Annotated in this window: 54 protein-coding genes, 2 tRNA genes and 1 other RNA gene (2 of these 57 cut by a window edge); 41 read left to right on the top strand and 16 right to left on the bottom strand. The window is 52.8% G+C overall.

Going from position 1 to position 56,789, the window contains the following annotated elements:
• Window positions 1–379, top strand: partial view of a DUF2194 domain-containing protein gene (locus NOU37_02240; GenBank protein MCQ4574052.1) — the end only. 530 nt of this gene lie to the left of the window's left edge; 379 of the gene's 909 nt are visible here — the last part of the coding sequence; the start codon falls outside the window, past its left edge; it ends in the stop codon at window positions 377–379.
• Window positions 380–387: 8 nt separating this feature from the next.
• On the opposite strand, the gene NOU37_02235 is transcribed toward NOU37_02240, so the two are convergent.
• Window positions 388–1,392: a tetratricopeptide repeat protein gene (locus tag NOU37_02235; protein MCQ4574051.1), complete on the bottom strand. Its 1,005-nt coding sequence runs from the start codon at window positions 1,390–1,392 to the stop codon at window positions 388–390.
• Window positions 1,393–2,608: 1,216 nt separating this feature from the next.
• Between NOU37_02235 and NOU37_02230 the strand changes: the two genes are divergently transcribed.
• From NOU37_02230 to NOU37_02170, 13 genes are all read left to right on the top strand, one after another.
• The gene (locus NOU37_02230; GenBank protein MCQ4574050.1) at window positions 2,609–2,887 is read left to right on the top strand and encodes a transposase; all 279 of its coding nucleotides are present in this window, start codon (window positions 2,609–2,611) and stop codon (window positions 2,885–2,887) included.
• A gap of 389 nt (window positions 2,888–3,276) precedes the next feature.
• Window positions 3,277–5,217, top strand: a complete 1,941-nt coding sequence (locus NOU37_02225; GenBank protein ID MCQ4574049.1) for an FAD-dependent oxidoreductase — start codon at window positions 3,277–3,279, stop codon at window positions 5,215–5,217.
• A 14-nt stretch (window positions 5,218–5,231) separates the two neighbouring features.
• Complete coding sequence (locus tag NOU37_02220; GenBank protein ID MCQ4574048.1) at window positions 5,232–5,744, top strand: ubiquinol-cytochrome c reductase iron-sulfur subunit; 513 nt, start codon at window positions 5,232–5,234, stop codon at window positions 5,742–5,744.
• A 23-nt stretch (window positions 5,745–5,767) separates the two neighbouring features.
• On the top strand, window positions 5,768–6,502 hold the full coding sequence (locus NOU37_02215; protein MCQ4574047.1) for a cytochrome b N-terminal domain-containing protein: 735 nt from the start codon (window positions 5,768–5,770) through the stop codon (window positions 6,500–6,502).
• 12 nt (window positions 6,503–6,514) lie between these two features.
• Entirely contained in the window at window positions 6,515–7,291 is a 777-nt protein-coding gene (locus tag NOU37_02210) for a hypothetical protein (GenBank protein ID MCQ4574046.1), read from the top strand.
• A gap of 11 nt (window positions 7,292–7,302) precedes the next feature.
• The gene (locus NOU37_02205; GenBank protein ID MCQ4574045.1) at window positions 7,303–8,820 is read left to right on the top strand and encodes a cytochrome c family protein; all 1,518 of its coding nucleotides are present in this window, start codon (window positions 7,303–7,305) and stop codon (window positions 8,818–8,820) included.
• A 107-nt stretch (window positions 8,821–8,927) separates the two neighbouring features.
• Window positions 8,928–10,541 (top strand): hydroxylamine oxidoreductase, encoded by a 1,614-nt coding sequence (locus NOU37_02200; protein ID MCQ4574044.1) that lies wholly within the window; start codon window positions 8,928–8,930, stop codon window positions 10,539–10,541.
• Between the two features lie 307 nt (window positions 10,542–10,848).
• Window positions 10,849–11,220 (top strand): hypothetical protein, encoded by a 372-nt coding sequence (locus tag NOU37_02195; protein ID MCQ4574043.1) that lies wholly within the window; start codon window positions 10,849–10,851, stop codon window positions 11,218–11,220.
• A 232-nt stretch (window positions 11,221–11,452) separates the two neighbouring features.
• Complete coding sequence (locus NOU37_02190; GenBank protein ID MCQ4574042.1) at window positions 11,453–12,127, top strand: DUF3365 domain-containing protein; 675 nt, start codon at window positions 11,453–11,455, stop codon at window positions 12,125–12,127.
• On the top strand, window positions 12,124–12,753 hold the full coding sequence (locus NOU37_02185) for a DUF3365 domain-containing protein (GenBank protein MCQ4574041.1): 630 nt from the start codon (window positions 12,124–12,126) through the stop codon (window positions 12,751–12,753). The genes NOU37_02190 and NOU37_02185 overlap by 4 nt, the downstream gene beginning before the upstream one ends.
• A 249-nt stretch (window positions 12,754–13,002) precedes the next feature.
• Window positions 13,003–14,298, top strand: coding sequence for an NAD(P)/FAD-dependent oxidoreductase (locus tag NOU37_02180; GenBank protein MCQ4574040.1), 1,296 nt, complete (start codon window positions 13,003–13,005; stop codon window positions 14,296–14,298).
• A 152-nt stretch (window positions 14,299–14,450) separates the two neighbouring features.
• Window positions 14,451–14,699 carry a hypothetical protein gene (locus NOU37_02175; protein ID MCQ4574039.1) on the top strand — a complete coding sequence of 83 codons (249 nt, stop codon included), beginning with the start codon at window positions 14,451–14,453 and terminating at the stop codon, window positions 14,697–14,699.
• Between the two features lie 182 nt (window positions 14,700–14,881).
• Complete coding sequence (locus NOU37_02170) at window positions 14,882–15,556, top strand: class I SAM-dependent methyltransferase (protein ID MCQ4574038.1); 675 nt, start codon at window positions 14,882–14,884, stop codon at window positions 15,554–15,556.
• 79 nt (window positions 15,557–15,635) lie between these two features.
• On the opposite strand, the gene NOU37_02165 is transcribed toward NOU37_02170, so the two are convergent.
• Both NOU37_02165 and NOU37_02160 read right to left on the bottom strand, forming a co-directional pair.
• The gene (locus NOU37_02165; GenBank protein ID MCQ4574037.1) at window positions 15,636–15,980 is read right to left on the bottom strand and encodes a glycine zipper domain-containing protein; all 345 of its coding nucleotides are present in this window, start codon (window positions 15,978–15,980) and stop codon (window positions 15,636–15,638) included.
• Window positions 15,981–16,043: 63 nt separating this feature from the next.
• Window positions 16,044–16,130: transfer RNA gene (locus tag NOU37_02160), tRNA-Leu, on the bottom strand.
• Between the two features lie 173 nt (window positions 16,131–16,303).
• Between NOU37_02160 and NOU37_02155 the strand changes: the two genes are divergently transcribed.
• The 8 genes from NOU37_02155 (at window position 16,304) to NOU37_02120 (ending at window position 25,194) form a co-directional block, all read left to right on the top strand.
• A complete protein-coding gene (locus tag NOU37_02155) occupies window positions 16,304–17,293 on the top strand; it encodes a 4Fe-4S dicluster domain-containing protein (GenBank protein ID MCQ4574036.1) in 990 nt (329 codons plus the stop codon).
• Window positions 17,290–20,460: a molybdopterin-dependent oxidoreductase gene (locus tag NOU37_02150; GenBank protein ID MCQ4574035.1), complete on the top strand. Its 3,171-nt coding sequence runs from the start codon at window positions 17,290–17,292 to the stop codon at window positions 20,458–20,460. Before NOU37_02155 ends, NOU37_02150 begins: the two co-directional genes overlap by 4 nt.
• A gap of 100 nt (window positions 20,461–20,560) precedes the next feature.
• Complete coding sequence (smpB, locus tag NOU37_02145; GenBank protein ID MCQ4574034.1) at window positions 20,561–21,004, top strand: SsrA-binding protein SmpB; 444 nt, start codon at window positions 20,561–20,563, stop codon at window positions 21,002–21,004.
• A gap of 92 nt (window positions 21,005–21,096) precedes the next feature.
• Window positions 21,097–21,453: a transfer-messenger RNA gene (ssrA, locus tag NOU37_02140) on the top strand.
• 252 nt (window positions 21,454–21,705) lie between these two features.
• Window positions 21,706–22,278 carry a rubrerythrin family protein gene (locus NOU37_02135; protein MCQ4574033.1) on the top strand — a complete coding sequence of 191 codons (573 nt, stop codon included), beginning with the start codon at window positions 21,706–21,708 and terminating at the stop codon, window positions 22,276–22,278.
• Between the two features lie 233 nt (window positions 22,279–22,511).
• Complete coding sequence (locus NOU37_02130; protein ID MCQ4574032.1) at window positions 22,512–22,994, top strand: response regulator; 483 nt, start codon at window positions 22,512–22,514, stop codon at window positions 22,992–22,994.
• Between the two features lie 66 nt (window positions 22,995–23,060).
• Window positions 23,061–24,563, top strand: a complete 1,503-nt coding sequence (dacB, locus tag NOU37_02125) for a D-alanyl-D-alanine carboxypeptidase/D-alanyl-D-alanine-endopeptidase (protein MCQ4574031.1) — start codon at window positions 23,061–23,063, stop codon at window positions 24,561–24,563.
• A 10-nt stretch (window positions 24,564–24,573) separates the two neighbouring features.
• On the top strand, window positions 24,574–25,194 hold the full coding sequence (locus NOU37_02120) for a class I SAM-dependent methyltransferase (GenBank protein MCQ4574030.1): 621 nt from the start codon (window positions 24,574–24,576) through the stop codon (window positions 25,192–25,194).
• Window positions 25,195–25,402: 208 nt separating this feature from the next.
• Here NOU37_02120 and nth read toward each other — a convergent pair whose 3' ends face one another.
• Window positions 25,403–26,038, bottom strand: a complete 636-nt coding sequence (nth, locus tag NOU37_02115; GenBank protein MCQ4574029.1) for an endonuclease III — start codon at window positions 26,036–26,038, stop codon at window positions 25,403–25,405.
• Between the two features lie 113 nt (window positions 26,039–26,151).
• Here nth and thiL point away from each other — a divergent pair, with 113 nt between their 5' ends.
• The 8 genes from thiL to NOU37_02075 all read left to right on the top strand — a co-directional run bounded on the left by thiL (window position 26,152) and on the right by NOU37_02075 (window position 35,291).
• Window positions 26,152–27,105: a thiamine-phosphate kinase gene (thiL, locus tag NOU37_02110; GenBank protein MCQ4574028.1), complete on the top strand. Its 954-nt coding sequence runs from the start codon at window positions 26,152–26,154 to the stop codon at window positions 27,103–27,105.
• Window positions 27,092–27,592 carry a tRNA (adenosine(37)-N6)-threonylcarbamoyltransferase complex ATPase subunit type 1 TsaE gene (gene tsaE / locus NOU37_02105; protein MCQ4574027.1) on the top strand — a complete coding sequence of 167 codons (501 nt, stop codon included), beginning with the start codon at window positions 27,092–27,094 and terminating at the stop codon, window positions 27,590–27,592. The genes thiL and tsaE overlap by 14 nt, the downstream gene beginning before the upstream one ends.
• Window positions 27,592–29,346, top strand: a complete 1,755-nt coding sequence (gene mutL / locus NOU37_02100; GenBank protein MCQ4574026.1) for a DNA mismatch repair endonuclease MutL — start codon at window positions 27,592–27,594, stop codon at window positions 29,344–29,346. The genes tsaE and mutL overlap by 1 nt, the downstream gene beginning before the upstream one ends.
• A gap of 173 nt (window positions 29,347–29,519) precedes the next feature.
• Window positions 29,520–29,885, top strand: a complete 366-nt coding sequence (queD, locus tag NOU37_02095) for a 6-carboxytetrahydropterin synthase QueD (GenBank protein ID MCQ4574025.1) — start codon at window positions 29,520–29,522, stop codon at window positions 29,883–29,885.
• Window positions 29,886–29,909: 24 nt separating this feature from the next.
• Window positions 29,910–31,199, top strand: a complete 1,290-nt coding sequence (locus NOU37_02090; protein MCQ4574024.1) for an orotidine 5'-phosphate decarboxylase — start codon at window positions 29,910–29,912, stop codon at window positions 31,197–31,199.
• 63 nt (window positions 31,200–31,262) lie between these two features.
• Window positions 31,263–31,769 (top strand): UvrB/UvrC motif-containing protein, encoded by a 507-nt coding sequence (locus NOU37_02085; GenBank protein MCQ4574023.1) that lies wholly within the window; start codon window positions 31,263–31,265, stop codon window positions 31,767–31,769.
• Window positions 31,747–32,802, top strand: a complete 1,056-nt coding sequence (locus NOU37_02080) for a protein arginine kinase (GenBank protein ID MCQ4574022.1) — start codon at window positions 31,747–31,749, stop codon at window positions 32,800–32,802. Before NOU37_02085 ends, NOU37_02080 begins: the two co-directional genes overlap by 23 nt.
• A 14-nt stretch (window positions 32,803–32,816) precedes the next feature.
• Window positions 32,817–35,291: an ATP-dependent Clp protease ATP-binding subunit gene (locus tag NOU37_02075; protein MCQ4574021.1), complete on the top strand. Its 2,475-nt coding sequence runs from the start codon at window positions 32,817–32,819 to the stop codon at window positions 35,289–35,291.
• Between the two features lie 133 nt (window positions 35,292–35,424).
• Here NOU37_02075 and NOU37_02070 read toward each other — a convergent pair whose 3' ends face one another.
• Window positions 35,425–36,393 (bottom strand): DUF1848 domain-containing protein, encoded by a 969-nt coding sequence (locus tag NOU37_02070; protein ID MCQ4574020.1) that lies wholly within the window; start codon window positions 36,391–36,393, stop codon window positions 35,425–35,427.
• Window positions 36,394–36,544: 151 nt separating this feature from the next.
• Here NOU37_02070 and NOU37_02065 point away from each other — a divergent pair, with 151 nt between their 5' ends.
• Window positions 36,545–37,507 (top strand): hypothetical protein, encoded by a 963-nt coding sequence (locus NOU37_02065; protein ID MCQ4574019.1) that lies wholly within the window; start codon window positions 36,545–36,547, stop codon window positions 37,505–37,507.
• 53 nt (window positions 37,508–37,560) lie between these two features.
• On the opposite strand, the gene NOU37_02060 is transcribed toward NOU37_02065, so the two are convergent.
• On the bottom strand, window positions 37,561–37,965 hold the full coding sequence (locus NOU37_02060; protein ID MCQ4574018.1) for a hypothetical protein: 405 nt from the start codon (window positions 37,963–37,965) through the stop codon (window positions 37,561–37,563).
• Window positions 37,966–38,150: 185 nt separating this feature from the next.
• Between NOU37_02060 and NOU37_02055 the strand changes: the two genes are divergently transcribed.
• The 3 genes from NOU37_02055 (at window position 38,151) to NOU37_02045 (ending at window position 40,935) form a co-directional block, all read left to right on the top strand.
• Window positions 38,151–39,305, top strand: coding sequence for a Glu/Leu/Phe/Val dehydrogenase (locus tag NOU37_02055; protein MCQ4574017.1), 1,155 nt, complete (start codon window positions 38,151–38,153; stop codon window positions 39,303–39,305).
• A gap of 3 nt (window positions 39,306–39,308) precedes the next feature.
• Complete coding sequence (locus tag NOU37_02050) at window positions 39,309–39,989, top strand: class I SAM-dependent methyltransferase (protein ID MCQ4574016.1); 681 nt, start codon at window positions 39,309–39,311, stop codon at window positions 39,987–39,989.
• A gap of 142 nt (window positions 39,990–40,131) precedes the next feature.
• Window positions 40,132–40,935, top strand: coding sequence for a tetratricopeptide repeat protein (locus NOU37_02045; GenBank protein MCQ4574015.1), 804 nt, complete (start codon window positions 40,132–40,134; stop codon window positions 40,933–40,935).
• A gap of 2 nt (window positions 40,936–40,937) precedes the next feature.
• On the opposite strand, the gene NOU37_02040 is transcribed toward NOU37_02045, so the two are convergent.
• Genes NOU37_02040 through NOU37_02030 form a run of 3 tightly spaced genes read right to left on the bottom strand, consistent with a single transcriptional unit; the run spans window position 40,938 to window position 44,165 of the window.
• Window positions 40,938–42,176 (bottom strand): ABC transporter permease, encoded by a 1,239-nt coding sequence (locus NOU37_02040; protein ID MCQ4574014.1) that lies wholly within the window; start codon window positions 42,174–42,176, stop codon window positions 40,938–40,940.
• A gap of 1 nt (window position 42,177) precedes the next feature.
• Window positions 42,178–42,918 (bottom strand): ABC transporter ATP-binding protein, encoded by a 741-nt coding sequence (locus NOU37_02035; protein MCQ4574013.1) that lies wholly within the window; start codon window positions 42,916–42,918, stop codon window positions 42,178–42,180.
• Complete coding sequence (locus NOU37_02030) at window positions 42,918–44,165, bottom strand: efflux RND transporter periplasmic adaptor subunit (protein ID MCQ4574012.1); 1,248 nt, start codon at window positions 44,163–44,165, stop codon at window positions 42,918–42,920. Before NOU37_02030 ends, NOU37_02035 begins: the two co-directional genes overlap by 1 nt.
• A 214-nt stretch (window positions 44,166–44,379) precedes the next feature.
• On the opposite strand from NOU37_02030, the gene NOU37_02025 reads away from it, so the two are divergent.
• The gene (locus NOU37_02025) at window positions 44,380–44,661 is read left to right on the top strand and encodes an antibiotic biosynthesis monooxygenase (protein MCQ4574011.1); all 282 of its coding nucleotides are present in this window, start codon (window positions 44,380–44,382) and stop codon (window positions 44,659–44,661) included.
• A 75-nt stretch (window positions 44,662–44,736) separates the two neighbouring features.
• Window positions 44,737–46,731 (top strand): ABC transporter ATP-binding protein/permease, encoded by a 1,995-nt coding sequence (locus NOU37_02020; protein ID MCQ4574010.1) that lies wholly within the window; start codon window positions 44,737–44,739, stop codon window positions 46,729–46,731.
• A 119-nt stretch (window positions 46,732–46,850) separates the two neighbouring features.
• On the opposite strand, the gene hutI is transcribed toward NOU37_02020, so the two are convergent.
• Window positions 46,851–48,104 (bottom strand): imidazolonepropionase, encoded by a 1,254-nt coding sequence (gene hutI, locus NOU37_02015; protein ID MCQ4574009.1) that lies wholly within the window; start codon window positions 48,102–48,104, stop codon window positions 46,851–46,853.
• A gap of 383 nt (window positions 48,105–48,487) precedes the next feature.
• On the opposite strand from hutI, the gene NOU37_02010 reads away from it, so the two are divergent.
• The 4 genes from NOU37_02010 to NOU37_01995 all read left to right on the top strand — a co-directional run bounded on the left by NOU37_02010 (window position 48,488) and on the right by NOU37_01995 (window position 51,245).
• Window positions 48,488–49,147, top strand: a complete 660-nt coding sequence (locus NOU37_02010) for a histidinol phosphate phosphatase domain-containing protein (GenBank protein MCQ4574008.1) — start codon at window positions 48,488–48,490, stop codon at window positions 49,145–49,147.
• The gene (locus tag NOU37_02005) at window positions 49,147–49,809 is read left to right on the top strand and encodes a tetratricopeptide repeat protein (GenBank protein ID MCQ4574007.1); all 663 of its coding nucleotides are present in this window, start codon (window positions 49,147–49,149) and stop codon (window positions 49,807–49,809) included. The genes NOU37_02010 and NOU37_02005 overlap by 1 nt, the downstream gene beginning before the upstream one ends.
• 14 nt (window positions 49,810–49,823) lie before the next feature.
• A complete protein-coding gene (locus tag NOU37_02000; protein MCQ4574006.1) occupies window positions 49,824–50,840 on the top strand; it encodes an RluA family pseudouridine synthase in 1,017 nt (338 codons plus the stop codon).
• Window positions 50,841–51,029: 189 nt separating this feature from the next.
• The gene (locus tag NOU37_01995) at window positions 51,030–51,245 is read left to right on the top strand and encodes a twin-arginine translocase TatA/TatE family subunit (protein ID MCQ4574005.1); all 216 of its coding nucleotides are present in this window, start codon (window positions 51,030–51,032) and stop codon (window positions 51,243–51,245) included.
• 192 nt (window positions 51,246–51,437) lie between these two features.
• On the opposite strand, the gene NOU37_01990 is transcribed toward NOU37_01995, so the two are convergent.
• On the bottom strand, window positions 51,438–52,019 hold the full coding sequence (locus tag NOU37_01990) for a hypothetical protein (GenBank protein MCQ4574004.1): 582 nt from the start codon (window positions 52,017–52,019) through the stop codon (window positions 51,438–51,440).
• 447 nt (window positions 52,020–52,466) lie between these two features.
• Between NOU37_01990 and NOU37_01985 the strand changes: the two genes are divergently transcribed.
• Window positions 52,467–53,453 (top strand): D-glycerate dehydrogenase, encoded by a 987-nt coding sequence (locus NOU37_01985; GenBank protein ID MCQ4574003.1) that lies wholly within the window; start codon window positions 52,467–52,469, stop codon window positions 53,451–53,453.
• 19 nt (window positions 53,454–53,472) lie between these two features.
• Here the strand turns inward: NOU37_01985 and NOU37_01980 are convergent.
• From NOU37_01980 to NOU37_01960, 5 genes are all read right to left on the bottom strand, one after another.
• Window positions 53,473–53,559: transfer RNA gene (locus NOU37_01980), tRNA-Leu, on the bottom strand.
• Window positions 53,560–53,615: 56 nt separating this feature from the next.
• Window positions 53,616–54,086: a hypothetical protein gene (locus NOU37_01975; GenBank protein MCQ4574002.1), complete on the bottom strand. Its 471-nt coding sequence runs from the start codon at window positions 54,084–54,086 to the stop codon at window positions 53,616–53,618.
• Window positions 54,087–54,100: 14 nt separating this feature from the next.
• A complete protein-coding gene (gene floA / locus NOU37_01970; protein MCQ4574001.1) occupies window positions 54,101–55,126 on the bottom strand; it encodes a flotillin-like protein FloA in 1,026 nt (341 codons plus the stop codon).
• Between the two features lie 71 nt (window positions 55,127–55,197).
• Window positions 55,198–55,650: a hypothetical protein gene (locus tag NOU37_01965; protein ID MCQ4574000.1), complete on the bottom strand. Its 453-nt coding sequence runs from the start codon at window positions 55,648–55,650 to the stop codon at window positions 55,198–55,200.
• 670 nt (window positions 55,651–56,320) lie between these two features.
• Window positions 56,321–56,789, bottom strand: partial view of a hypothetical protein gene (locus tag NOU37_01960; protein ID MCQ4573999.1) — the final stretch only. 1,004 nt of this gene lie beyond the right edge of the window; the window shows 469 of its 1,473 coding nt (coding positions 1,005–1,473); the start codon falls outside the window, past its right edge — the gene reads right to left on this strand; it ends in the stop codon at window positions 56,321–56,323.

The raw sequence follows: 56,789 nt of genomic DNA, 5'->3' as shown, positions 1-56,789 counted from the left end.
GATTAATTCGTGGACAAGGGGCGGCCATTACACCGCCAATTTCAGTCCTGATGACGTGGCGGTCCTGCGCGGCCCCTTTGGTGTGGTAGAGATGATATATCTTCATGGTTTTGGGACAATCAGTATAGTGAAATCCCCGGCAAGCCCCGCCGCGAGAGGACATATATGGTTAAAAGGGGCGCGGCAGACGGAACTCAACATAATACTTGCCACCTCCAGGCTGGGCGGGGGCAGGATTGCGGCCCTGTCCGACAGTTCACCGGCTGACGACGGCACCACAAGCACACCGGGGCGCCGCCTTTATGACAATTGGAATAAGGCGAATAACGGCCGTTTGTTGCTTAATGTGACGGAGTTTCTGGCAGGTGGTGAATTCTGATGGATTCTCTATCTCTTCACACCCATGGCGGCCTTTTCTACCTCTATATATCGAGGCAGTTCTGACAGGGGTGCGCCGTTTGTGCTCCACGCAGGGACATGCTTTGGGTCTATCTCTAATGCTTTTTCGTAGCAGGCAAATTCTTTTTCAGGCGGTCTGCCCATCCTGGCCAGGACCCAGCCCTTATTGCTCCACGCGTATGTATTCTTTGGGTCAATCTCCAGTATTTTGTCATAGCATTCAATAGCTTCTTGATACCTGCGCAGGTTACCTAGTGCCACGCCCTTTTTATACCATGCTCCAGCGTCCTTTGGGTTTATCTCCAGTGCCTTGTCGTAGTAGTCAATGGCATCCTGATAACTGCCCTGGCTACCCAGCTCCATGCACTGGCCGTACCATGCCTCGGCGTACCTTGGATCAGTCTTAAGTGCCTTGTTGTCGCCTCCAATGCCTTCTTTATAGCTGCCTAGTTCGACGCCGGCAAAGCCCCTGTTGAGCCATCCCTCGGCAAGCTTTGGGTCCATCTCCAGCGCCTTGTCGCTACATTCAAAGGCCTCCTGATACAAGCGTGCCGCGTACTGGGTTGCGCCGTTCTTGTAGCCCAGCGCGAACAGGGACGCTCCCTTGCTGTACCATGCCTCGGCGTAGCGTGGGTTAATCTTCAATGCCTTATTGTAGCATTTAATGCCCCTCTGATACCTGCCCAAGTTGTCAAAGCCCTTGCCCTTGTTATGCCATGCCTCGGCGTAGCTTAGGTTAATCTTCAGTGCCTTGTCAAAGCATTCAATCGCCTCCCAGTACCTGCCCAATTTGAGAAAGACCGTGCCTTTTTCGTTCCATGCTGTGGCAAACCCTGGTTCAATCTCCAGCGTCTTGTTAAAGTGGATAAGTGCATCCTCATACCTTCGCTGCTTGAGTAGGGCTTTTCCGGTGTTGAAAGACTTCTGTGCATCCTGTGCCTGGGCATCCTGAAGGCAAAACAGGATAATTGCCGTTATTGTGAAAAGGGTCAAATATCTACCAGGCCCTGTCCGGTCCTGCATCGTCGCACCTCACACCTGCCGGTGAGTTAAGAAGCTCAGTGCAGAGAACACAAAAATAAGTGTGCCAAGGATTGGCGGCACACCATCAGGCCTTCCATTGCCCATCTATGCGCCTATCTCTTAAAGGCCATAAGCAAGAGGTTATCAAACTGGTCAGAAGTTTACCACAAAAAAGTGTTTGTCAAAAAAAAGCCGGGTAGGAGAAAAATATAGTAATCTTAGATTCCCGTTTTATTTCAACTACATGTTTTTGTGGCCCCATATTTAATCTCGCAAGCTTTCAATTACATATACAAGATTTGTATGTCCAGCAGAGAGTGTCTGACATGTGGGAATGAACTTATGGATAAAACTGCTGACAGAATTTTGTACGAGCGCAGGTTTGAGGTTTGCCATTGACACGGCTTATATCGGCAAAGCCCGATTAATGGCCAATTCAAAGTCTTAGCAGTGCCTGATTGCCGTACGCATTGGGTTGTTATCCTGCATCGTACTATGTTACTGTTTGATTAGAATAAGTTATTCGAACATAAATTGATAACAAAGAGGGCTACTATTACGATCCTCTTTAAGTTGGTAAGCAAGTTTCCCCTCCCTAAAATTTTCTTAAAAAGTTCTTGCAAACACCTTTTTGTGTGGTATAGTTGCGATAAAATCTCACCGACATATCACATGTTGGTTGTTACGACAAATGGTGTATAACTGCCGCTGATTGTCGTAAAACTAGGCTGTTTTACGGTATATCACGACAAAAACACCTTAAAATGGCAGGAATGATAATGAGGGCTAGTAGGCGAAGCTACCTTCGATGGTCTGGTATTGCCTGTGGTATGGCAGTAACCCGTGGTTTTTCAACGTCTACGCCTACCCCCTCCCACAAAGTAACGTATTCTAACTTTAAACTAACATGTTCTAACCTTCTCAAAGATAGTGAAATGGTAACAGTCTCATTTTCTAACAAGGAAGATATAGACAAAGGGCCTGTGCTAACTCTGTAACACTAATTTCAAGATCATAACAAGAACCTCACCTTAAAATGGCAGGAGTGATAATGAGGGCTAGTAGGCGAAGCTACCTTCAGCAGTTCGGCATTGCCTGCGGTATGGTAGCGATCTGCCTCCTTTAAATCGGTCCAGTTTTAATGTCAGTCTTTGGAGTTAAATTGGATCAGAAGAAGTGGGGAGTTGTGAGTCGCAAGAGATATACAGTAGACCAGATAATCCACAGACTTGAAGAAGCAAAGATGGAGCTATCTCAGGGAAAGACGGTTGGACATATTGCACGCAAGCTCGGAATCGCGGAGCAAACGTATTACCGGTGGCGCAGGGAATACGGTGGCCTGAAGGTAGATCAGGGCAAGCGTCTGAAGGAGCTTGAGTATGAGAACACCCGTCTTAAACGTCTGGTGGCGGACCTGTCTCTGGACAAGGAGATTCTTAAGGACGCCGCTTCTGTAAAGTTCTAGGCCCGTCGAAACGGCGCATAGTAGTAAAGCGTGTACGGTTCGGGTTTAAGGAGTTGAAGCGGTGTGCATGTAAGATACCGGGTCGGTCCATGTCCACCCGGAGGCATAGAGCACATGTAGCCTCTGGGGAGGCGAAGCTGGTGGCACGCACAAATAAGCTTGCCACACAGTATGGCCGGTAAGATTGTAACAAAAACCTCACCTTAAAATAGCAGGAAGGATAATGAGGACTAGTAGGCGAAGCTACCTTCAGCAATCCGGCATTGCCAGCGGTATGGCAGTAGCCGCCGGTCCTTCAACGTCTACCCCATCCTGCAAAGTAGCGTGTCCTGATCTTTCTCTAAAGATGGTGGATGGTAACAGTCTCTTTTTTCTAATAGAGGAAAGATATGAGCGGAGAGTCTGCTAATTCTATAACAATAAGCTTCAAGGAGCGCGACTTCTCAATATCTCTAGATGAGCTCTCCCAGATGAGGGCCAGGCATCTGGAGGCCGCACGGCAATCTGTGCTGACTGACACACCGGTAGCCACTTCTGTGGACAAGGAATGGTTTCGTGAGAATGTGCCCTGTCGCCGCACCTGTCCGTCTGGCACCAATGCAAGGGGCTACGTGATGGCCATTGATGAAGGTAGGTACCAGGAGGCCTATCTGATTGCCAGGAGGAATAATCCCTTTGTTGCCGTCTGCGCTAAGGTCTGTGGTGCGCCCTGTGAGTCGGCCTGCCAGAGGGGCAAGGTGGACGAGGCGGTAAGCATAAGGGGCCTGAAGGATTTTGCCGTAAAAAACAACCACCTGAGTACTGGGGAGGTTTATCGTTGGATAAGGCAGAAGATGGGAAAGGTGAAGCCTGCAGTGGTGAAGAGGGAGTCTCCCAAGCTCGTCCCGGCTCGGATGGCGATAATTGGTGCGGGGCCCGCCGGCCTTTCGGCCGCCCATGACCTGATACTCATGGGTTACGAGGTAACGCTCTATGAGGCCGGCAGTAATCCTGGTGGTATGCCTGCCAATGCGCTACCCTTCTTCAGATTGGATAGAGAGGCAGTGAGGAAGGACGTGGAGTCCATACTCTCTTTGCCCATAAAGCTGAAACTTAATCAGGCCTGCGGAAAGGACTTCAGCCTTGACCAGCTCAAGGAGGAGTTTGGCGCAGTTCTTATCGCGGTGGGTCTCCAGAAGGGGAGGGGTGTACCCGTCCCGGGAGTGGAGACGCCAGGGGTTTTATCAGGGTTGGACTTCCTGATGGACGTAGGGGACATAGCAACTGACCGAAAGTTTACTCTGGGTGAGAAGGTAGTAGTAATAGGAGGGGGATGCGTGGCTACCGATGTAGCCAGGGCGGCAATGAGAATTGACTCCACCAGCGAGGTGCACCTTGTATGCCTGGAGGCCATGAAGGGCTGTAGACCTGATAACCTCAAGGAGGAGATGCCTGCCTGGATAGGCGACGTTGTGGATGCTAGTGAGGAAGGAATCATCATGAACACCTCCTGGGGCCCCAAGAGGGTGGTGGTGGGTCAGGATGGCCGGGTCGCGGGTCTGGAGGTGATAAATGTAATCGATGTTTATGACTCAGAGGGCCGGTTTAACCCAACCTTTGTCCCGGGTACAGAACGCATCATAGAATGCGACAACATCCTCCTGGCTGTGGGTCAGGCCCCTGATATGAGTTTCCTGGACGGCAGTCAGGGTTTTGAGCTAAACCAGAGGAAGATGCTAAAGGTAGACCCCGTTACCCTGGCCACCTCCAAGCCCGGAGTCTATGCCTGCGGCGACATCCTGGGCCCGGGTCTGGTAATAAATGCAGTAGCTTCGGGTCAGCTGGCCGCCCAGTCCATGCATGAATATCTGGGAGGCGTTGGCTCCCTGGGGCTGAGCAAACAGGAGCACATGGAGGCAATACCCATTACCTGGAGATTTGAGAGGTTCTACTACGGACTCTCCCTGACAAAGCAGTATCCTACCCTGCGGCCTCCCGAAGAAAGGCTCAAGGGATGGGAGGCCTCAGAGATACCTTACTCAGAGTACGAGGCCCAGGACCAGGCCGGGCGGTGCTTGAACTGCAATGTCAGCCCGGTAATAGGGCAAAGGCAGGAGATGCAGTGTATCCTCTGCGGAGGTTGTGTGGACGTCTGCCCCACCAGGGCTCTCGCTATGGCCTATCTGGATGGGTCAGTGGTGAAGGAGTTTTCCCTATGGGATGGTGCGGGAGGTGATGGGCCCTGGGTAGGGCTGACACAGGATGAGGAGCTTTGCATCCACTGCGGACTGTGTAGCTATCGCTGTCCCGTTGATGCCATCTCAATGGTGAAATTTGAGGAAATCTTGTAGAGAGGTTGTATGTGATGGTTAAGTCTAAGACAAATGCAGAGGAAGCTATACCCACGGGGGTTAAGAAGCCCGCCAGACGACAGGCTATGTGGACTGCGCTCTGGTGGAGTGGCTGGGGGCTACTTCTTGTCATACTCAGTGTTACAGGGGCAACGCTGGTACGGTTCCTCTACCCCAGGGCCACTTACGAGCCCTCTAAGATTTTTAAGGCCAAGAGGCCTGAGCAGTACGCAAAGGGCTCGGTGAACCTGGTGACCGGCCGAAAGGTCTGGATAATACGGGGAGATAAGGGCTTTTATGCCCTCCTGGCCATATGTACCCATCTAGGTTGCCAGCCGGTATGGTATGAAGGCCAGCAGATCTTCAAATGCCCCTGCCATGGCAGCCGTTTTTACAAGAACGGGGTAAACTTTGCTGGCCCGGCCCCCAAACCCTTGGAGCGCCTGGAGATTACCGTGGCCAAAGATGGACGGTTGGAGGTTGATGAGGGCAAGAAAGTGAATATAGACTACTTCCTGCGTGCCTAGCGATTCTTTTTAAGAGGAGAGAGATGAATATATTCACCCAGATGTGGAGGTCTGTATTCAGGACCGGGACTTCTGATAGTCACCTCCACCGGGTCTTCCGTGTGATATCGAATTTTGTCCTTCATATCCAACCAGCCCGGGTGAGCAAGGACGGCATAAAGTTTACTTACACCTTCTGCCTGGGTGGGTTCGCTCTCTTCTTCTTTATAGTCACGGCCATAACCGGCGCGTTTCTGATGCTTTATTATGTGCCCCATGTGGATAAGGCCTATTCCAGCATGAAGGACATAGACTATATAGTACCCTTCGGCTCCTTTCAGAGGAACCTCCACCGCTGGGCAGCTCACCTGATGGTCCTCATTGTGCCTCTGCACATGCTAAGGGTATTTTTGACCAGCTCTTATAAACCACCTAGAGAGTTTAACTGGGTCATCGGGGTGGGCCTGCTTGTGATAACCTTATTGCTTAGTTTTTCGGGCTATTTACTGCCCTGGGACCAGTTGTCTTTCTGGGCAGTGACAGTAGGAGCTACAATGGGGGAAAACACCCCCGTCTTGGGCGCTAAAGGCCCTTTTAGCATCCTTGGCCCTGAACAGGATATCCATTTTATTATATTGGGCGGCACCGCAATAGATCAGCCCACCCTGATTCGCTTTTACTTTGCCCACTGTGTGGGCCTGCCAGGGGTCGCAGTGGGATTAATGGCCGTTCACTTCTGGAGAATCAGAAAGTCCGGAGGCATTTCCAGGCCTTTATAGTGTATTAGACAAATGGTAGAGAAAACAGAAAACAAAGAAAAGATTAGACTCATCACCGTGGTAAGAGAGGACCTCCTGCTCAGGCAGCGTGATGTCTATCCGAAAGAAGAAAAGGTAGACACCTGGCCCCACCTGGTAAAGAGGGAACTCATAGCCGTGCTGGCGGCCTCCATAGTGGTCGTGGCCTGGAGCCTGCTACAAAATGCCCCTCTGGAGGAGCTGGCCAATCCTAATGAGACCCCCAAGTTGGCCAAGGCACCCTGGTATTTCGTGGGCCTGCAGGAACTGCTGGTGTATTTTGACCCCTGGATGGCAGGAGTGGTACTGCCTACTGTCATCCTTGTTGGCCTGGCTCTCATACCCTACATCGACCCTGACCCCATAAAGGGGGTGGGCCGCTATAACGTGAGGACGAGAAAGTTTGCCTCGGCCTGTTTCATTGGGGGCTTTACTATGTGGTTTGTCTTGGTGATAGTGGGTCAGTATTTCCGGGGCCCATTCTGGAACTTTTATTGGCCGGGGGAAAGCTGGGATGTTATCAAACCCATGGAGCAGGCGCTGGGCAGTTTCCCCCTTCCTGCGGGCATAGCCTTTTTGGTATGTTACGGTGCTCTGATGCTTATACTCCCGGCCATCCTCTTCCCTAAGTTTTTCTTCAAACTGGGTCTTATACGATACTTCATTACAATGAATCTATTTGCCGCCATGCTATTTGTGCCCATAAAGATATTATTGAGGGTCGTCTTTAATGTCAAATACGTACTGGTAACCCCCTGGTTTAACATATGAGGTAGAGTGGAATGTTGTGGAGGATACCTTTTGTTGTCTTATCAGTGGTCTTGCTGGGCCTGCTTGTCCTCTGGGTTGTCAGGGAAGTCTACCCCGAGTGGGTGGGCTATCAGAAGGTCGCTTATGCCGAACAGGTGGACAGGCTAGAGCACGAGCTGGAGAGGTGGTCCGACCCTAAATGGGGGGATCCTGTCATGGCAGAAAAGCTGAAACAGAGGATTGCGGCCCTAAAAAACCCCCCCGTGGGGGTAAAACAGTTACTCCTTAAAGGCAGCGGACGTTGGAAGGATGGGGAAAACGGAGAGAAGGTGGACAGGTGTATGACCTGTCATGTAGATGTGGACAAATTAGAAGAACTGCACCCCAAGACGTTTGATTATTTACCTTACGACATTTACGGCTGTACGGTCTGCCACGGTGGCCAGGGCGAATCCCTCCGACTGGAGGGGGCCCATGAGCACTTATATGCCAGCAGGAAAGAAATGATTGGCAGGATAGACACCGCTGATGCCGTGCTGGAGTTGTGGAAGGGATTGGCCGAACTTTCCCCCAAGGAGGGCCAGGAAGCCTCAGATTACAAGTATTACAGCATAACCGGCGAGAAGGCGGTCTACGTGGGCAGCACTGCCTGCGTCAGGTGTCACAAGGGCCTCACCACCTGGCACATCGACCGCTGGAAGGACAACAAGTTTGTCACCATGGAACGGGTCAAAAAAGCAAAAGACTTTATACAAGGTGATGAGGAGTACAGAAAGAAGTGCTACGAGTGCCATACCACCGGGTACGATGAAGAGACCGGCGAATATGTAGAGGAAGGTGTCACCTGTGAGGCCTGTCACGGGCCCGGACAGCTTTACGTCTATTTTATGAGTCAGGGAAAGGTGGACGAGGCTGGTAGGCTCAGCAAACTAGGTTTTAGCTATGACGTCTGCGGTAAATGCCATATGGCCAGACACCACGAGCTGAGGGCTGAACCCCTCGCCAAGATTCAATCCGAAGGCCCGGTGACACAGGCCTTACCGCAGAAAGAAACCTCTCAGGAAGAGGTAATACCTGTTAGCGTGCAGGTGCCTGTATTTGGGGGGTCTGCCGGGACATCCCCGCTCTCGGAAGATGAGATCATCCGGGAAACTAAATTGGTAATCGTTGAAGGAGAGGCCTTCTCCCCGGTCCAGGAGGCGGTGGGACAGGAGGCCGTGCCCCTGGATGAAAAGTCCCCACAGCAGGAAGGAGAAGCTACTTCTTTCTCGGAAGACGAGATTATCCGGGAAACTAAACTGGTAATCGTTGAAGGAGAGGCCCCACCCCCGGCCCAGGAGGCTGCGGGACAGGAGGCCATGCCCCTGGATGAAAAGTCCCCACAGCAGGAAGGAGAAGCTACTTCTTTCTCGGAAGACGAGATCATCCGGGAAACTAAACTGGTAATCGTTGAAGGAGAGGCCTTCCCCCCAGCCCAGGAGGCTGTGGGGCAGGAGGCCATGCCCCTGGATGAAAAGTCCCCACAGCAGGAAGGAGAAGCTATTCCTTAAAACCCAAGCGAGAGTGTTACAAGAGACTACGAAACCTTCAGGCCAAGACCTCCAGTACCCAGGGAGGTTAAGCAGTAGTAGAAACTTTGTTAAGGAGGGAGGCGTTTATGAGATTACCATTTATCATAGCGTTGGCCACGGCAGTTATTTTACTAGGGCCGGGTCAGGCCCGAGCCGCCGACGAAAAGGCCCCTGAGGAGAAGGTAGCCAAGAAGTCCTGGGCCTATCCCACACCAGAGCTTCAGAAAATGTTCGCAGAGGCAGTGTACCTGGAAAAGGGGGATGGTCCCTTTGCCGATGCCTACAAGCCCATACCTCTCTACATGTATATGAATCCTTTAAGACACTACGTACGGCCAGACATCAAGATGTTTCCAGAGTTGATGAAAAAATTTCAACCCGATCAGTGTGTGGAGTGCCACGCCGATATCACACCTGGGATAGTCAACTCCTGGAAGGCCTCCACCCATGCCCAGCCCAAGAGGAATGAATATTTCGCCGCAAAGACCGCGGAGATAGAAAAACGCCTGGGTCGGGAGATAAAAGAGGTAGACTGTTCTGGTTGCCACGGCAAGAGCCACGATGTGCTGCAGATGCCCACCGTGGATAATGCCTGTGGTGAGTGCCACTTGAAGCAGGCAGAGGAGTATGCCTCTGAGAGAAAGTACGGTCGGCCCAGCCATCTCCAGAGCTGGGAGGCCAACGTGGTGGTGCCCTGGTATATAGAGTCATATCGTCAGGGAGAAGGCGCCTCTCTGATAGGCTGTGACATGTGTCATGAGGAAATGGCCAGGTGTGACACATGCCACACCAGGCACAGCTTCTCAGCCGCTGAGGGCAGGAGACCGGAGGCCTGCATGAGTTGTCACATGGGACCTGACCATCCCGATTGGGAGACCTACAGCCATTCTAAGATGGGCACTATTTATGAGCTGGAGGGTGAACATTGGCCCTGGGACAAGCCCCTGGGGGACATCATCCCTGGAAAGGACTATAAGAGTCCCACCTGTCAGTATTGCCACATGTATATGGGGGGTAATAAATGGACGATTAATCCCATTAGCAAGGGCATCTGGCGCATGGGCACCGTACCCCCGAAGGAGGTAGAGTATAAGTCCAGCCTCAAGGACTACCCCTACGGGATTAATATCCCTCCTTTGGATGCGAAACTGGAGGTATATTCCCCGGAGAATCTCCAGAAGCGGGAGCTGTGGATAGAGATGTGCGGCAGGTGTCACAGCAGCCGCTTTGCGCGACTGTGGCTGGAAAACATGGATCAGTACATGTTCCTGTGTTTCAAGAAGCAGGACGAAGCCCAGCTGATACTTGATCAGGTCGTTGCTGAGGGCCTGCTTAACCCTGCTCCTAAAGACAGGCCTGTCTTCCCTATGGGAGACGTACTGGCCGATGCCCTGGGCCCGGATAAGTTAGGGATGGGTGTCTACAAGGCCTTCAAGGATCTGGAGGGGCGTGTCCCTGTAATAGGCCCCATTCTTGGGGTCTATAGTGTCTTCATCACCAGACCCGGCACTCCCAGTGCCATAGAGAGGGAGTACGCGGAAATGTGGTTCTGGTACAAGCTCAAGGGTTATAAGGGTACAGCCCATGCCCAGCAGGATTATTCCTGGTGGTATGGCTGGTCGCACATGATTGGTTCACTGGCTCGTATCCAGGATGAGGCCAATAGGCTCAGAAGGCTCAAGGCCCTGGAGGAGAAATAGATCACTGACCGACGACTGAAGAGAGAGCCCCCGTTCTCGACGCGGCCTCCCTTATATGGAGAATGTCCCAGATGTATACTCTCCGTATGAGTTGGGCTCTCTCTTTCTTACATAGATGTATTTACCAGTTATCGTATGTGCCGGGTGCTTCAAAGGTATCGTCTGGTTTAAGGCCTGTTTTTATGGGTTTTTGTTTTCTCTGCGGAGGTATAGGCGTGGGAAGTTCAGGTGAGTTGATAGCTTTTGTGTGGGACTTTTGTAAGGGTCCTACTCTAACTGCGTAAGGCAAATTAAAGGAGGTCCGCCAATGCCACTTAGGGGCGAAACTGACGCTACTACTTTATTGGATGTGAAAAGTGCAATAGACATTCAGCCCACGGAGCTAAAGATTAACCCCGGTGGAAAGGTGTCAATCACCCTCCCCGGGATCAAGATAAAACTGCCCGAGGTTAAGATGAAGCTCTGGTTTTTGCCCTTTATTCGTTTGAGTGGCATGGAGATAACTACGGAGCCTGCGAACATCGGGGTAAATTTGTCAGAAACGGTGATGGAGGTCAGGGTGGAGCGTGACACCAGAGTAGAGATCCTTACTAACGGAGAGGTAAAGGCGCATGCCAAGCTGGAGGGTTCGGGTAGTCTCCAAGGTGGACCTATGAGCCTGGAGATTCCTGCAGATTAGTTCTTTCAGAAACGGGAACAGTAGTAGTCTACGGATTTATTTGTGGTCCGTTAGTATTTTATAAGATGCTTTTTGTAGTAAGACCGGGGTGTATCAAGACCCACATTGCAAGAAAGATGCCGGGAGAATCGGGGCTCAAAACAGCATTCACAAGAGGGCATGGAGAAGGCGGCTGGGATGGTCTTGGAAGCCACACAGCAAAATACTCATTAAGGCAGACGGAGGACATGCCATGAAAGATGCAGTGAGGAAAATTAAGTTCGTATTAGCCTTCACGGCACTGAGCCTTTTCTTTGCCGAAGACGGCAGGGCTCAAGTATATGACTACGAAAGGGTGTCAAGCTCCATCGTAAACATGATGAACGCGACGACAGACTTTATTGCGGATAACTTCGAGGTGATAAATACCCACAACGCAAAGGTTGGAGAACCAATCCCCGAAGGTGAACTCACTAGCTACAAGGGGATTAATCCCGAGGGATTTGCCACCTTGATAGCGATAGAGTTTGCCAGGATGACTGGGATATCGACAAAATTCGTCTCGAATGGAAAGGGTAAATGCGGCCCAAGGAATATGTACAATAAACCGGACAAGTGGGAGAACAAGCAACTGGAGAAATTTTCTAAGGTAAGATACCCCAAGGGGGTAGGCTACGGAGAGATAGAGCTGGTGGGCGGTGCGGAGCTAAACAAGATGGTCTACCGCTATATATACCCCCTGTACATAGAGGACCGTTGCCTAAAATGTCATGGTGACCCTGCAGCAAGCCCCACTGGGGACGGTAAAGACTTGACTGGCTTTGAGATGGAAGACTACAAGCTGGGAGAACTTCGTGGTGCCATAAGCCTTGCGTTCCCTGTGGATGAAACATGGCTGGCCAAGGAAGAGGAGGGAGAACGGAAATGAAATCCCTACAGAAAATCGCAGTTGTAGTGTTAATGTATACTCTGACAATATTTCCTGTCGGAGACTGTTTTGCACAGGTTTATGACTTCAACAAAATAGCCAAACATATTATAAACATGTTGACCGTTTCAAGCGTTCTGATAGCCGAGAATATGGATGTTATTGACACGCACAATGCAAAACTCGGCATGCCTGTCCCCGAAGATGAACCTTACAGCTACAAGGGCATTAACCCCGTCAACTTCGCCATAACCATTAGCAAGGACTTTACAAAAAGGTCAGGAGTTAGGATCAAGTTCGTTGATGTAGGGAAAGACGAGTATGGCATCAGAAACCCGGATAACCTGGCTGATGAATGGGAGCAGGTCCAAATCAGTAAATTCAAGGGGCAGGGACTTCGAGCTGACGCAGGTTTTGGAGAATACAGCAGGGTAGACGAGAGGCCAAAGGAGATAGTTTACCGCTACTTCCACCCCCTCTACATGAATGAGCAATGCCTAAAGTGTCACGGCGACCCCTCGAACAGCCCCACAGGTGACGGGAAAGACATAACTGGCAGTTACATGGAAAACTACAAGCTTGGAGAGCTAAAGGGAGGTATAAGCATGACCTTCCCTGTCCAATAAGGGTCGTGCTGTGATATTAGTAAATAACAGAACAAAAGCTGTGATACTCTCCGCCACAGATGTGGCCACACTCTTCGTCCTACTGGTTGGCGTTGTGGTAGTTTCTATCCAGGGGCCGGCGGTGCGCCTATGATGATACCCGTATGACCGAACTTGCTAACAGGGCTTATGACTTGCTCTGTACAATTAAGATTTAATTCCGCTAACAGCCTACCTCCTGAGAGTTTGCAGCAAGGACATCGCAATAACATGTCCATTTCCGATAACTACCATCCAAACGTAGCAAGAGTGAGTCACTCCCTGGGTCCTCTGGAGGACGGTCAGACTGCAATCATTATTGGGGGCGGCCCTGCCGGCTCAAGTTGCGCCATCACCCTGAAGATGATGGGCAAGAAGCTGGGCAGGGACATAAACGTCATCATATATGAGGGAATGAAGTTCAACGAAGACTGTATTAAGAGGGTAGGAGTTCTGTCCCCGCCCCTCAAGGAGACCCTGGAAGAGGTCTTGGGAGTAACCTTTCCCTGTGAGGCCATCCAGAGGAAGGTAGCCGGGTATTATCTCCACTCAGGCGATGCCAAGATCAAGCTTAATCTGGGAGGAAGACTCTCCTTTGTGGGACACAACGTGGCCATTGACCGCTACCTGTTGGGCAAGGCCAAGGAGCTGGGTGTAAGGGTTATCCCGGGGAGGGTAAAGGACATAAAATTCTATCCTGACGGTATTGCAGTAGAAAGTGACCTGAAGGGGGCAAAGGGAGCGACAAAGGGAGACGTCCTGGTAGGCGCCTTTGGGCTGGACGCAGAGACAGCCAACCTTCTGGAACAGGCCACACCCTATGTGACTCCCAAGGCGCTGTTCTCTGTTGTGACCAAGATCCCCGCCGACCCGGAGTATTTAAAGGAATGTGAGGACTATTTACATGTGTTCTTGCCTACCACCCTCGATGACATAGAGTTCGGTGTGGTCACCCCAAAACTTACCGACCTTATCGTTAACGTGGCAGGGCCTGCCGTGACTGAAGAGTCCCTGGAACGGTTCCTCTCCCTGCCGGAGGTAAGGGAACTGGTTCCGGCGGATGTCGTCAGGGAAGATGAGAAGCTGGTGTCCCGGCCGTTGCCCATCCCTCTGGAGCCTGCGCAAAACAGTTTTGGAGACAGGTATGTCACGGTAGGAGACACCTCCGGGCTTGTCAGGGCCTACAAAGGCAACGGTATCAACTCCGCCTGCGAGACCGGGATAAAGGCGGCAGAGGTGATGTTAAAGGTTGGAATATCCCACCGGGCCCTGAAAGAGTACTATACAGCCTTTTCACACATAGTAAAGGACCTCCCCTACGGCCGTACGGTAAGGCAGATGACCATACTTGGGGAGAAATACGGTACGATGCCCGGCGCGCTCAGGGTCGCGGCTAAAGACAGGGTCCTGTTAAACGTATTGACAGACTTCCTCTCAGGCACCAAGACCTATCGTGAGATTGTAGGGGATTCGGGTGTTGTCGGGCTCTCTTTAAAATTCCTAAGGGGCGCAACGGCAGCTTCTTAAGGTCCTTTAGACCCAACAAATTGTACTCTGACCAAGATTACCGCTATTGCTGACGTAACCTCAATCAAAATAAGTGTACATAAATTATTTTAGTGTAGGATTCGTAATTATACTGACAACAAATTTCAGGTGGGTAAAAGAGGTCTAAAATCATGCAAATTGGGATAGAGCGAGGCAAATTAAATTTTAGCATAAGAAGGGCGTGGCAGACGGGACTCAACATAATACTTGCCACCTCCAGGCTGGGCGGGGGCAGGATTGCGGCCCTGTCTGATAGTTCACCGGCTGACGACGGCACTACAAGCACACCGGGGCGCCGCCTTTATGACAATTGGAATAAGGCGAATAACGGCCGTTTGTTGCTTAATGTGACGGAGTTTCTGGCAGGTGGTGAATTATGATGGATTTTCTGAAACGGTGTCCTTTTTTTATGGTTTTCTCACTATTTTTGTCTTTAAAAAATGGCAAATATTGATATATTACGTAGTTTATGAAGGGGTAAAGGTCGAGTTTGGACCCCATTTTGGCCGGATAATTCTTAGATAATATGGGAAATGGGCCTTGGGCCTGGGGAGGAATGGTGATGAAGGTACTGTCTATCGTTAATGTCGTGTGTTTCTGTGTGGTTGTGTTAAGCATGACTTTCATTGCCTATGCACAAGAGGCTGAGGTAAAGAAAAAGAGCAAGATTTTCCCTCCCGAGAGGATTGAGGAACTTGAGGAACCCAGGGAATGGCAGAAGCCCGAACAGATTATGGAGTTTCTGGACATAGAGCACGGCTATGTTGTGGCCGACATAGGTACCGGCGCCGGGTACTTCGCCCTGTACTTTTCTGACTGGGTTGGAGAAAACGGCATTGTCTACGCCGAGGACATACAGCAGGAGATGGTGGACTATACGGCAGAAAAGATAAAAGAAGAGGGAATAGAGAACATTAAGGTAGTGCTGGGCAAACCCGATGACCCCGGCTTCCCTGAGGGCTCGCTGGATCTGGCGTTTATGGGGAACGTCTACCATGAGGTGGAGAACCCGGCAGCGCTTTTAAAGAGTATAAGCCGTTCGCTAAAGCCCGGTGGCATGTTGGTTATCATAGATTGGCGGAAAGATAGGGAATCGGATTTTGGCCCCCCCATGGATGAAAGGGTAGCGCGGAACGACGTGGAGATTGCTGCGGAAGAAGCGGGCTACTACACGGTCCGTTACCACCCGTTCTTACGGCAGCACTATTTCCTGATATTTAAGGTAAAACCGCAATAATAAGACGTTTTCAGGACGTAAGGGTTTGTGAGTTGCAGGCCAGGTTCCGCCTTTTCTTGCGGGGTGGGTTTTTGTCTCGCTATTCAGGGGGTTTTTCGGGTTCGCCGGTCTGTGCGGGAGTTCCAAGCTTCATTCTGGCCTCGACGTCATCAAGCTGCTTTTTTATTTCCTTTTTCTCTTCTTCGTCCTTCTCTTTTTTTTGCATTATTTTGCTGGTCACAGCGCCTACCACACTACCGGCGCCTGCACCGATGGCGGCACCTATACCGGGCGCACCGAAGGCCGCGCCGATTGCCGCACCGGTGGCTGCACCTGCCCCCATACCTATTCCGGCACCCTTTGCCGTCTTGCTGGAGGTACACCCCGTACCCGGCAGGCCTAAACCTAGAATACATATGAGGGTTATCAGATAGAAACTTTTCATAACGTTGTTTTTCTTTTTATCCTCCCGGCTGGAAGCCCCCCGCCTTCAACGCACGGCTGTTATTGGTGCCGAAGCGGGGAGTCGAACCCCGATGGACTTGCGTCCACTAGGTCCTGAACCTAGCGCGTCTGCCAGTTCCGCCACTTCGGCATCAAGTGAGATTTTAGGCAGTGACGTAAGCGTAGTCAAACAAAGAATTAAAAATGTTTGACGAATTTGATTTTTGAATGCGGTGATGGTATGATTTGTAAGTTAAATGTATGGTGCGTTTATAGATATATTACGTTTCTTCTGTCTAACGACACTAAGAAGTCTGAAAATATATGCGTGGTAAAAAGACAAACAAATTAGGCCGCAGGGACTTCTTGAAGGCCGGCATCGCGGGCATGTCCCTGGGAGTGCTGGGCGGGTGCATTGAGAAGAAGAAAACCGCGTTCAAGACCCCTAAGAAAACCGGGGAGGCGGGGAACCCGAAGGTCGCCGCACCGGAGTTGCTTCTCCCGAAAAACGTTCCGCCGGGCCAGGGCACGCTGACGCGGATGTACGATGACCTCAGATATGCCATCAAGAGACCTATCGAAGACCTGCGGTGGAAGATGGTCATAAATGTAAACCAGTGTATCGGCTGCTACGCCTGCGAGGTGGCCTGCATCTCAGAAAACGTTTCACCTCCGGGTGTGACCCTGCGAAAGGTCTTTACTGCGGAGTATGGAACCTTCCCCGACGTCACCAGGACCTTCATGCCGAGTAACTGTATGCAGTGTAATAACCCGCCCTGTGTCGAGGCCGCGCCGGAGGGAGGGCTGGAGAAGCGGCCCGACGGCATCGTTACGGTTAACCTCAAAAAGTTCAGGGACAAGGCGGAGGTGGACGCGGTCATAGAAGCCTGCCCGTACGAGAATACTATATTTTATGACGACGGGTCTTATTTTACACAAGGTGTTGGGGGTGTCGAAGGTACGGACGCTCCCCCCCAGCCGTATGAAGAGGTGGATAACTATCAGTATGGGTCTCCCGAAAAGCGCGAGGACCTTGTCGGGAAGCCGAGAAAGTGTGACTTCTGCCTCCACCGGCTGAGAAACGGGATGCTTCCCGCGTGTGTTACCACGTGTATAGGCGGGGCCATGTATTTTGGGGATGGAAACGACACCAACAGCCTTGTGTCGGAACTAATGCGCGCGCATCAGGTGGCTAAAATGAAGGACGTTCTCGGTACGGACCCTAATGTGGTCTATATCGCCACGGAAGTGCCTGACGTGCTGCCGGGTCTTAGTTCGTGTACGCCCTGCCATACGGGTATGAATCTGAAATGAAGAAAACTTCCAAAAGTGACGTCAACAGGTTTAATCGCCGGGATTTTATTAAGGCGGGAGCCTTGCTGGGTACGGGTGCCCTTCTGGCCTACCAGGCGGCCAGGGTGGAGACCGCGCACGCCTCATGGTCGTGGCTTGGGACCGCGCAGGGATACCCGATGGCGAAGCCTGAGAACATCGTCTATTCAACCTGTCTGCAGTGTCACACGGCTTGCCCGATAAAGGTGAGCGTAATAGACGGCATACTGGTCAACATAAACGGGAATCCCTACTCACCCCAGTCAATGCTGCCGCATATTCCGTATGAGAACAGTCCCCTCGCCGTAGGTCAACTGGACGGCTATATCTGCCCGAAGGGCCAGGCCGGGATTCAGTCCCTTTATGACCCGTACAGGATACGCAAGGTGCTGAAGCGTGCTGGACGACGGGGAGAGAACAAATGGGTCACCATAGATTTTGAGCAGGCGATAGACGAAATCGTTAACGGCGGCAAACTTTTTGAACAGGTAGAGGGAGAAGAAGAGAGGGCCGTTCCGGGACTAAAAGACCTTTTCGCCCTGAAGGACGGCCAGACTTCCTTGTGGATGGCGGCGGACGCCATGAGGGTGGCCTCCGGAGAGTTGTCTGTCGCGGGGTATAAGAAGAGACATAAGGAACACCTGGACACCCTTATAGACCCTGAACACCCTGACCTTGGGCCCAGGAACAACCAGTTTGTGTTTTTGGCGGGACGCATCGAGCACGGCAGAAAGGAGTTCAGCCAGAGGTGGCTGCGCCAGAGCTTTGGTTCGATAAACTGGTACGAGCACACGTCCATATGCGAGCAGTCCCACCACATAGCCTACAAGCAGATGACCGGCAAATTCAAGGCTGGAAAGTGGAAGGGCGGCAAGACCCACATGAAGCCGGACACCCTGAACAGTGAATTCATTATCTACTTCGGCACCACCGGCGGGCTTGAGGCGGGTTTTGGCCCCCCGCCTGCCGCGAGGAAGGTCACGGCCGGTATTATTTCCGGACGGCTCAAGACGGTAGTGGTAGACCCGCGCTTCAGTAATGGCGCGGCCAAGGCATGGAAGTGGCTGCCCATAAAACCCGGCACGGACGGGGCGCTGGCGCTGGCGATGGTTCGCTGGATTATTGAAAATGACCGGTACGACAAAAATTTCCTCCGAAATACCACCCGCAAGGCGGCGGTTGACAGCGGCGAGACCTCATGGAGTACCGCGAGCTTGCTCGTTAAGATTGAGGACGGACGTCCGACCAAATACCTGCGGGCCTTGGAAATAGGCATCGGCAAGGAAAACGAGTTTGTCGCGCTTTCCGGCGGCGTGCCGGAGGCCATGGAAATCGACTCGAACAACGAGCCCGTCTTCGGCGACCTGTTTGTGGACGGTATGGTAAAAGGTGTAGCCGTCAAGACGGCCCTCCAGTTGCTGAAGGAATCCGCGTTCAGCAGGACCTTCGACGAATACGCCGCAATTACCCACATAAAAAAGGAAGACATTTTTGAGGTCGCGCGCGAGTTCACGTCTCACGGTAAGAAGGCCGCGGCGGAGTTTTACAGGGGGGCCGTTCAGCATACGAACGGGTATTACAATGCACAGGCGATTATAGCGCTCAACGTGCTCATCGGGAACCTGGACTGGAAGGGCGGTCTCGGCAAGGGCGGCGGCCACTGGCATGAGGCCGGAGATAAGACAGGTCAACCGTTCCCGCTCAAAAAGGCGCTGCATCCGGGAAAGATTCACCCCTTCGGCCACAAACTGACACGCGAGGAGTCTTCATACGAAAAATCCACGCTCTTTGCCGGCTACCCGGCAAAACGGCCGTGGTATCCGTTTACCAGCAACGTGTACCAGGAGGTCCTGCCCTCGGCCGTGAGTCAGTATCCGTACGGCGCAAAGGTGGTCTGGATGCACATGGCCACTCCGGGTCTGTCCACCCCCGGGGCCAACAGCCAGCTCGCGGCACTGCGGAACTTGGAAAAGGTCCCGCTCCTTATAAGCACCGATATAGTAATAGGCGACTCCACCGTGTTTGCCGATTACGTATTTCCGGATACCAGTATATGGGAGCGATGGGGCCTGCCGCACGTAACGCCCGACGTACAGACAAAGACCAGCAAGCTCCGCCAGCCCGCCGTGGCCCCCATCCCAGAGACGGTTGAGGTGTTTGACAGGGATATGCCCATATGCATGGAGACGGTAATGCTCAAGATAGCCGAGAAGATGGGTCTTCCCGGTTACGGCGAGAACGGGTTCAGGCAGAGAGAGCCGTTTGAACATTTTGAGGACTATTATCTCCGCATGGTGGCAAACGTTGCGTGGGGTGATAAGCAAAAGGATAAGGTCCCGGAGGCAAACCCCGCCGAAATTGAGTCGTATGAAAAGTCACTCCGCCACCTGCCGGGGAGCGTGTTCGATGTGAAACGGTGGGAACGGACGGTTGGCGCGAAATACTGGAAGATGGTGGCGTATATACTATCGCGGGGAGGGAGGTTTCAAAACTTTGACGGGGCGTATAAGGGTAACAGGCTGGCCCACACCTTCTCCAGCCATGTTAACCTTTACGTGGAACCCGTGGCCAATGGCAGGGATTCAATGACCGGTGAATATTTTTCAGGAACGCCCGGACATGCACCCTCGACGGCGTGTGACGGCGGGAAGATCGGGGATGAGATATATCCGTTCACGCTGATTACGTATAAGGGCATTCTGGGCGGGCAGTCCAGGACGCTGCCCAACGACTACTGGCTGAGCCAGATCTGGCCCGAGAACCACGTCGAGCTTAACCCCGTGGACGCGGAGGCAATTGGGGTAAAGGCTGGAGACGTGGTGCGCATTGTGTCTGCGACAAACACGAGCGGCGCGTGGCATATAGGACCGGCGGGGCAGAAGAAGTACACTGAGGGCAAGGTCAAGCTGACCGAGGGCCTGAAGCCGGGCGTGGTCAACGTCAGCTGGCACTTCGGCCACTGGGCATACGGAGCGGCGGATACGGTAATTGACGGAGAGGTCGTGAAGGGAGATGAGCGCCGCACGAAGGGGCTGTGCCCGAACGCCGTCATGCGCCTAGACCCGTATCTTAAGGACGTTTGCCTCACCGACCCCATAGGCGGCAGTTCCGCGTTCTTCAGCACCAGGGTCAAGCTCGTTAAGGCGTGACGGTGCCTTCCAACAGGTGCAATCCCGTTGATTTATGAGGTTGCGTTACGCCGCCAAAAGTGCTATCTTATTTATGTAAACCCTTCAACAAGCGGTAGAAATGGACATAATAGCCACTAACAGGCAGGCCCGTTTCAAGTATGAGTTGATGGATAAATACGAGGCCGGGCTTGTGTTGAAGGGTAGCGAAGTAAAGAGCCTGAGGAATAAGGACGCGAGCCTGAACGAGGCCTTCGCGCAGGTAAGGGGCCGGGAGGTGTATCTCTATAACCTCCACATAGGCCAGTACCAGCAGGCGGGTCTCCAGGGCCACGAGCCGAAGCGTCCGCGCAAGCTCCTTCTCAATAAGACCGAGATATCCAAGATTATCGGCAAGATGAACGAGAAGGGCTACGCGCTGGTGCCCGTAACGCTCTACTTTAACAGGCGCGGAATCGCCAAGGTGGAGGTCGCCCTGGCAAAGGGCAGGCGGGTCCACGACAAGCGCGAGGCCATCCGAAAGCGCGAGACCGAGCGCGATATCCAAAGGGCCATGAAACGCTAAAGGGCCGCAGGGGCACAACACCTTGCGCCCCGCTTGTAGCGGTCGAGCTTGCTCGACGCCGTAGTTGCCCTTCTCCGAGGTAAAATTTTTTGGGGGGCGAATGGAATCGACCGTGTTACGGAGGTAACAGGCAGCATGCTGAGGTTGTCAGGAGGCCTCATTAAACACCTGGCGCAAACAACAAGTGCCGATTATCAAATGGCAATGGCTGCATAAAAGTAGCCCTTCCTCCGGGTCCTGCCTGTAGGACCCAAGGATGACAGCTAACAGGCTGGCCCGGACTTTTTACCTGAGGAGACTGGGTGAGAAAATTATCAGGCTGGCTGTCGCGGAACCCTGTCTACCGGGGTCCGCAGTACGGCGAGATTTCTTAAAAAGATAGACTAAGCATGTAGAAACCTTTACCGATGTGCATTGGGACGCGGGTTCAATTCCCGCCGCCTCCACCATTCCCTTACACAAAAACCCCGCCCTGGTGCCGCAGGGTTTTAACCCTGCGCGAACTAACCCCATGGCTAAAGCCATGGGGCCCCCACTAGAAAATACACAAAAAAATCTTCTTCGCTAATCTTCTTTAAAAATAGTCAACACCGGGAATTAACTCTTATAATGTCCTGCAATATGTATATAATCCAGGGACTGATGTTTGTGGATGGTTTTTTTTAAGAGTGGTTTACGTTTTTCGGCAAGGAGGAGAGTGTATGGATCTGAAGGGGAGTCAGACGGAGAAAAACCTGCTGGGGGCGTTTGCCGGTGAGTCTCAGGCCAGAAACCGTTATACGTTTTTTGCAAAGAAGGCCGTGAAAGATGGCTTTGTGCAGATTGCGGACATATTCGAAGAGACGGCCGGTCATGAGAAGGCTCACGCGAGCCGGTTCTTTAAGTTTCTAAAGGGCGGCGACGTGGAGATAACGGCCACGTTCCCGGCCGGCGTTACCGGCGCCACGGCAGAAAACCTGAAGGCCGCGGCGGGCGGTGAACACCTGGAATGGGAAACGCTTTACCCCTCGTTCGCCACGACTGCCAGAGAGGAGGGCTTCGGGGCCGTGGCCAAGGCGTTCGAGGCTATTGCCGTGGTCGAGAAGTATCACGAACAACGGTATCTCGCTTTACTGCAAAATGTGGAGGCCGGAACCGTTTTTAAGAAGGACAAGAAGGTCACCTGGCGGTGCAGAAAATGTGGATATGTCCACGAGGGCACGGAGGCACCGTCCGTGTGTATAGCCTGCGCCCATCCTCAGGCATATTTCGAGGTTTTATCGGAAAGTTTTTGAAGAACGAATAAAAAACCTCGATTGAAGGTGGATGTATATTCGGCAGAACGTAGGAAAGCGCCACCGCCAAACACCCTAACCTTTTATTCCGACTAATGTTACGTGGGTGTCTGGAATGGCAGCGGAGCGACACGCGGCAAAAAATTTTAAATATTTGCTGGACGAATGGGAGGAAAAGTTATAGAAGAATAGACTTAAGTAAAGGGGGTACCGGGGGGCTTCGTTTAAGGCAAATGGCCGTTACACGGATACTTATAATAGAAGATGAACGCCAGACGGTGGATGAGCTCAGGGACAACCTGGAGTTCTATGGTTATGAGACGGAGGTTGCCCTCGCCGTCCCGGTGGGCTTTAGTATCGTCGAAGAGAGAAAGATGGACCTGGCCGTTGTAGGCGAGGAAGTGCACGAGGTCAGCGGTCTTGATATCCTTAAGAAGCTCAAGGAGCTTGACCCGGATATCAAGGTCGTGATGATTACGTCCCAGAGGTCCAAACGCCACCAGGCTTCCCTGTTGAGATCCGGTGCTCATGGGGTCCTGACTCAGCCGTTGGAGAAAGAGTCGTCGCTGAAGCTGATAGAAGGTGTAGTAAAGACTCCGTTGGTGCCGAAGAAAAAGAAAAAGAAAAAGGCCAGCAAAAAAATACGACCCAAGGTCAAAAAAAAGGTCAAGAAGGAAGTTACAAAAAAGGTTAAGAAAAAGGCGAAAAAAAGGTAGCGGGGGTGAAAGGGAGTTTAGTTATTCTTCGTACATGCTGTCATGCCAGCCACTCTTAGAATGATTGTGGCATCAAGATGTAAGGGAACAAAGAAAAGGGCGGCGTTTCGGCTTCTGAAACTGGTTCTTGCCTCATGTTTGGTCCTTATCGCCCTGGAGGCCCGTCTATGTGCCGGTCCTGATGACGGGACCCTGGGGAAGAAGATCAAGCATGTCCTGACTTCTTCTTCTTCCTCGTTGAAAGGCGCGTCTGTCGGTATCTGCGTTGTTTCCCTCCCCGGTGAGAAGGAACTTTACAGCCTCAACAGTGACAGGCTTTTTATAGTGGCGTCCAACATGAAGCTTCTTACGACCGCCGCTGCGCTGGAATACCTGGGACCCGAATACCGGTTTGTGACCACCGTCTACGGCCGTGGGGACGTCTCAGAGGGAGGGGTGTTAAACGGCGATCTAATCATCAAAGGAGGCGGCGACCCGAACATATCGGGTCGTTTCCACGAGGGCCGCAGCACGGCGGTACTGGAGCATTGGGCCCTGGAGCTGGGCAAGGCCGGCATAACGGAGATCGGCGGAGACGTCATTGCGGACGATACGTGGTTTGACAGGGAGCACGTCCACCCCGATTGGCCGCGGAACCAGCTCACCAGGTGGTACTGCGCACCGGTCAGCGCGCTGTCCTTTAACGATAACTGTATAGAACTTCGCATGGTGCCCGGCGATGACGGCGGGGTAAGGGTTGTCAAAGAACCCAATACCCGGTACGTAAGGGTACACAATTCAAGCCGCATGACCAAGAAAAAGAAGGGCGCGAATTTCATTGTTTATAGAAAGCCCGGTGCTAACGAGATATTTGTAAAGGGGAAGGTCAGGCGCGGGCACCTGCCCGCGACACACTTTGTGACGGTCGATGACCCCCCGCTGTTTCTTGCCAGCGTCTTCAGGGAGGTCCTTGAACGAAACGGCATCAGGGTAGACGGCCGTGTACGGTTGATAGCCGGGGAGGACGTGAGTTCGCCAGGGGAGTTACATGAACTTGCCTCGACGGCCTCAACGATGGCGCAGTCCGTTAAGGTTGCCAATACAAAGAGCCAGAATTTTTATGCGGAGCAGATACTGAAGACACTTGGGATGGAGATAAAGGGCGAGGGCAGTTTTGCCGCCGGCCGCGAGGTGCTGGAAGAATTTTTGCTGGAGCTTGGACACCCTCCCGACAGGTACACGATTGCCGACGGTTCAGGCCTTTCAAGGAACAACAGGCTCTCCCCCCGCATGCTGGTAGACATACTCGCCTACATGTACAAACATGGTGAAGGCGACGTGTTTTACTCGTCGCTGTCCGTTTCCGGCACGTCCGGCACCATGGGCCGCCGGCTCAAGAAGGAGCCTTATAAGGGCCGGGTGAGGGCGAAGACGGGTTATATCTCCAAGGCCAGTGCCCTTTCGGGATACGTGGAGACGCTGAGTGGCAAGAGGCTGGCCTTTTCTATTCTCATTAACGACTTTAAGGCCTCTAACGCAAAGATTAAGAAGGTCCAGGACTCTATATGCAGGGCCCTGGTGAACTACTAGATAATATTTGATGAAAATAGACAAGATAAAGAGCGTATACGCCATTCACTCCTACTTTTACGACGGCATCTTCGGGAGGCTTTATGCCCCCGGGAGACTAGCGGCCATCAGGCTTATGGACATAAAGGCAGGGCAGGAGATACTGGAGGTGGGTGTTGGGACGGGCGTCTCACTCCCGCGTTATCCCAAGTACGCCAGGGTGGTGGGTATAGATATCTCCACGGAGATGCTGGCAGAGGCCGAAAAGAGAAAGACCTCCATGAACCTTTCCAACGTGGAGATTCGCGAGATGGACGCCGGCAGTCTGGATTTCCCGGACGGGCGGTTTGACAAGGTGGTGGCCGCCCACGTGATAAGTGTGGTGCCTGAGCCCTTGAAGGTGATGAAGGAGATGGCCAGGGTCTGTAAGGACGACGGCGAGGTCTATATACTCAACTATGTTAATGCGTCAAACGGTATAGTGGCCTGGTTCGAACGAAAGTTCCAACCCATCCGCGAGGCGATGGGGCTGGGGAGGAACGTGGACTTTGGGGTCCTTATAGCCGAATCCGGCCTTGTCATCGAGCACATAGAGGGCGTAAACGTCATGGGCATATGCCGCCTGATAAAGTGCAGGAAGAAAGGGAGATAGTAGGGAAGACGCGACAAAGGTCTTTGTAGAGAAAAGAGCCAAAGAAAAATCTATGGCAAAAATTACTAAGATATTAGTATATGCTTACCGTTGTGGGTGTGAGCTACCGTAGAGAGGCGTATTGATTAGATGTGCTCAAGTATGATTAGCTTGTAAAAGAAAAATATTTTATAGCAGGGACACGGCATGCCATGCCCCTGCTATCTTACTACTTCGGCTCCGCAGTTTTATCAGAATAGTTGCAGTATTTCTCGATAACGCACTGATAACACAGGGGTTTTCGTGCGACGCAGACCTTTCTGCCGTGGTCTTGGAGCAGGTGGCAGAATTTAATCCACTTGTTCTTCGGGATGGCGGCCGTCAGTTCGGCCTCTATCTTGTCCGGGTTTTTCGATCTGGCCAGCCCTATGCGCTGCGCCAGGCGCCCGACATGGGTGTCCACCCCGATGGCGGGTATCCCAAACGCATTGCCGAGGACGATATTGGCCGTCTTCCGGCCCACGCAGTGAAGTTTTAGGAGGTCTTCCGGATTTTCAGGTACTTTACCCCCGAATTTTTTCGCGATATCTCCGGTGCACGCCTTTATACTCTTCGCCTTGTTTCTAAAAAATCCCGTGGACCGTATCTCTCCCTCAAGTGTCGCGAGGTCTGCCATGGCGTAATCCCCGGCGCGGCGGTATTTCTTGAATAAAACGCGGGTTACCCGGTTTACCCTTTCGTCGGTGCACTGCGCCGCAAGTATAAGGGCTATAAGTAGTTCGAGCGGTGACTTAAACTCCAGCGCCAGCCCGGTCCCGGGATATTCCTTTTCAAGGAGGGTGATGATGCGTGTGGTCTTTTCCATAGGCAGGGTTTTAGTGACAATTCCCCATAATGTCCGTTCCCGTACTGACAGAAAGGATTTTAAAAATCAAATAGAAATCCAGCCCCCTCTCCTTATAATTGAACGTACAGGCAGTGGGAAAAGATTTTACCCATACCCGTCAGCCCATGCGTGAAAGCGAATATATCAAATATCTCAAGGAAGTCCAGGGGGTGTCAAAGAACGTCCTGACTGGCATCGGAGACGACGCGGCGGTCGTAAGGGTGCCGAAGGGGCTCTGTGTGCTTAGCACGGACACCCTCCTTGAAGGGACCCACTTCAACCTCAAGGACGCCAGCCCCAGGGAGTTGGGCAGAAAGGCCATCGCCTCAAGCCTGAGTGACGTGGCGGCCATGGGATGCAGGGCCACCTTTGCCCTCGTGTCTATCGCCTTCCCGCGCTCTACGCCCATGAGTTTTGCCCGGCAGCTTACCCGTGGGTTGAATAGCGCGGCCGCGAAGTACGGAGTGACGGTGGCCGGTGGAGACACCGTGAGCGGCAAGGGGCCTCTGTTTATAAACGTTACGGTGCTTGGTGAGACAGACGGACTTAGACCCGTCCTCCGTTCCGGAGCGAGACCGGGCGACGTCATAATGGTCACGGGTGAACTTGGAGGGTCTATATTAGGTAAACACATGCGCTTCGACCCCAGACTGGAGGAGGCCGTCTATTTGAATAAAAATTTCAGGCTGCATTCCATGATAGACATAAGCGACGGTCTCTCCCTAGACCTGGGTCATATACTGGAAGATAGCGGTGTCGGGGCCGTCTTATACGAAAAACAGATACCCGTTTCCCGTGCCGCCCGCAGGCTCGCGCGCAGGACCGGTAAAACCCCCCTGTATCATGCACTGACGGACGGGGAGGACTACGAACTCTTGTTCACACTTGGCAAATCGCATGCAGAGAGACTTACAGGCAAGAACCTGCCGCTAAAGGTCCCCGTTACCGGGATAGGCCACATACGCAGGGAGAGGGGGCTTTTTCTTAAAGAAGATAACAGCGGGAAACTCGGAAGAATAAGGCCTGAAGGATATGAGCACATCTGATGACGCCCAGGTAGCGTGTGTTGTCACCACCTCCAGCGAGGAGGAGACAGTGGCGCTCGGCCGCAGGATAGGCGGGCTTCTGGAACCCGGCGGCGTGGTCGCGCTCATGGGCAGCTTGGGTTCCGGTAAGACTACACTGGTGAAGGGACTGGCTGAGGGACTTGGTATCAGTGACGCGAGAGAGGTGAGGAGCGCCAGCTTTTTACTGATAGCCGAGTATAAGGCCCGCGTGCCGATCTACCATTTTGATGCCTACCGGCTGGAGGGGGCGAGGGAGATGTATGAGCTAGGTTGCGACGAGATTTTCTGGGGGAACGGGGTCTCTGTGGTCGAGTGGGCCGACAGGGTTGAGGAATGTCTTCCCGATAGTTACCTGAAGATTTCCATGTCTATAGAAGGTCCGACGACGAGAAAGGTTGAGCTCTCCAGTCATGGGGAGGGATATGACGAGATAGTTAACGGCCTTAGTGGCAGAGGGTTTTCTTGATGCAAAAGCAACAGGATTCTTTGGGCCGGATACAGGTCCTTTCCCCGGACGTTGCGAGAAAGATCTCCGCCGGTGAGGTTATCGAGCGGCCTTCTTCTGTAGTGAAAGAACTGGTGGAGAACTCGATAGACGCCGGTTCAACCAGGATTGACGTAGAGCTGGTCGAGGGGGGTAAGACCCTGATTCGCGTGGCGGACGACGGTGTGGGCATCCCTGCGGATGACCTGGCCAAGGTCTTCCTGAAACATGCCACGAGTAAGATTGCCGCCATTGAGGACCTTGAGGCCATATATACCATGGGCTTCAGGGGCGAGGCGCTTGCCAGTATCGGCGCGGTGTCTATGGCCAGGGTAGTCTCTTGCGCCAGGGGCGCCGGACAGGGGGCGGAGGTCGAGGTAAAGGGAGGCGACCGCGGGAAACACAAATACGTGGGTGCCCCGGATGGTACGCAGGTAGAGGTGAAGGAACTCTTTTTTAACATACCCGCCCGGAGAAAATTTCTTAAATCCACCCCGGCCGAAATGTCGCATATCTCAGATATGCTTGCCAAACTGACGCTTTCTCATCCGGCGGTGCATTTTGTGTTCTCGCACAACGGTCGTGAGGTATTCAACCTCCCCTCCACCTCTAGCCTGAAAGAGAGGATTGCGGCGTATTACGGTGAGGAGCTGGCCAGGGACATTGTTCCCATAAGTTCCAGGGAGCCCGGGCTTGAGGTCAGGGGTTATGCCCTGCCACCCTCGCAGTACCGAACGAACACCCGGATGCAATTTGTATTCCTCAACGGCAGGCCCATAAAGGATGCGGGCCTGACCCATGCCATAAACAACGCCTACCGGGCCCTGTTGCCGCCGGGCAGGTTTCCGATAATCTTTCTGTCGCTTGACATAGACCCGTCGTCTGTAGACGTAAACGTTCATCCCACTAAGCTGGAGGTTCGGTTCAGGGACGGTTCCAGGGTTTACGGCCAGGTGTTGCAGGCCGTCAAAAAGGCCCTGAACCAGTTACAGCCGGGACTTGTACCGCCGTCAGCCGCTCCATCCGGGGCAGATGCAAATACCGGAGCGTCTCAGGATGTCAGGGTTCCTCCAAAAATGTTCGATAGATGCGGCTCAGGCGGCGTAACCGGGTCGCTTCTACCCAGAACCCCTGCGGTTACGCCCGGCAGGGAGACTGCGGAGACGGGTTACGGGCGGTTTGTGCAGCTTCACTCCGCATACATAGTTGAAGAGACCCCCAAAGGTATTAACATCATTGACCAGCACGCCTTACACGAGGCCGCGCTTTATCACGATATAAAGGGCACAATTCAGGAAAAGACGTTATCCAGCCAGAGGTTGCTTATACCTGAACTTTTGGAACTGAGCCCAGAGGATTTTTTCCGTATCCTGGAATTAAAGGACGTACTGGAAAGGCTTGGGCTCGAGCTGGAGGAGTTTGGCCGCAACAGTGTCATCGTACGCGCCGTTCCTCAGATACTTAAAGACGTTGACTCAAAAGAACTTATAAAAGGGCTCCTCGAAGATACCAGGGAAAGGCTTACAGGCGAGCAGATGACTGACCGGATAATAAAGGTCCTGGCCTGCAGGGGTGCCGTTAAATCCGGGCAGAAACTTAGTTCACAGGAACTCGTTGCCCTGCTTGAAAGGCGGAAAGATACCGAGCCGCTGTCGCACTGTCCTCATGGCCGTCCCACCACCCTGTTTTTCTCCTTAGAGGAGTTAGACAAACAATTTAAGAGAACCGGCAAGTAACAAATAATCTTGACTTTTAACACCCTCAATGCTAGTATCCGTTGTAACCGGATTGGCCTTTAGCGCCATCTACAAGTAGTTGTTCTTTATGGTGTCCCGTGCAGCGAAAGAAATAGTAGGTCCGTTTGCTCAAAGACTAGCTTTTGGCGCCCCACCTATAACAAAGAAACTAAATGTACGAACTGATGGTAGAGACGGATTTTGCTGCCGCGCACTCGCTTAGAGAATACCACGGTAAGTGTGAAAACGTACATGGCCATAACTGGAAGGTTCAGATAGTACTGAGTGCGGAGAGACTGGACGGCGTGGGCATGGTTTTAGATTTTAAGGACATAAAGGGTATAGCGAGGGAGATCCTTGAGGCCTTTGACCACAAAAACCTTAACGAGCTTGCATATTTCAGGAAGGATAATCCCACCACGGAAAACATATCCAGGGTTCTTTACGCTGAGTTCTCCAAGAAATTACCAAAAGAGGTCACTTTGCGAAAGGTATCAGTCTGGGAGTCAGACCGGTGCGGGGCCTCTTACTTTGAATAGTTCTTTTAAAAGTTGGTGTGTGGGATGTTGCCCATCCTGCAAGTAGCGCTAGATTTTGTAGACCTGCACAGGGCCTTCAAGGTTGCGGAAGAGTCTGTGGGAGGCGGGGCGGACAGGCTGGAGGCAGGTACGCCCCTGATAAAGAGTGAAGGCCTCAACGTGGTAAGGAAGCTGCATGAGACCTTTCCTCATATCCCGATCGTGGCCGACATGAAGACCATGGACGCCGGCCGTACGGAGATGGAGATGGCGGCCAAGGCGGGTGCACGTTATGCCGTGGTAATGGGTGCCGCGTCCGACGCTACGATAAAGGAGTGTATAGCGGCCGGGCGTAATTACGGTCTTGACGTAGGTGTGGACCTGCTGGGAGTTAAGGAAGCTTCGCGGCGCGCAAAAGAGGTAGAGGGCTGGGGTGCCAGTTACCTCAATGTCCATGTGGCTGTAGACGACCAGATGAAGGGCATACAGCCGTTCGACAAGCTGAAGGAAATAACCGGCCAGACAGGTATACCCGTTGCCGTAGCAGGTGGAATAAATTCAGAGAATGCGGCAGACGCCGCAAAGGCCGGGGCCGAGATCGTAGTGGTAGGCGGCGCCATAAGCAAGGCCGCCGATGCAAGAGAGGCCACGCGGGAGATAAAAGAGGCCATCCTTAAGGTCAAGAGTATCCCCACGAGGCTTTACAAGAGGGTCTCCGGGAACGGTGTAAAGGATGCGTTGCTCAAGGTTTCCACGTCTAATATATCAGATGGGAGCCATCGCGCCGCCGGCATGACCGGGTTTGAGGCAATCACCAAAGGGGTAAAAATGGTTGGAACAGCCCTGACGGTGAGGTGTTATCCCGGTGACTGGGCGAAACCAGTCGAGGCCATAGACGTTGCTGAGAAGGGACAGGTTCTGGTTGTGGACGCTGGCGGGGTCGGCCCTGCCATCTGGGGCGAACTCGCAACGCTGAGCGCCCTTCAGAAGGGTCTTGCGGGAGTCGTCATAAACGGCGCGGTCAGAGATACCTCTGAGATACGCGAATCAGGATTTCCGGTCTTTGCCAGGATGGTAATGCCAAACGCCGGCGAGCCAAAGGGGTTTGGTGAGATAGGGGTTCCCGTGAACATATCGGGAATTACCGTCTGCGCGGGCGATTGGATTGTCGGTGATGACGACGGTTTGATGGTGGTTGCCGCGAGAGAGGCCGAGGTAATGGTAAACCATGCGATGGACTGGCTGGAAAAGGAAAACAGAATCAGGGCGGAAATAAAAAAGGGAAAAATGACCTTGGCAGAGGTTGTAGACCTGTTAAAGTGGGAGAAGAGATAACAACATAAGTATAATCTCCGGGAATTTATCGGAGTTTCATTTATTGTTAAAGGGTTGACCCCGATGAAATGTGAATCTTGCAACAAAAGACACGCCACGGTACACCTTACAGAGATTACCGGCAGCGAGAAGAAGGAGCAGCATCTGTGTGACGAGTGTGCCCACAATCTGAATAACCAACTGGTGAAGATGCCTTCTCCCACGGACATACTCACCAACCTTATAAACCAGGTGGCGCCTGAGATTAGTGAAATGTCTAAGACGGTATGTCCGGCGTGCGGGATATCGTATCTGGAGTTTCGTTCAAGCGGCAGGCTCGGCTGTCCGATGGATTACATGGCCTTTAAGAAGGGTATCGTGCCGCTGCTGGATAAGATGCACGGTTCGTCACAGCATATAGGCAAGGTGCCCAGCCGTGCAGGAAAAGAACTGGTGGTCAAGAACGAGGTGCTTCAACTCAGGAAGGAGTTGGACAAAGCGGTCGAGAAGGAAGACTACGAGAAGGCCGCAAAGATACGCGACCGCATATTTGAACTCTCTGGGAGTGATGATGCTAAGAGAACTTTATAATAAAACAGGTGACTGGCTTAGGGGTACGGGCCCCGAGGCCGACACTGTAATAAGCACGAGGATCAGGTTGGCAAGAAACCTGGCTAACTTCCCCTTCCTCAGCAGGGCCAACACCGAGCAAAAAAGGGAAATAGAGGGGCTTATAAGGCAAAAGATTAAACGCGCCAATGACACGAAAGACCTCCATTATATAAGACTTTCTGATATAAGCGCCGTTGACAGGCTCTTCTTGGTGGAACGGCGGCTGATAAGCAGGGAGCACGCGGGTGGGGATGGTGAGCGGGGAGTCGCCTTCGGCAAGTCGGAGACCGTCAGCGTTATGGTCAACGAGGAGGACCACCTGAGAATACAGGTAATACGGTCTGGCTTTGAGCTCAGAGGGACCTGGAAGGTAATAGACGAAATAGACAACATCCTGGAGAAGGAATTGAAATATGCCTTCAGCCCCACTTTTGGCTACCTGACCGCCTGTCCCACGAACGTAGGCACGGGCATGAGGGCCTCCGTTATGTTACATCTGCCCGCCCTCGGCCTTACTCATCACGTTGAAAAGGTTTTTAGCGCCGTCGGTAAGCTGGGTCTGATAGTGAGAGGGCTGTATGGAGAAGGAACCCAGGTACTCGGTGACCTTTACCAGATTTCAAACCAGTTTACCCTGGGTAAGTCGGAGGCGGAAATCATTGAAATAGTAGAGAGCGTAGTCCCGAATATTACCAGTTATGAACGTATGGCAAGGGAGGCCCTGGTGACAGATAACAGGAAACAGTTGGAAGACAGGGTCTGGCGCTCGTACGGCATGCTTAAGATGGCAAGGATGCTGTCCTCTGAAGAGACGATGCATCTTATATCGCAGGTGCGGCTGGGCGTAAACCTCGGATTATTTAAAGACTTATCCCTTGAAACACTCAATGAGCTTTTTATACTTACCCTTCCGGCACATTTACAGAAACTGGAAGGTAAAGAGCTGGAAGCGACCCAAAGGAATGAATTACGGGCTACCTTTGTAAGAAAGCGTTTGAGTAATACTAATTAGAAGGAAGGAAGTTCATGTTTGACAAGTTTACAGACAGGGCAAGAAAGGTGATGGCGCTGGCCAGAGAAGAGGCCAGACGGTACAACCACGAATATATAGGGACGGAGCATATACTCCTGGGCCTTGTAAAGGAAGGCAGTGGTGTCGCAGCCAACGTGCTCCAGAACCTGGATATTGAGCTTAAGAAGATACGTATAGAGGTTGAGAAGATAGTTCAAACGGGTCCCGACCTGGTGTCGGTGGGGCAGCTTCCGTTTACGCCAAAGGTGAAGAAGGTGCTGGAGTTCTCGATGGAAGAGGCGAAGAATTTGGGCCACAACTACATTGGCACCGAACACCTGCTTCTCGGCCTTCTGAGGGAGCACGAGGGTGTGGCTGCCCAGGTGCTTCTGAACTTAGGCGTTAAGCTTGAAGACGTCAGGGAAGAGGTCATAAATCTTTTAGGCGCCGAATCGGCGCATCCCGGCGAAGGCCCGGAGAAGGAAGAAAGGAGGGGTAAATCTAAAACCCCTGCGCTGGACTCCTTTGGGCGCGACCTTACTCAGCAGGCCAGGGATTCAGAGCTTGACCCGGTTATCGGCCGTCAGGAGGTTATTGAAAGGGTCATACAGGTGTTGTGCCGCCGCACGAAGAATAACCCCGTGCTCCTTGGGGAGGCGGGTGTCGGCAAAACGGCGATTGTAGAGGGTCTGGCACAGTCCATAGTGAATTGCAGTGTGCCCGAGATACTCGGCGGCCGCCGCATCGTGGCCCTCGACCTTGCCATGATAGTGGCAGGAACGAAATATAGAGGGCAGTTTGAGGAGAGGATAAAGGCGGTCATGTCCGAGGTGCGTCGTGCAAAGAACGTCATCCTCTTTATCGATGAGCTTCATACGCTCGTTGGCGCAGGCGGGGCCGAGGGTGCGATAGACGCCTCTAACGTCCTTAAGCCGGCACTCTCCAGGGGTGAAATCCAGTGTATAGGCGCAACCACACTGGATGAGTACCGCAAGTACATAGAAAAGGACGGTGCGCTGGAGAGACGTTTCCAGACCATAATTGTGGACCCGCCGAATAAATCGGATACCGTGGAGATTCTTAAAGGACTGAAGACACGCTACGAGGCTCATCATAAAGTCAAGATTACTGAAAATGCCATAATAGCGGCCACAGAACTCTCCAGCCGCTATATTACCGGAAGGTTCCTGCCCGATAAGGCCATTGACGTTATCGACGAGGCCAGCGCAAGGGTCAGGCTGAAAAACATGGCACAGCCGCCGGACCTGAAGCATATTGAGCTGGAGATGGGAAAACTCGATAAAGACAAAGACGAGTCTGTAGCCGTACAGGATTTTGAGAGGGCTGCGCGCCTCAGGGACAAGGCCGACAAGCTCAAGAAAAAAAAGGAATCCATTGAGCGCAACTGGAAAGAAAGGTGCGCAGAGGTGGCCGCCATCGTCGATGATGATGTCGTGACGGAGGTGGTTTCAAAGATGACGGGAATACCGCTCACAAGAATGGAGACCGAGGAGGCAAAGAAACTGCTCCATCTGGAGGAAGAGCTCCACAAGATGGTGGTGAGTCAGGATGAGGCCGTAAAGGCCATCGCCAAGGCCATCCGCCGCTCAAGGGCCGGGCTGAAGGACCCTGGGCGTCCGGTAGCCACGTTTATCTTCGTTGGCCCATCAGGCGTTGGTAAGACTCATCTCGCAAAGAGCCTTGCCAAGTTTATGTTCGGTGAGGAAGGGGCGCTGGTTCAGATAGACATGTCGGAATACATGGAAAAGCACAACGTCTCCAGACTTATCGGTGCCCCTCCAGGCTATGTAGGCTACGAGGAGGGTGGTCAGCTTACAGAGAGAATTCGCCGCAGGCCGTATGCGGTGGTACTCCTCGATGAGATAGAGAAGGCTCATTCGGACGTCTTCAACATGCTGCTCCAGATAATGGAGGAGGGGAGGCTTACCGACAGCTTTGGCAGAAAGGTGGACTTCCGTAACGTGGTGCTTATCATGACCTCAAACGTCGGTGCGGAGGTTATAAAGAACCAGGTCACCGTGGGCTTCAAGAAAACCGCGGGGGAGCAGTCATACGCGGCCATGAAGGAACAGTTAATGAAGGTGGTGGAGAAACAGTTCAGGCCTGAGTTCCTGAACCGCATTGACGGTGTAATAGTGTTTAAGGCGCTCACCAAGAAAGACCTCATGGAGATTATCCAGATAGAACTCGATGAGCTTAAAAAGAGACTGAGCAATTACAACATTACAATCTCTCTGGACGATAAGGCCCTTGATTACATTATTGATAAAGGTTACGACCCCCACTTTGGTGCCAGACCATTGCGGCGCGCCATTGAAAACCAGGTAGAGGACCCCATGGCGGAGGAACTCCTTCAGGGTAAGTTCGTTAACGGCGCCACAATAGCAGTCACGGTTGAGGACGGTGAGCTGTCCTTTGAGGAGGTGCATCCTCCTGAACCCGCCCTGAGCGGTGAGTCGGGGAAATAAGGCCGTAAGGGGTAATACATAGGGCAATGTCCCAGGGCATTGCTTGCGCGGAATTGATCTAAAGGGGAGGACATTTGTCCTCCCCTTTTTTTATGAAGCCGTGACTTACCTGTGAAGGTAAGTAGTGGCACGGTCATGCCCGGGGCTGAACGTCCGCCGGTTTGTTTGGAGGGGTTTGGGCAGGTGTCAGGATGTCGCTTGACGGGTCGTGCATCTGGAACCTTTTTTGTGCCAGCTCCTTGTTCATGTTGGCGTAGCAGTATACGCAGCCGTGCGGGCAGGTGTCGTAGGCCCCGATGTCTCTGCTTATGACACAACGACAGCCCTTGCGTGTCGGGTTTATCTTTGTCTGCCTGGGCTTGTGGGAAAAAAGTTCAAAGAGCAGTTCGCCGTCGACGCACTGCGCCTGTCTTACGCCCCCCGTCGCCAGCGCCTCTTGACAGCATGAGTAGAGTGTTATGCCGTAGCTGTCGGCTATTTCCTTCAGTCTCCCGGTCAGGTCCGTTTTGTCCGTGGCGGACGGATCGCGGCAGGTGATGTTGTAGTTATTCACGAGCACGTCCAGGTTCCTGCGAACCTTTGAGTACACGCACACGAAGCTGAAGTAGCAGCGCTCTGTGGCCCCCTGGAGACGGGACGCGATTTCTTTAAAACGTGTTACGTAAAAATCCGGCCCCGTAAGGTTGGAGATTATAATCGGGTCAAACCTCCACTGAACGCGCCTGGGTCCGTAGCGCCCTGACAGCAGACGAAAGGTTGTGACCGCGTCGTCCAGGGGTATGACGAGGTTCTCAAACGTTCCGGGGAGACCGGTTATTGTGAAGTGGAAGTAGAAGTCGTATCCTCTTCCCTCAAGCTCAGGCAGGTATCTCATTAACGGGCCATAATTCTTCGACCAGAATACGAATGCATGTACGTCTTCGGGCCGCAGGGATACCTCGTGTTCCTGCCCGCCGAAGGGGTTAACGTACCGGACATGCCCCTCCATTATGCGGCGCATAAACCAGCCGGGGTAGAATGCGGGTATGTCCGTTCGCCTGCTTACGGAGACGATGTTCATTATTTGAGAGTAATTAATGGTATAAGTAAAGTGTTCAGTCAAATAACCTTGCTAAATTGTTCCCCATAGATTATAAACCCTTTTCGAATCTTAACAATTGACATAATTGGAGCGGACGGAAACATTTGGGGATGACACTACCATGAGAAACCTGCGGCTGTTCGTGCATATTTTACTGGCGAGTGCCTTTTGTATGGCGATTTTAGACTGCGGCACGTCCGGCGGCGTGTGTTATGCCCAGTCTCAGGCGGTCTTGGAGGAAAAGGGTGGGGAGAGAGTAGAAGTAAATATAGAAGAACTTGGGCAAAAACCGTTTGAGCCCCTTTATGCGTATAAGAGTACGGACGAGCTTTTAAAGGATATCGAGGCTTATGAGGAATTGCTTGCGCGCCACACCAAGGAAAAGTCTCCACGGGATTATGTCACATTGCGGATTCGTCTCGGTTTTTCTTATCTCACGCTAAGGACGGTGCAAAGGGAGAAACACGTTCGTTTGGCGACTGAGGACTTTGGCAGTGCGATTAAGCTTAGCGGAGAGAGTGGTTTTAAAAAGGAATTTTATGAGGCGAAGGTAGGTTTGGGGCTGGCCCTTCAGGAGTTGCCGGGAGATGAGCATACCAAGAACCTGGATGAGGCTGTGAAGGTGCTTGAAGACGCCGCCACCTATTTTACGAAAGAGCAAAATCCCCGGGCCTACGCCATCGTGAGCAACAGCCTTGGTTCTGCTTGTTTGCGTCTTTACAGTATCGGTGAGCGGAAAGGCGACCTTTTGAGTGTGGCTGAAACTTACTTCAAACAAACGCTTTCAGTGGCCAGCCACGATAAATTCCCCGTACAGTATGGCAGGGCCCAGATGGGTTTGGGGAGCGTGTACATGGATTTGTTTGGCGCCGGTGAAGACAGGTTGATGATGGAGAAGGCGCTTGGCGCATTCTCCGACGCCCGGACCGTTTTTAGTGAGAAGTTCTTTCCCGCCGATTATACCAGCAGCATTTTCTTAACGGCCCTGGTGTATGTGAATGATGAGGACTACCATAATGCCGGGAAATATTTGGAGGAAACGATGGACGTTGCGGGGAGGACCAAGGACCCGCGCCTGGAAGGCTTTATGGGCTATATGTATTCTTACGAGGCCAGTCAGGGTTTGCTGGAATAATATGGCCGGGTACACCGGGCGTGTGCCGCGAAGTCTGTTTTTCTATACAGGTGTTAGTGTGTCCCGTGCGGTCCCGAGGCCTTCTTCGATTCTACCTTCACACCCAGCTCTTTTAACAGGGTCTCAATCTCATCCATACTGAGTTTTAGTGCGCCCAGCCTGTGACCGAGCTGACTCAGGGCCCTGGCGTGTTCTTCGGCCTTTGGGTCGGCGTTTTGCGCTACCTGTACTGTACCGTCGTTATTAATCTCAAGCCCCATGGCCACTATCTTTGCCTCAAGTTTACTGTATTTCCGCATCATGGTGATGCCGAAGGCCAGACATAACACGATAAGCAATATGAACACAGACTTTGTTGAGACCAGGCTGCCCACCGGACAGCTCTCACTGTGGGAAGACGTCGATGGCTGGTCCTTATGGCTGTTGTCATCCTTGTGTGCATGCTCCTGCGAGTGCATCTGTTATACCCTCCTCTAAACTATTACAAGACTTACAAGACCATGAAACGTGGCCTTGAACTGCCTCGGTGAGTAAAGTATACTGGCCGTAAAAATTACAGTCAAATAAAAAAGTCTCTGTACTTGCGCCGTAATTACGCAGGTCGCCATGTGAATCAAGACTCAGAATGTAGGAAGAGTACTATATGATAAAGTTTGGCGAGTTCGGGCCGGAGAAGGTCCTGGAGGTATACGAGCCGGAGAGCGGGCTGCATGGGTTTCTGGTCATAGACAACACCGCCTTTGGCCCCGGGAAGGGCGGTATAAGGATGACGTCCATGGTTACCGCAGATGAGGTCTTCCGGCTGGCAAGGACCATGACCTGGAAATGTGCCCTTGCGGATATACCATTCGGCGGGGCCAAATCGGGTATTGTGGCGGAACCTAAGGATTTGGCGGAGAGGGAAAAGAAGGCGCTTATAGAGGCGTTTGCCAGGGCGCTTAAGCCGCTTTGTCCCAAGCTTTACATCGCGGGGCCGGATGTGGGAACGGGAATGGAAGAGATGCGCTGGTATGCGGAGGCAAACGGCGCTCATAATTCCTGCACTGGCAAGCCCGCCAACATGTGTGTGGCGCCGGGTGAGCAGTGCGGCATACCCCATGAATTCGGCTCTACCGGTTTCGGCGTCGCCCAGGCCGCGCTGGAGGCTGCTGACCATATTGGAATGGACCTGAGAGGCGCTACAGTGGCTATTGAGGGCTTTGGGAACGTGGGTACTTTTACCGCCGAGCACCTGTGTAAGCTCGGCGCTAAGGTGGTTGCTACCAGCGATAGAAAAGGGACTATATATAATAAAAAAGGTCTGGACCCGAAGAAACTCATGCGTATAAAAAAGTCTACGGGCAGCGTGGTGAATTACAAACCCGGCCGGGTACTCAAGGGAAAAGACCTCTTCGGCCTGAAGGTAGACGTTTTGGTACCTGCCGCCCTTTCTGACGTCATAACAGCTGAGAACGTTGGCAAGGTACGGGCAAAGATAGTGGTAGAGGCATCTAACATACCAATGAAGTCTGAGGTGGAGGAAGTGTTGTTTAGAAGGGGCATTCTGGTGATACCTGATTTTGTGGCAAATGTCGGCGGGGTAATATCTTCCTATGCGGAGTACCGTGGATATAACCCTAAACAGATGTTCAAGACGGTCGAGACGAAGCTCAGGAAGAACGTAAGAGAGGTGCTTGAGGCCTCCAGGAAGAGGGGTTTGAAGCCCAGAGACGTTGCGCTGGAGATTGCAAGGGACAGGGTCCAGAAGGCGATGAGACGCAGGGCTCGGCGGCGAGAGGCCGGGTCATCGGCCGCGTGAGCCATGAATGACGACGAGAAATTTACCCGGGTCTTTTATGATGACCTGGAGGGTGGCAGGCTGGGGCTGTTATCCTTTGTGGCCAGGATAGTCTTCGACTTGAGCGGCTACTTTTATGCCCGTAACTTCATCAGTAAGGCCCGCCTGAGACCTTCCGACCGTGTGCTTGAGGTGGGATGTGGAACGGCCAGTATCTTAATGAGGGCCCGGGAAGTACGCTTCAGGTATCCTATGAGTAAGTACTACGGGGTGGACACTTCCCTGACCATGCTTGAGAGGGCCAGGCGCAATATAGGCGTACGGGGCCTGGGTAGTTCCGTCTTCATTGCAGCCGGGCCGGCCTCTTCACTGCCCTTTGGAGACGAGCGGTTTGCTGTGGTACTGTTTGCATTCGTGATAAAGCATCTCTCCGATGAGACTCTTACGTCCGCGTTTCGAGAGGCACACCGGGTACTGGTGCCGGGTGGCAGGTTAGTGCTGTGGGAGTTTTTACCCTCCTCTATGGGGTGGGCAAACCGCTACGTGTATTCTGTGACCAGGGCCGCAAAGCTTCGTGACGGCGAGGAGGTGGCGGCGTTCCTTAAAAAGTCCTCCTTCTCTTACCCTGAACGATTTACTATAATTGCCCCCTGGATGCCTACCCGGACGTTTGGCATGGTTGCGACTAAACGGGCTAAGAGATAGCAGGCACAAAATGAACAAGGAAATTATTAGAGACTTCTGTGAAAGTGCCCATAACACTTCCTGTCATTCTGAGTTTTTTGAGCGAAGAATCTTGCGGGGGGGAGTTACCACGCCCCTACTCAGAATGACCCGTCTTAGGTGGATGCAGAATTTTTCAAAGGCCCTGCTTGCCATCCTTCTCGTCTTCCTTTTAACGGCCATCCCGGTCGATGCAGATGAGGCAGAGGACGCCGCCGGGCATTACCATCTGGGACGGACCTATTATCAAGAAGGGCAGTTGCAAAAGGCCCTCACTGAAATAGAAAAGGCGCTGGAGCTGGAGGGCAAGAATAGCGAGTTTTATTTCCTCCTTGGGCAGGTATACGCGGCAACGGGCAACCATGAAAAGGAGATTGAGGCGTACAAGAGGGCCGTAAAGTATGATAAGAAACGGGCGGAGTTCCACCTTGCCCTGGGCGAGGCGTACTTTAATACAGGTGAATACAAGAGGTCCGTTAAGCCCTTTAAAAGGGCCGTAGAACGTGACCCTGGCATGGCGAGGGCCTACATGTCACTCGGCCAGGCGTATTTCGCCCTGAGAAGGTTTAACGACGCGGTGGGGGAGATGAAGAAGGGCATAGGGCGGGACGCGGGAAACGCGGAACGGCATATGGTATTAGGGAGTGTTTATTTCGCCACCGGCAGATACGGCGAAGCGGTAGGCGAATATGCCCGCGCCGTTGAGATTGACCCATGGAAGGCGGAGGCCCAGATGCTTATCGGCAGGGTCTATTTTGAGCAGAAGCAATATGAGAAGGCCGTGGATGCGTACAAGAAGGCCGTAGAGATAGACCCGGGCGACCCCCTCATCCACTACCACCTCTCCCAGGCATACAGACGTCTGGGCATGTACGAAGAGGCCGCAAAAGAGGATCAACTGAGCAGGAGCCCCGCAGGAGGGGGTTGACCCTATTCATACCTGAGGGCGTCTATGGGGTTGAGTTTTGATGCCTTGTTTGCCGGGTAGAGCCCGAAGACTACACCCACAAGCACCGCGAAGCTGAACGCTACCAGGACTACAACCGGCGAGATAAGCACGGGCCAGTCACCCACCAGCGACACAACCTCCGTGCCTATGATGCCTATACAGAGGCCGATGATACCGCCCATACAGCTCAGCACCACGGACTCGATCAGGAACTGCAACATTATATCACGCTGTTTTGCGCCCACGGCCATCCGGATTCCCACCTCCCTCGTCCTCTCGGTCACGGAGACCAGCATTATGTTCATGATGCCTATCCCGCCCACTATGAGCGATACGGACGCGATGCTGCCCAGGAGGTAGGTCAGTATCTTGCCCATCTGCTCCCTGGTGGCGGCTATGTTGCGAAGGTTCAGTATGATGAAGTCGTCGGGCTGGTCCGGCTGGATATTATGCCGTTGTCTGAGGAGGGCCTTAATCTGCTCTTCGGCGTCTCCGACGGCCTCTGAACTTATTGCCGAGATGTATATGATGCTAACGTAGCCGGGTAGTACGGAGCCTATTATCTTCCACTCCGCCGTGGTATACGGTATGAATATCTGGTCGTCCTGGTTTCTTCCGCGGCCGCCGGCGATAGCGCCCCTTGGGCTCATGACCCCGATGACCTTAAACGGGACCTTTTTTATGATTATCGTCTTTCCCAGCGGGTCTTCACCCCAGGCAAACAGGTTTTCGGCCACCTCGGACCCAGGTACACAGACGGTGGCCGCCCGCTCCATGTCCCTGTCGTCAAAGAAGTTACCTTCTCCTATCGGCCAGTTTCTGATTAACGGGTATTCGGGAGTTACCCCCGCGATGACGGTATTCCAGTTCCGGTTGCCGTAGATGACCTGGTTTGTCTCCCGTTTGCTGTACGAGGTCATCGCGACGTCGGGGCACTCCCTGGCGATGGCGCGGGCGTCATCGGCCGTAAGGGTGAAGCTGCTGCCTGCCCCGGACCTGGCCCCGCCCGAGGTAGTAGTCCCCGCGAAGACGAACAGCATGTTTGTGCCGAGCCCCTCTATACGCTCCTTTACCTGAACCCTTGCGCCCATGCCGATGCTTACCATGATGATGACCGAGCCCACCCCGATGGTCACACCGAGCATGGTAAGGCCGGAGCGCATCTTGTTCTGTCTTATTGCGCCCAGCGCGGTGCGGAATATTTCCAGAAGAAGTCTCATATCAGACCCGACTACTACTACTACTGCTGCTGCTCTTCGTAGCCTTACGGCGGGCTGTCGAGGTGTCCTCGACGATAAGGCCGTCCTTAAATATGATTTTTCTGTGTGCGTACGCCGCTATATCCGTCTCATGGGTAACGAGGATGATGGTGATGCCCCGTTTGTTCAACTCTACGAAGATATTCATGATGTCCGCGGCATTTTTACTGTCCAGGTTTCCCGTGGGCTCATCCGCCAGTATCAGCGACGGGTTGTTTATAATGGCCCGTGCGATTGCGACACGCTGCTGTTCTCCGCCGGAGAGCTTGCCGGGCGGGTAGCGTTCCCTGTTCTTCAGGCCGACAGAATGTAGCACCTCTTCGGCCTTATTCATTCTTATCCTGTGTGGGACACCTTTGTATAAGAGAGGCAGTTCTACGTTACCGAGGGCGGTGACCCTTGGCAGGAGGTTGAAATTCTGAAAGACAAAGCCTATCTTGTCGTTTCTAATAACAGCCAGTTCATCGCGGTTCAGCCGGGAGACCTCGCGCCCTTCAAGCAGATATACGCCGCTGGTTGGGTTGTCAAGACACCCCAGTATGTTCATGAACGTGGACTTTCCCGCGCCTGATGGGCCCATGGCGGCCAGGAATTCGCCCTTGTTGATCTGTAAAGATACCCCGCGAAGGGCGTGCACCTCGACCTCGCCCATGCGGTACACCTTCGTCAAATCTTTTGCGACTATTATGCCCCTGTCTCGCACTATAACAACCTCCTCCTGGGCCTCCTGAAGGACTTGGGCCCTGACTCCATGCCAACGGCCACAAGCTCTCCAACCTTCAGGTCTCCATTGGCGAGCGCCGTGAAACTGTTGTCCGAAATACCGATCTCTACCGGTACGGGCCTCAACTTCCCCTTCGCGGCCAACACGTAAACGACGCGTTCCCGGGGCTTATAGCCGGTGTTTTTTCGCGGCGCATTCCCGGCGCCTTTCTTATCGTTGTTCTCAGTCAGCGGAGGGCTGAAACGAAGTGCGGCGTTGGGTATCTTTATGATATTCTTTACCTCCGCCACGATAATAGTAGCGTTTGCCGTCATGCCGGGTTTTAGCTTCAGGTTGCTGTTGTCTACGTCGATGACGACGTCATACGTTACGACATTCTGCGTCACCTTTGGTGAACTTCTGATGCCCACAACCTCGGCGTCAAAGGTCTTGTTGGGGTAGGCATTTACGTAGAACGTGGCGGGCTGGCCCAGGGATATCCTGCCTACGTCCGCCTCGTTTACGTCCAGGTGGGCCTCCATTTCCTTCAAGTCGTGTGCGATGGTAAATAGAAGGGGCGTTTGCATCCTTGCCGAGACGGTTTGTCCGGCGTCGACCTCTCTGGTGAGTACTGTGCCGTCCACGGGCGAATATATGTCTGTATGACTGAGGTCGAGCTCGGTGGATTCCAGCGCGGCCCTGGACTGTTCCAGTTCGGCCAGAGCTAAGTCATGACGCGCCTTTGTCGCCTCAAGCCCGGCCAGGGCCATCTCGTATTTGGCAAGGGTTGCGTCCCTGTCTTCTTTAGTTACTATACCCTCCTTTACGAGGGCATCGAAGCGGTTGTAAGTCCTTTTCGTGTCCTTTGCTTGAACTTCCGCGCTGGTCACCTCCGCCGATGCGCTTGCGACCTTTGCCTGAGCCATCTTCAGGTTCGCTTTTGCCTCTTTTACCCTGCTTATGAAAGGGTCAGGCTGTATTTTGGCGATTAGCTGACCCTGTGTAACCGCTGAATCTATATCGGTGTAGAGCGTCTCTATGGTGCCGGAGACCTCGCTGCCCACCTGCACACTGAGAAGGGGGTGGATGGTGCCGCTGGCCATGACTGTTTCTGTGATATCGCCCCTCTCCAGTATAGCAGTACGGTATTCCGGGGGCCTCTTCCTGAACTTAAGGACGCTTAGCGTACTGCTGGCGGCCACGATGGGTATTGCGATTGCCAGGACGATAATCCACTTCGCCTTCATTGATTTACTTAACTCCTATATCAAGAAAGATATACGTGGAACCTATCCCGCTTCCTATTCATTCTACATTTTACCGCTCAATTTTAAAAGTATAAGTATACAGGAGAAGACAAAAAGATTAAGCTTGACTTGGATGAAATAATCTGGACATTAGTTGTATATTTGAGGCCCTGCGTTGGGTCAAATTCATGATTTTAGGATAGAGGAGGAGAAAATGGCCGTATTAAGCGTGTTCAACATCGAGGTACATCCTGAGCAAGAACAGGCCTTCGTGGCGGATGTTATGGCGATTTTTCCGATCGCGCTGAAACAGAAGGGGCTAAAGAGCGCAACGGCATTTGTCCCGGTGGGCGAGAAGCACAAATATATGGTCCTGACAGAGTGGGACAACGAGGATAGCATCGCCGCCTGGATGGAAAATCCAGACCACAAGAAGCTCATAGCGAAGGCAGGACAGTACGTTAAGGACCACAACATAAAGAGATACAAATGTTAGAAGTGTAGTTTTCTTTCAACCTCCCACCCTGCTTCCATCCTCTGCGAAGCAGGGGGAGGTTGAAGATTTGTTGATTTGGACCCCACCCATATGCCCCAGCAGACACAGAATTCATATCGCAGGCTTCTCGGCTACGCAATACCCTACTGGCCTACGGTGCTCCTGGTGCTCTCTTTCTCCTTGCTCGGCGCGCTGATATCGGTACTTCCCACACAGATACTTGGAATTGCCGTAGATAAGTTGAACGTAATGGAGGGAGTAGTATCGGTCACCTCAGGGGAAGAGGGCGCAGCTGCTAACATATCCGTGGAAAGTAAGATACCCCTGACCGCACCGCTAAAGTCAGCTACCCTGTACGTTGGGCGGGAATGGTTCCCGTCCGTGGACCCCGACTACTTGACCTTCCTTGTTTTGGCAGCCGCATTTTTTCTGTTGCAGGCGTTCACCAGTCTGATAGCCATTGCACACGGGTATTTTATGTCTGGAGTGGGGCAAAGGGTTATATACGACATGAGAAATGAGGTCTATCAACACGTCCAGGACATGCCGCTGAGCTATTTTGAGGATAAGAGTACCGGCGACATTATGAGCAGGGTGGTGAACGACGTGAATTCCCTGGAGCAGGTGGTGGTTGTCCCCGTGACCACGTTTATAACCGACATGTTTAAGTTGGGCTGGGTACTGTTTTTTTGTTTCCAGTGGGACTGGCAGCTTACCACGCTTGCCCTGGCGGTCGGGCCGTTTATGGTAATCATTACATACAGTTTCGGCAGGATGATTCGCAGGACCTATCGTGAGCTCAGGGACAAGGTGGGTGAAATGAACGCGCTCATACATGACAACATCTCCGGTATCAGGGTTATTATGGGCTTTGCGCGGCAGGACAGGGAGATGGAGCGGTTCAGGCTGAAGAACGAGGAGAACTACAGGCTGCATGTGCGCATCTACCGTATGTTCACCACGTACAGGCCGATAGTTGACCTGTTTACCGAGACCGGGGCGGTTATCGTGCTCTGTGTGGGTGGTTATAAGGTGCTCAACGGAGAGATGAGCGCAGGGATGTTCGTAATATTCTTCCCGTATCTGCGCATGGTCTATGAGCCTATCTCGGGCCTGAGCAGGTTCTACAACCAGATGCAGCGTGCGCTGGCCTCTACGGAGAGGATTTTCGAGGTGCTGGACGCACCGGTGACCCTGCAGGATGCCCCGGACGCCGTAGAACTTTCCAGGGTCAGGGGCCATGTGGAGTTTAAGAACGTATACTTCAGCTACCCGAACGGGACGGAGGTGCTTAAGGACATCAGCATTGAGGCCCGTCCCGGCCAGATGGTCGCGCTGGTGGGTCCGAGCGGTGCCGGAAAGACCACCCTGACCAATCTTATACCCAGGTTCTATGACCCTACACGGGGAAAAATTCTGATAGACGGTCATGACCTCAAACAAATCAATTCAAAATCGCTTCGCCGGCAGATGGCCATGGTACTGCAGGAGCCGTTTTTGTTTAACGATACGGTGAGAAGCAATATCAAATACGGCAGACCCGAGGCCGCGGAGGAGGATGTAGTACGCGCGGCAGAGACAGCCGGCGCACAGCAGTTTATTACCGAACTTCCCGAAGGATACGATACGGTCGTAGGAGAAAGGGGGATAAAACTCTCAGGGGGACAGAAACAGAGGATAGCCATCGCCCGGGCCATTCTGGCAGACCCGCGGATACTCATCCTGGACGAGGCGACATCATCGGTGGACGCCGAAACGGAAAAGCTAATACAAGAAGCCATCTACAAGCTGGTTGAAAACCGGACAACCTTTGTTATTGCCCACAGGCTCTCAACCGTACTGAGCGCGGATATTATCGCCGTACTGGATAAGGGAAGGATAACAGAGATAGGCACGCATGACGAGCTCGTGTCCCAGGGTAATCTTTACGCAAAACTCTTTCAGCTGCAGTTTCTTGAGAGGGAGGAGCCCGTTAAGGAGGGTTCCTCCGCTTCAGGTGATGATATCCGGGAAGAACCCACAATTGCTTATGACCCGTATGACGACAAAGACAGCACGCCGTCGTGGTAGTCTGAGGTATCTACCGCGACCCTTACCTTCTTTGTCTCCTGTCTCGCCGACTTCCCCTACGGTAACAACTGAACGCCTGTCCGTGCAGTGGCAGAGTAGGTGCAGGTGGGGGTGAACAACTACTTACGTATTATCCTTTTACCCTCCGCGACTATCTTCCCACCCTTTATCACCATGTTCACGTTGTTCATGCCGAATTCGTAGGGGAGGTGCTTATGGCTGGGTATGTCCAGTACAATAATATCCGCCCACTTGCCAGGTTCGAGGCTTCCCACGCGCCTTCCCATGCCCAGGGCATGGGCGGCGTTTATTGTTGAGGCACAGATCGCCTGCGCCGGCGTTAATCCCATCTCCAGACATGCAAGGGATATTATCATCTGCATACTTACGGTAGGGCTGGAGCCGGGGTTAAAGTCCGTTCCAAGGGCTATCGGCAGCCCCATTTCAATCATTCGCCTTGCCTGGGTCTCGTTCTCTAGTCCCAAAAAGAACGGTACACCCGGCAGGAGCACGCCCGTTATCCTCTCTTTGGCCAGGGCCTTAATACCGTCTTCACTGACATGGTCGAGGTGGTCAACCGAGACGGCGTCGAGCTTCACGGCCAGGAATGCACCCCCCAGATCCTCAAACTCGCATGTGTGGAGTTTGATGCGGAAACCCAGGCTTTTTGCCTCACCCAGTATCCTTTTTGTGTCTTTAAGCGAGAACGCCCCCTCGTCGCAGAAGACGTCACAGAACCTTGCGCGACTCCTTTCCTTCACTACCGGGAGCATGTCCAAAACCTCTTTGACATAACCCTCTTTGTTGTCCTTGAACTCCTTCGGTACTGCGTGTGCTCCCAGAAAGGTAGAGATGATGTCAAGAGGGTGTATTTCGTCGAGGCGTTCTATGGACCAGAGTATCTTCAACTCCTCATCCAGACTGAGTCCGTAACCGCTCTTTATCTCCGCCGTAGTGGTACCGTACACGAGCATGTTGTCGAGATACGGCATGGTCGTGCTAACAAGCTCTTCCAGGGACAACTTGCGGGTAGCTTTGACGGTACTGAGTATGCCCTCTCCCTCTCCCAGAATGTCAAGGTAGCGCTTGCCCTGTGAGCGTAGTTCGAACTCCTCTATCCGGGAACCGCCGAAGACTGCGTGGGTGTGCGGGTCAATGAACCCCGGCATGACCACCTTGCCGCCTACGTCAATCGACTCCAGGGCATCAACCACGTATCTCTTGTTTATCTCATCATTAGTTCCGACGTCCACCACGTTGCCGTCCTTGATGGCCAGCGCGCCGTTGCGGATAATGCCCAGGTCGTCCATCTGTGCGCCCGTTTTGGGTACACGCGATGCCCCACGAAGGGTGAGCACCTCACCTGCGTTCATAATAACTAAATCTGCCGGGTCAACCATATCTGGATTCCATAGAGGTATTAGGATGCCTGTAAACCCTGTTTCTCATCTTGAGTATTATAATAATTAAAAGGGGTATATTGCAATGCACCCGTACCCACAGAATTTTGCCGGCGCATAACCTGCTACGCCTGAATGATTTATCTTGCGGGTGGAGAAAAGGTCTTATATAATTACTTGTTATAAATGTCATAGAGTGTCATTCTGAGTTTTTTGAGTGAAGAATCTGGCGTTTGTAGCGTTGAAGCTTGCTCCAACGTTGAACGTGGCAGCAAGCTGCCACGCTACACCTTCGGTCGTTTCACTCCCTCAGGAGGACAATTGTTCAGATTTCTTATTTATGGATACAGACCGTTATGTTTGATCTACATTCCCACAGCATATTATCAGATGGAGAGTTACTGCCTTCGGAGCTTGCGCGCAGGGCGGAGGTGCTGGGTCTTAAGGGTCTGGTAATCTCGGACCACGTAGACGCGTCAAATATAGACTTTGTGATTCCTCGACTTGTTGAGGTGTCCAGGCAACTGAACAAGGTCATGAAGCTGGTAGTGAAGCCGGGGGCGGAGCTTACCCATATAATGCCTTCTGAGGTGCGCGGCCTTGTGGCTCGTGCGAAGGAACTGGGTGCGGAGATGGTGCTGGTTCATGGGGAGACCATTGTAGAGCCCGTTATAGAGGGTACCAACCGTGCCGGTATTGAGTCGGAGGCCGACGTACTTACACATCCGGGCCTGATAAGTGAGGAGGATGCCGCCCTTGCGGCCAAGCTCGGAGTGGGGCTTGAGATATCGGCCAGGAAGGGCCACTCATTGACTAACGGGCACGTCGCCGGCATGGCCAGAGAGACCGGTGCCGTACTGGTATTTGGTTCTGACGCGCACTCACCTGGAGACCTGCTTAACAGGTCCGAGGCGGAGAAGGTGGCGATGGGGGCCGGGCTTGGGCCGGACGAGGTACGGGAGCTATTTGGTGAAACGGAGAGATTATTTCACGGCCGGAAGGAGTCCCTTAAGTAATGACACCCGAAGAGATAATAGAAGCCGGGCAAAAGGCGTTGGACTGGATGCTCGAACATAAGATCACTGTCGTGCTGACGGTAATATTCGTTTCGGCGATTACTATCGTTACGGTAACCTATGTTGATAAACGCGAGAAGGAGTATGAAGCCGCCTGGGCCAAAATAGGTGCGCTTGCGCTGGATACAAGTGTCGCTAAGTTTCAGGATGAGAGTGCCGAGAAACAGACGTTTACAAGTGCGATTGAGCAATACAAGTTCCTTCTGGAACAGGGCACCGCCCCCAAAAAGACCAGGCCCTGGATAGTGTTCGAACTCGGGAATGCGCAGTATGGCGCGAAGGAATATGCTGATGCCGCAGAGACCTACAAGCAGTTTCTGGGCAGCTACGGTGACCATCCCCTGGCTCCCCTGGTCAGGCAGTCCCTCGGTTATGCCTGCGAGGAAAACGGCCGCCTGGACGAGGCGGTAGTGTATCTTAATGGTAACGCGCCGGCAGACGGGCCCTCCCTGCTGGCCCAGGAGAAATGGGACCTTGGCAGGTGCTATGAAAAGCTGGGCCGGAAGGAAGAGGCTGTTAAGGTCTATGGAGAGGCTGTAAAGCTCGCGCCGGACAGCTGGCCCGCTAAGCTTGCGCAGTTCCGCCTGGAAAACATGCAATAATCCACAAGAGTGTTATGTCCCGGGAAACACAAGACATTACAGAAGAGAAGGAATTTGAATTCGTAGTCAAGAGAAAGATATACGCGGGCAGAAGGCTGGACAAATACCTGGCCGCGCGGTTCCCACAGTATTCCCGCTCCCTTATCCAGAGACTCATAAAGGAAGGCTCCGTCAAGATTGGCGGCCGGACTGCAAAGAGCAGTTACGTAATAAAATACGGGGATACGGTAACGCTGGAACCTCCCGCCGTAGTGGAAAATAAGATAGAACCAGAAGACGTCCCGCTCGACATCATCTACGAAGACGATTACATTATGGCGGTTAATAAGCCGCCTGGCATGGTTGTCCATCCGGCACCCGGCAACATGAGCGGCACGCTTGTAAACGCGCTGGCCTTTCATGTGAAGGAACTCTCCTCCGCCAGCGGACCCCTGAAAGCGGGGATAGTCCACCGTCTCGACAGGGACACAAGCGGCGTTATGCTGGTAATAAAGAGTGACATGGTCCACAACGACGTTGCCAGACAGTTCATGTCGCGTACGGTAAATAAGGAATATATCGCGTTGGTGGAGGGTGATATAGAATTGGATTCAGACCTGATAGAGCTGCCGATAGGGCGGCATGTCGTTAACCGGCTCAAGATGGCCGTCAGGCACGACGGGGGTAAGGCGGCCTCGAGTATTTATGAAGTAATGGAGCGGTTTGGTGATTTCACGCTGGTGAGGGTCATGCCCAAGACGGGCCGCACCCACCAGATAAGGGTACACATGAAGGCGATAGGCCACCCGATAGTCGCAGACGCGGATTATAACAAACGTGACTGCCTGTATCGGTCAGAGATATTTGGGGAGAAGCCAAAACCGCACGAGCAACCGGTATTGGACAGGCAGGCCCTGCATGCCTACAAGCTGGAGTTTTTTCACCCAGAACTGAAAAAAAGGGTCTCGTTCCAGGCTGAGCTTCCCGGGGATATGGAGGGGGTGCTTGAGCTCCTTCGAGAGCGCGGGCCCGTAAAAAAAAGACGTAAGTGACATTACTATAAGTAGTAACAGAGTATCTAATACAATACCGCCGCCTTGGATAAAAGAAGTTGACAATATCACCGCATAAGTTAAAATGTGGGATACAGTTGTAAATATCCAGTTGTAGGGCAGAATTGTACAACGCCTAGAGGTTCTGTCTATTTATTTAGAATCTCGCAATTTTTGGGAGGACATCCCATGTTTGGTATGCCGGGTGGCTGGGAATGGATAGTTATCCTTGTCGTCGCGCTTCTTATCTTTGGCAAGCGGCTTCCAGACGTCATGAGGTCCTTGGGCAAGGGCATTGTTGAATTCAAGAAGGGCGTCCAGGGCATAGAAGATGATGTGGATAAGGCTGCTACCAAAGAGGCCAAGAAAAAGCTAGAGGAAGAGACGCAGAAGAAGGAAGGATAAAGAACCGTAGCCGATGGGGAAGGATAAGAAGAGAGACCATCTCAAGTGGAGCAGGAGGGTCAAGATCAACAAGGGCCGTAAACCAAACCGGGGAAGGAGCCGGACGGCAAAGCGCCGGCCAATGTGATTAGTGACCCCGCAACCGTAATACCCCCGCCTTCACCGCACAGATAACACTACCTTGAGGTCTAATCAGCGTTGATATCTACTTCTTCCGCCCCGGCCAAACAGCGTCTCAGAGACCTCTTGGAGCTTATCCATACCCTCATGGGCAAACATCCTGACCAGACCGCCTATACCGCCGGCATACGCGCGTAGCAGGTCAAGCTGCATCAGTGTCTGACTATCGTCCTGCCCCGTTGACGCCCCGGCCATACAGGATAACTCTGCGTTGCCGCCGGTGAAGGCAATTGGCCCTCCCCTTATTAGCATGAAAAATACAAGGGCCATTACCGCTCCATATATCGGACGGAACAGGTAGGCCCAGTCCGTCCCTTCTTCCTGAGTAGTCACAGGCTCCGACAGGGACTTCAGGCAGAAGATTATGCTCCCGAGGCCTCCCATGTAACTGGCTATAAGCAACTGGATCAAAACCTCGCGCCCCTTTATCTCTACACCCTCCATAACGTGGGGAAGCGGCTTGACCAGCGAGTACATCCACACGTTCCACACGCCATTCAATAAGGCAAAGGCAAGACCTGCCAGCACCAGAACAATGATCAGCCGTCTCAGGGGGGCGCTGAATGTATTGAACTCCCTAGTTTCTGCGGCCATTATCTATTCCTTCCTTTCCTTTTCCGCGCGTCGAGAAACCACGACGGGCGGCCTGTAATATACATTACACATAAATAAATTACACCCTCTTCCAATAATGGAAGCAAAAAACTTTACGCCCCAGCACCTTGCACCCCGGCGTGCCTCTGGTTAATATATAGAGACCTCTGCAAAATACCCCAAGTGTCATTCTTTGCTGCATCAGGCGGCGTAGGGATAGGGTTTGTCTCACACCAGGGGCGCGGACCCGCTATTTTTTGAGCGGGCCTGTCCGCGGACAGCCATCCGCCTCAGGCGTGAAGTGAAACGGCAGAAGGTGTAGCGTGGCAGCTTGCTGCCACGCTCAACGTTGGAGCAAGCTCCAACGCTACAAACGCCAGATTCTTCGCTCAAGAAACTCAGAATGACAACGCGGTATTAGGAGACTTTTTGAGAGGGGTGTACACAATGTACAAGGTGTTTGTTACGAGGATGATACCGCAGGAGGGGCTGGATGTCTTGAGTGCGGCCTGCTCCGGGCTTGAGGTCTATGCAGACCACAACCCCGTTTCAAGGGAGGAGCTGCTCAACAAGGTCCGGGACAAGGATGGGATACTGTGCCTCCTCTCCGAGAAGATAGATAAAGAACTGATGGATGCCGGAAAGTCGTTGAGGGTCATAGCCAACTACGCGGTGGGATATGACAATATAGACGTTGAGGAGGCCACGGGCAGGAGTATCATTGTCACAAACACTCCCGGCGTTCTGACCGATGCCACGGCCGAGATGGCGTGGGCCCTTCTGCTCTCAATCTCCAGACGCATAGTCGAGGCCGACAGGCTGATGCGCGAGGCAAACGGCTTCAGGGGATGGGAACCTATGCTTCTCCTTGGCGAGGGGTTGAGCGGCAAGACCCTCGGCATTGTCGGCGCGGGCAGGATAGGCCGGGCCATGGTACGGATGTCCCGCGGTTTCAATATGCGTGTATTGTATTTCAGCCGTTCCAAAAAGAAAGACCTTGAGAATGACCTGGGGGCGAAACAGGTGGACCTGGACACACTTCTCAGGGAAAGTGATTTTGTATCCCTGCACGTACCGCTGACGCAGGAGACATACCATCTAATCGGGGCAAGGGAATTTTCACTGATGAAAAAGACCGCCTACCTGGTAAACACCTCCCGCGGCCCGGTGGTAGATGAGAAGGCGCTGGTAGAGGCGTTGAGGGACAAAAAGATAGCAGGCGCGGGGCTGGACGTCTACGAAGAAGAGCCCAAACTAGCCCCCGGACTGAGGGAACTGGATAACGTGGTTCTCGCCCCCCATCTCGGCAGCGCTACCACCGAGACCCGTCGCAACATGGCCGTAATGGCCGCCGAAAATCTGCTAGCCGGCCTCAGGGGCGAAAGACCCAAAAACGTTGTCAACCCGGAGGTGTTTGAGGTGAGCAAAGGGTAGATTTATGGGATAATTAAGATGGTGCCAGAGGTGGGAGTCGAACCCACACGGGCTTGCGCCCACTGGATTTTGAGTCCAGCGCGTCTTCCAGTTCCACCACTCTGGCACGTTTCGAGTGATGGATAACAGGATAGCATCCAGGGTCGCTTATGTCAAAATATGTTAGAAGAGGCGGTGCGTCCTTCTCTTAGCCCTTGGAGGTCCGAGTATCTCGCTCATCACGATGGCCCTCTGCAACTTGTCCTTCGGGAGCATCTCTGAGAGCGAAACCTTTTTTCTCTCCCTAAACGACAGCACCGTGTCCAGAGGTGTCAGTGTTACCCTTCCTTCGTCTTTAACAGGTGACTTGGGCACGGGTGGGTAAGGCGGTACCGCCTCCCCCTCGACGTATTCTTCCTCCCATTCGGGCGGTGCTTCCTCGACGATTATTTCAGGCCCTTCCTGTTGAGGCATCATCTTTTTGAGGGTTTTTTTCAACTCCTCCATGAAGGTGTGGCGTTCCCTGTCCGCCACAGGCTTCCTGGCCTCTTTACGCTGTCCCGCACGCCATTTGAGGAACGTCTTTATCAGGTTTGCCCCGAAGAGGAGCAACAGCAATACGGCCCAAATAATAAGGTCTATGCCTCTTTCCATCTGAGAAAAACCCCTTACGCCTGAGACGTGTCATCCGAAGACTTTGAGATGGACTTTCTCATATCAGTATCGGCCTGTATGTTCCTGAGTTGATAGTAGTCCATTACCCCCAGGTTGCCTTCCCTGAACGCCTGGGAGATTGCCTTTGGTATCTCGGCCTCGGCAAGCACCACCTTGGCGCGATTTTCCGAGACCAGTGCCACCATCTCCTGCTCGCGTGCCACGGCCATGGCCCTGCGCTTCTCCGCTTCGGCCTGCGCCACGCGCTTGTCAGCCTCGGCCTGGTCCCCCTGAAGCTTTGCGCCTATGTTCACTCCAACATCTACGTCGGCAATATCAATGGAAAGTATCTCAAACGCCGTCCCCGCGTCGAGCCCCTTTTCCAGTACCGACTTTGAGATGAGGTCCGGGTTCTCAAGCACCCTCTTGTGGCTCTCCGCCGAGCCGATGGTAGATACGATGCCTTCTCCACAGCGCGCGATAACGGTCTCTTCCGTAGCGCCTCCGACCAGCCGGGACATGTGGGCCCGAACCGTTACGCGGGCCTTCACCTTGAGCTGTATACCGTCCTTGGCCACGGCGTCTATGGTCTGCCGCCCCCTTTTGGGGTCGGGGCAGTCAATGACCCTGGGGTTGACGCTTGTCCTTACCGCCTCCAGCACGTCACGGCCCGCGAGGTCAATGGCGCAGGCCTGCTTGAAGGTAAGGTCTATATTGGCCTTGTTGGCGGCTATCAGCGAGCATACGACGTTTATCACGTTGCCTCCGGCCAGGTAGTGGGCCTCAATGAGCTGGGTGTCTATCTCAATGCCGGCCTTCTTGGCCATTATCCTCGACTCCACCACCACCCGCGCTCTAACCCTCCTGAGGGTCATACCGACCAATTGTATCAGCGACACGGGCGCACCCGACGCAAGGGCCTGGATGTACAGCCATCCGTACTTAAACAACATAAGGAGCAGGATGAGAAGTATCAGCCCGCCAAACAACACTCCTATCACGGCAAATTGTTTTGGTATCACAAAAGGTAATTGTTCCATTATTCTACCTTCCTACCGGCTTTCGCCCCTGCCATTTTTGCCCTCTAGAACAGTGCATGGGGAGGCGTTGGTTAAATGGATTTAACTATAACCCTGTTTCCCTGTACGTCTATTATCTTAATCCTCGTATTCTTTGAGACCATTTCACCGCGGGTTACCACGTCTACCCTCTTGCCGTCTACGCTGGCGATGCCCGTGGGATGCAGGCTTGTTACTGCTACGCCTTCTTCGCCCAGGAACCTGCCAAACTCGCCGGGCGGGTTGAAATCCGCCTCAGAGGCGGTTACGACAAAGGTCCTTGAGGCCAGTCTATACCATAGCAAGACAAAAATGGGAACGGATATTATGCTGACGCCGACCATAATATGTCCCAGGTTGGTCGCGCCCGCCTGATAGGCCCAGTAGATGCTCGCCAGCATGCAGATGGCCCCGCAGATACCCACAATCATACCAGGAATAAGTATCTCTGCAAATACGGCCGCAAGACCTATCGTAAATAAAATGATTAATTCAGTCTGACTCATACTGTTAAGGGGTGTCTTTGTAAATGGTTGTTATGCTTATATTTGTCTTTCTGACATAAGTTTAACAGATGTTGGTTGTGTTGGCAAGAGGTGGGGTTTGTTGATGAAAACGGTATTTGACGGATACTATGCAAGAACGCCTCGAGGCCTTTTTACAACTGAAGAAACTATATAACAGAAAGAGAAAGAAAAGCCTTAACGGCCTCGACTTATCTGCCCCTTCGCTCTCTGTGGATTGTTCTTGCTGTTCAGGCTGTGGCTGTATTTATTGTGTCGTCGTTGTTGTCTTCTTTAAGGTTTAGGTGTGGGTTGTGGTTGTGTCCCTTGTGGTTCTTTTTTTTCCGGGCGTTTTTTTCGGAATAGGTTTTTAATGTGTTTTGGAACTGCTACTGCAAAGGTGACAATGGAGGACGAAATTCCTTTGAAGAAGGTTTTCATGTATCAGCACCCCTTTTTGTAATTGTCAGTACGAGCGAAGTATTTCTCTTTCTTCCTCGGTTTTTACCATACGAAGTATATCACAATTTTTTGTTCTTCAAAGTATAAAAGCGTTAAATGGAAGAACAACGAAAACCAGTTGTAATCCTCTTAGCTTAAGCCGGGAAAGGCTGTTCTTTAGCCACGTTTATCAAGGAGGTTAAGAGATGGAAACGCTCAATACAGGCACCGTTCATATTGGTTTTACCACGATCCTGTTGCCCTGGATCTCCACCACCTCTATCATCCGGTCGGCCTCGATGAATTCGCCCTGCGTGACGACGTCCAGAACGTCCCCGTCAATATCCGCCCTGCCCGACGGCCTGAGTGTGCTAATAGCATAGCCTCTCTTGCCTACAAGGTCTTCCTTGGAGGCCACCGGTACCGTCTCAAAGCCAAGTGCGGCCTCCTCAGAGGTCCTGAGTATCAGCCGGCCAAAGAGCGGCATGTCCGGCAGGTATCTGACCAGTATCGCCATGACCGCTATGCTTCCTATCATGCTGGCCAGTATCTGGAGCAGGTTTACGCGCAGTTCCTCATAATTGTAAGGAGTCTGGGGCACCAGGAAATCCTGAAACGCCAGCACCAGCCCAAGCATCATGGTGAGGATGCCCGCAACACCGAAAAGCCCGAAACCCGGAAGCACGAGTACCTCTACGCCC

The sequence above is a fragment of the Candidatus Bathyanammoxibius amoris genome, from assembly GCA_024451685.1.
Lineage (GTDB): Bacteria > Planctomycetota > Brocadiia > Brocadiales > Bathyanammoxibiaceae > Bathyanammoxibius > Bathyanammoxibius amoris.
This window is presented reverse-complemented; position numbering and strand designations above follow the sequence as displayed.

Excerpts from the sequence above, each read along its gene's own strand:
- NOU37_02225 (MCQ4574049.1), top strand. The coding sequence starts at position 3,277 with ATGAGCGGAGAGTCTGCTAATTCTATAACAATAAGCTTCAAGGAGCGC.
- NOU37_02220 (MCQ4574048.1), top strand. The coding sequence starts at position 5,232 with ATGGTTAAGTCTAAGACAAATGCAGAGGAAGCTATACCCACGGGGGTT.
- NOU37_02215 (MCQ4574047.1), top strand. The coding sequence starts at position 5,768 with ATGAATATATTCACCCAGATGTGGAGGTCTGTATTCAGGACCGGGACT.
- NOU37_02210 (MCQ4574046.1), top strand. The coding sequence starts at position 6,515 with ATGGTAGAGAAAACAGAAAACAAAGAAAAGATTAGACTCATCACCGTG.
- NOU37_02205 (MCQ4574045.1), top strand. The coding sequence starts at position 7,303 with ATGTTGTGGAGGATACCTTTTGTTGTCTTATCAGTGGTCTTGCTGGGC.
- NOU37_02200 (MCQ4574044.1), top strand. The coding sequence starts at position 8,928 with ATGAGATTACCATTTATCATAGCGTTGGCCACGGCAGTTATTTTACTA.
- NOU37_02195 (MCQ4574043.1), top strand. The coding sequence starts at position 10,849 with ATGCCACTTAGGGGCGAAACTGACGCTACTACTTTATTGGATGTGAAA.
- NOU37_02190 (MCQ4574042.1), top strand. The coding sequence starts at position 11,453 with ATGAAAGATGCAGTGAGGAAAATTAAGTTCGTATTAGCCTTCACGGCA.
- NOU37_02185 (MCQ4574041.1), top strand. The coding sequence starts at position 12,124 with ATGAAATCCCTACAGAAAATCGCAGTTGTAGTGTTAATGTATACTCTG.
- NOU37_02180 (MCQ4574040.1), top strand. The coding sequence starts at position 13,003 with ATGTCCATTTCCGATAACTACCATCCAAACGTAGCAAGAGTGAGTCAC.
- NOU37_02175 (MCQ4574039.1), top strand. The coding sequence starts at position 14,451 with ATGCAAATTGGGATAGAGCGAGGCAAATTAAATTTTAGCATAAGAAGG.
- NOU37_02170 (MCQ4574038.1), top strand. The coding sequence starts at position 14,882 with ATGAAGGTACTGTCTATCGTTAATGTCGTGTGTTTCTGTGTGGTTGTG.
- NOU37_02165 (MCQ4574037.1), bottom strand. The coding sequence starts at position 15,980 with ATGAAAAGTTTCTATCTGATAACCCTCATATGTATTCTAGGTTTAGGC.
- NOU37_02155 (MCQ4574036.1), top strand. The coding sequence starts at position 16,304 with ATGCGTGGTAAAAAGACAAACAAATTAGGCCGCAGGGACTTCTTGAAG.
- NOU37_02150 (MCQ4574035.1), top strand. The coding sequence starts at position 17,290 with ATGAAGAAAACTTCCAAAAGTGACGTCAACAGGTTTAATCGCCGGGAT.
- smpB (MCQ4574034.1), top strand. The coding sequence starts at position 20,561 with ATGGACATAATAGCCACTAACAGGCAGGCCCGTTTCAAGTATGAGTTG.
- NOU37_02135 (MCQ4574033.1), top strand. The coding sequence starts at position 21,706 with ATGGATCTGAAGGGGAGTCAGACGGAGAAAAACCTGCTGGGGGCGTTT.
- NOU37_02130 (MCQ4574032.1), top strand. The coding sequence starts at position 22,512 with ATGGCCGTTACACGGATACTTATAATAGAAGATGAACGCCAGACGGTG.
- NOU37_02120 (MCQ4574030.1), top strand. The coding sequence starts at position 24,574 with ATGAAAATAGACAAGATAAAGAGCGTATACGCCATTCACTCCTACTTT.
- nth (MCQ4574029.1), bottom strand. The coding sequence starts at position 26,038 with ATGGAAAAGACCACACGCATCATCACCCTCCTTGAAAAGGAATATCCC.
- tsaE (MCQ4574027.1), top strand. The coding sequence starts at position 27,092 with ATGAGCACATCTGATGACGCCCAGGTAGCGTGTGTTGTCACCACCTCC.
- mutL (MCQ4574026.1), top strand. The coding sequence starts at position 27,592 with ATGCAAAAGCAACAGGATTCTTTGGGCCGGATACAGGTCCTTTCCCCG.
- queD (MCQ4574025.1), top strand. The coding sequence starts at position 29,520 with ATGTACGAACTGATGGTAGAGACGGATTTTGCTGCCGCGCACTCGCTT.
- NOU37_02090 (MCQ4574024.1), top strand. The coding sequence starts at position 29,910 with ATGTTGCCCATCCTGCAAGTAGCGCTAGATTTTGTAGACCTGCACAGG.
- NOU37_02085 (MCQ4574023.1), top strand. The coding sequence starts at position 31,263 with ATGAAATGTGAATCTTGCAACAAAAGACACGCCACGGTACACCTTACA.
- NOU37_02080 (MCQ4574022.1), top strand. The coding sequence starts at position 31,747 with ATGATGCTAAGAGAACTTTATAATAAAACAGGTGACTGGCTTAGGGGT.
- NOU37_02075 (MCQ4574021.1), top strand. The coding sequence starts at position 32,817 with ATGTTTGACAAGTTTACAGACAGGGCAAGAAAGGTGATGGCGCTGGCC.
- NOU37_02065 (MCQ4574019.1), top strand. The coding sequence starts at position 36,545 with ATGGCGATTTTAGACTGCGGCACGTCCGGCGGCGTGTGTTATGCCCAG.
- NOU37_02060 (MCQ4574018.1), bottom strand. The coding sequence starts at position 37,965 with ATGCACTCGCAGGAGCATGCACACAAGGATGACAACAGCCATAAGGAC.
- NOU37_02055 (MCQ4574017.1), top strand. The coding sequence starts at position 38,151 with ATGATAAAGTTTGGCGAGTTCGGGCCGGAGAAGGTCCTGGAGGTATAC.
- NOU37_02050 (MCQ4574016.1), top strand. The coding sequence starts at position 39,309 with ATGAATGACGACGAGAAATTTACCCGGGTCTTTTATGATGACCTGGAG.
- NOU37_02045 (MCQ4574015.1), top strand. The coding sequence starts at position 40,132 with ATGCAGAATTTTTCAAAGGCCCTGCTTGCCATCCTTCTCGTCTTCCTT.
- NOU37_02040 (MCQ4574014.1), bottom strand. The coding sequence starts at position 42,176 with ATGAGACTTCTTCTGGAAATATTCCGCACCGCGCTGGGCGCAATAAGA.
- NOU37_02030 (MCQ4574012.1), bottom strand. The coding sequence starts at position 44,165 with ATGAAGGCGAAGTGGATTATCGTCCTGGCAATCGCAATACCCATCGTG.
- NOU37_02025 (MCQ4574011.1), top strand. The coding sequence starts at position 44,380 with ATGGCCGTATTAAGCGTGTTCAACATCGAGGTACATCCTGAGCAAGAA.
- hutI (MCQ4574009.1), bottom strand. The coding sequence starts at position 48,104 with ATGAACGCAGGTGAGGTGCTCACCCTTCGTGGGGCATCGCGTGTACCC.
- NOU37_02010 (MCQ4574008.1), top strand. The coding sequence starts at position 48,488 with ATGTTTGATCTACATTCCCACAGCATATTATCAGATGGAGAGTTACTG.
- NOU37_02005 (MCQ4574007.1), top strand. The coding sequence starts at position 49,147 with ATGACACCCGAAGAGATAATAGAAGCCGGGCAAAAGGCGTTGGACTGG.
- NOU37_02000 (MCQ4574006.1), top strand. The coding sequence starts at position 49,824 with ATGTCCCGGGAAACACAAGACATTACAGAAGAGAAGGAATTTGAATTC.
- NOU37_01995 (MCQ4574005.1), top strand. The coding sequence starts at position 51,030 with ATGTTTGGTATGCCGGGTGGCTGGGAATGGATAGTTATCCTTGTCGTC.
- NOU37_01990 (MCQ4574004.1), bottom strand. The coding sequence starts at position 52,019 with ATGGCCGCAGAAACTAGGGAGTTCAATACATTCAGCGCCCCCCTGAGA.
- NOU37_01985 (MCQ4574003.1), top strand. The coding sequence starts at position 52,467 with ATGTACAAGGTGTTTGTTACGAGGATGATACCGCAGGAGGGGCTGGAT.
- NOU37_01975 (MCQ4574002.1), bottom strand. The coding sequence starts at position 54,086 with ATGGAAAGAGGCATAGACCTTATTATTTGGGCCGTATTGCTGTTGCTC.
- floA (MCQ4574001.1), bottom strand. The coding sequence starts at position 55,126 with ATGGAACAATTACCTTTTGTGATACCAAAACAATTTGCCGTGATAGGA.
- NOU37_01965 (MCQ4574000.1), bottom strand. The coding sequence starts at position 55,650 with ATGAGTCAGACTGAATTAATCATTTTATTTACGATAGGTCTTGCGGCC.